Annotated in this window: 54 protein-coding genes (1 of these 54 cut by a window edge); 31 read left to right on the top strand and 23 right to left on the bottom strand. The window is 50.9% G+C overall.

All coding sequences use genetic code 11. From position 1 onward, the window contains the following. The first annotated feature begins 91 nt into the window (after nt 1–91). From rpmH to glmS, 20 genes are all read left to right on the top strand, one after another. Nucleotides 92–226 carry a 50S ribosomal protein L34 gene (gene rpmH, locus GALF_RS15430; protein ID WP_083777159.1) on the top strand — a complete coding sequence of 45 codons (135 nt, stop codon included), beginning with the start codon at nt 92–94 and terminating at the stop codon, nt 224–226. Continuing rightward, the gene (rnpA, locus tag GALF_RS15175) at nt 207–578 is read left to right on the top strand and encodes a ribonuclease P protein component (RefSeq protein WP_190274087.1); all 372 of its coding nucleotides are present in this window, start codon (nt 207–209) and stop codon (nt 576–578) included. The genes rpmH and rnpA overlap by 20 nt, the downstream gene beginning before the upstream one ends. Beyond that, complete coding sequence (gene yidD, locus GALF_RS15425; RefSeq protein ID WP_013294841.1) at nt 563–772, top strand: membrane protein insertion efficiency factor YidD; 210 nt, start codon at nt 563–565, stop codon at nt 770–772. The genes rnpA and yidD overlap by 16 nt, the downstream gene beginning before the upstream one ends. 20 nt (nt 773–792) lie before the next feature. Beyond that, the gene (gene yidC, locus GALF_RS14685) at nt 793–2,418 is read left to right on the top strand and encodes a membrane protein insertase YidC (protein WP_013294840.1); all 1,626 of its coding nucleotides are present in this window, start codon (nt 793–795) and stop codon (nt 2,416–2,418) included. Continuing rightward, nucleotides 2,402–3,730 carry a tRNA uridine-5-carboxymethylaminomethyl(34) synthesis GTPase MnmE gene (gene mnmE / locus GALF_RS14680; protein WP_013294839.1) on the top strand — a complete coding sequence of 443 codons (1,329 nt, stop codon included), beginning with the start codon at nt 2,402–2,404 and terminating at the stop codon, nt 3,728–3,730. Before yidC ends, mnmE begins: the two co-directional genes overlap by 17 nt. A 74-nt stretch (nt 3,731–3,804) precedes the next feature. Then, on the top strand, nt 3,805–5,688 hold the full coding sequence (mnmG, locus tag GALF_RS14675) for a tRNA uridine-5-carboxymethylaminomethyl(34) synthesis enzyme MnmG (RefSeq protein WP_013294838.1): 1,884 nt from the start codon (nt 3,805–3,807) through the stop codon (nt 5,686–5,688). Further along, nucleotides 5,678–6,328, top strand: a complete 651-nt coding sequence (rsmG, locus tag GALF_RS14670; protein WP_013294837.1) for a 16S rRNA (guanine(527)-N(7))-methyltransferase RsmG — start codon at nt 5,678–5,680, stop codon at nt 6,326–6,328. Before mnmG ends, rsmG begins: the two co-directional genes overlap by 11 nt. Then, nucleotides 6,321–7,103, top strand: a complete 783-nt coding sequence (locus GALF_RS14665) for a ParA family protein (RefSeq protein WP_013294836.1) — start codon at nt 6,321–6,323, stop codon at nt 7,101–7,103. Before rsmG ends, GALF_RS14665 begins: the two co-directional genes overlap by 8 nt. Nucleotides 7,104–7,106: 3 nt before the next feature. Next, a complete protein-coding gene (locus GALF_RS14660; protein ID WP_013294835.1) occupies nt 7,107–7,970 on the top strand; it encodes a ParB/RepB/Spo0J family partition protein in 864 nt (287 codons plus the stop codon). 2 nt (nt 7,971–7,972) lie between these two features. After that, on the top strand, nt 7,973–8,434 hold the full coding sequence (locus GALF_RS14655) for an ATP synthase subunit I (RefSeq protein ID WP_013294834.1): 462 nt from the start codon (nt 7,973–7,975) through the stop codon (nt 8,432–8,434). A gap of 12 nt (nt 8,435–8,446) precedes the next feature. Then, nucleotides 8,447–9,247 carry a F0F1 ATP synthase subunit A gene (gene atpB, locus GALF_RS14650; protein ID WP_013294833.1) on the top strand — a complete coding sequence of 267 codons (801 nt, stop codon included), beginning with the start codon at nt 8,447–8,449 and terminating at the stop codon, nt 9,245–9,247. Nucleotides 9,248–9,307: 60 nt separating this feature from the next. Next, nucleotides 9,308–9,580 carry a F0F1 ATP synthase subunit C gene (gene atpE / locus GALF_RS14645; protein WP_013294832.1) on the top strand — a complete coding sequence of 91 codons (273 nt, stop codon included), beginning with the start codon at nt 9,308–9,310 and terminating at the stop codon, nt 9,578–9,580. Between the two features lie 44 nt (nt 9,581–9,624). Further along, the gene (locus GALF_RS14640) at nt 9,625–10,095 is read left to right on the top strand and encodes a F0F1 ATP synthase subunit B (RefSeq protein ID WP_013294831.1); all 471 of its coding nucleotides are present in this window, start codon (nt 9,625–9,627) and stop codon (nt 10,093–10,095) included. Between the two features lie 5 nt (nt 10,096–10,100). Next, entirely contained in the window at nt 10,101–10,634 is a 534-nt protein-coding gene (locus tag GALF_RS14635; RefSeq protein ID WP_013294830.1) for a F0F1 ATP synthase subunit delta, read from the top strand. Nucleotides 10,635–10,664: 30 nt separating this feature from the next. Then, a complete protein-coding gene (gene atpA / locus GALF_RS14630) occupies nt 10,665–12,206 on the top strand; it encodes a F0F1 ATP synthase subunit alpha (protein WP_013294829.1) in 1,542 nt (513 codons plus the stop codon). 71 nt (nt 12,207–12,277) lie between these two features. After that, nucleotides 12,278–13,144 (top strand): F0F1 ATP synthase subunit gamma, encoded by an 867-nt coding sequence (atpG, locus tag GALF_RS14625; protein ID WP_013294828.1) that lies wholly within the window; start codon nt 12,278–12,280, stop codon nt 13,142–13,144. Nucleotides 13,145–13,206: 62 nt separating this feature from the next. After that, complete coding sequence (gene atpD / locus GALF_RS14620; protein ID WP_013294827.1) at nt 13,207–14,604, top strand: F0F1 ATP synthase subunit beta; 1,398 nt, start codon at nt 13,207–13,209, stop codon at nt 14,602–14,604. Between the two features lie 15 nt (nt 14,605–14,619). Next, nucleotides 14,620–15,048 carry a F0F1 ATP synthase subunit epsilon gene (locus GALF_RS14615; protein WP_013294826.1) on the top strand — a complete coding sequence of 143 codons (429 nt, stop codon included), beginning with the start codon at nt 14,620–14,622 and terminating at the stop codon, nt 15,046–15,048. 150 nt (nt 15,049–15,198) lie between these two features. Further along, entirely contained in the window at nt 15,199–16,572 is a 1,374-nt protein-coding gene (gene glmU / locus GALF_RS14610; protein WP_013294825.1) for a bifunctional UDP-N-acetylglucosamine diphosphorylase/glucosamine-1-phosphate N-acetyltransferase GlmU, read from the top strand. A 72-nt stretch (nt 16,573–16,644) separates the two neighbouring features. Continuing rightward, nucleotides 16,645–18,471: a glutamine--fructose-6-phosphate transaminase (isomerizing) gene (gene glmS, locus GALF_RS14605; protein WP_013294824.1), complete on the top strand. Its 1,827-nt coding sequence runs from the start codon at nt 16,645–16,647 to the stop codon at nt 18,469–18,471. Nucleotides 18,472–18,807: 336 nt separating this feature from the next. Here glmS and GALF_RS14600 read toward each other — a convergent pair whose 3' ends face one another. The 6 genes from GALF_RS14600 to GALF_RS15420 all read right to left on the bottom strand — a co-directional run bounded on the left by GALF_RS14600 (nt 18,808) and on the right by GALF_RS15420 (nt 23,808). Beyond that, complete coding sequence (locus tag GALF_RS14600; protein WP_223293771.1) at nt 18,808–19,662, bottom strand: LysR family transcriptional regulator; 855 nt, start codon at nt 19,660–19,662, stop codon at nt 18,808–18,810. A gap of 20 nt (nt 19,663–19,682) precedes the next feature. Beyond that, entirely contained in the window at nt 19,683–20,690 is a 1,008-nt protein-coding gene (locus GALF_RS14595) for a phosphonate dehydrogenase (RefSeq protein WP_013294822.1), read from the bottom strand. Nucleotides 20,691–20,701: 11 nt separating this feature from the next. Continuing rightward, nucleotides 20,702–21,508, bottom strand: a complete 807-nt coding sequence (gene phnE / locus GALF_RS14590; RefSeq protein ID WP_013294821.1) for a phosphonate ABC transporter, permease protein PhnE — start codon at nt 21,506–21,508, stop codon at nt 20,702–20,704. A 13-nt stretch (nt 21,509–21,521) separates the two neighbouring features. Next, nucleotides 21,522–22,382 carry a phosphate/phosphite/phosphonate ABC transporter substrate-binding protein gene (gene phnD, locus GALF_RS14585; RefSeq protein WP_013294820.1) on the bottom strand — a complete coding sequence of 287 codons (861 nt, stop codon included), beginning with the start codon at nt 22,380–22,382 and terminating at the stop codon, nt 21,522–21,524. Nucleotides 22,383–22,385: 3 nt separating this feature from the next. After that, nucleotides 22,386–23,189, bottom strand: a complete 804-nt coding sequence (gene phnC / locus GALF_RS14580; RefSeq protein ID WP_013294819.1) for a phosphonate ABC transporter ATP-binding protein — start codon at nt 23,187–23,189, stop codon at nt 22,386–22,388. Between the two features lie 397 nt (nt 23,190–23,586). Next, nucleotides 23,587–23,808 carry a helix-turn-helix domain-containing protein gene (locus GALF_RS15420; protein WP_013294818.1) on the bottom strand — a complete coding sequence of 74 codons (222 nt, stop codon included), beginning with the start codon at nt 23,806–23,808 and terminating at the stop codon, nt 23,587–23,589. 136 nt (nt 23,809–23,944) lie between these two features. Between GALF_RS15420 and GALF_RS14575 the strand changes: the two genes are divergently transcribed. The 6 genes from GALF_RS14575 to GALF_RS14555 are packed head-to-tail and all read left to right on the top strand — an operon-like array spanning nt 23,945 to nt 28,414. Then, on the top strand, nt 23,945–24,418 hold the full coding sequence (locus tag GALF_RS14575; protein ID WP_013294817.1) for a hypothetical protein: 474 nt from the start codon (nt 23,945–23,947) through the stop codon (nt 24,416–24,418). Next, nucleotides 24,408–24,602 (top strand): hypothetical protein, encoded by a 195-nt coding sequence (locus tag GALF_RS15625; RefSeq protein ID WP_150102630.1) that lies wholly within the window; start codon nt 24,408–24,410, stop codon nt 24,600–24,602. The genes GALF_RS14575 and GALF_RS15625 overlap by 11 nt, the downstream gene beginning before the upstream one ends. Nucleotides 24,603–24,607: 5 nt before the next feature. Next, entirely contained in the window at nt 24,608–24,796 is a 189-nt protein-coding gene (locus GALF_RS15800) for a hypothetical protein (protein WP_013294816.1), read from the top strand. A 22-nt stretch (nt 24,797–24,818) separates the two neighbouring features. Next, entirely contained in the window at nt 24,819–26,591 is a 1,773-nt protein-coding gene (locus GALF_RS14565; protein WP_013294815.1) for a TnsD family Tn7-like transposition protein, read from the top strand. A 60-nt stretch (nt 26,592–26,651) separates the two neighbouring features. Next, nucleotides 26,652–27,023 carry a helix-turn-helix domain-containing protein gene (locus tag GALF_RS14560; protein WP_041938111.1) on the top strand — a complete coding sequence of 124 codons (372 nt, stop codon included), beginning with the start codon at nt 26,652–26,654 and terminating at the stop codon, nt 27,021–27,023. Then, nucleotides 27,017–28,414, top strand: a complete 1,398-nt coding sequence (locus GALF_RS14555; RefSeq protein WP_013294813.1) for a TniQ family protein — start codon at nt 27,017–27,019, stop codon at nt 28,412–28,414. Before GALF_RS14560 ends, GALF_RS14555 begins: the two co-directional genes overlap by 7 nt. A gap of 16 nt (nt 28,415–28,430) precedes the next feature. Here the strand turns inward: GALF_RS14555 and GALF_RS14550 are convergent, their stop codons facing one another. From GALF_RS14550 to GALF_RS14525, 6 genes are all read right to left on the bottom strand, one after another. Further along, nucleotides 28,431–30,152: a restriction endonuclease subunit S gene (locus GALF_RS14550; protein WP_013294812.1), complete on the bottom strand. Its 1,722-nt coding sequence runs from the start codon at nt 30,150–30,152 to the stop codon at nt 28,431–28,433. After that, on the bottom strand, nt 30,149–31,624 hold the full coding sequence (locus GALF_RS14545; RefSeq protein ID WP_013294811.1) for a type I restriction-modification system subunit M: 1,476 nt from the start codon (nt 31,622–31,624) through the stop codon (nt 30,149–30,151). The genes GALF_RS14550 and GALF_RS14545 overlap by 4 nt, the downstream gene beginning before the upstream one ends. 50 nt (nt 31,625–31,674) lie before the next feature. Next, nucleotides 31,675–34,023: an EcoAI/FtnUII family type I restriction enzme subunit R gene (hsdR, locus tag GALF_RS14540; protein ID WP_013294810.1), complete on the bottom strand. Its 2,349-nt coding sequence runs from the start codon at nt 34,021–34,023 to the stop codon at nt 31,675–31,677. A gap of 68 nt (nt 34,024–34,091) precedes the next feature. Next, the gene (locus GALF_RS14535) at nt 34,092–35,384 is read right to left on the bottom strand and encodes an AAA family ATPase (RefSeq protein WP_013294809.1); all 1,293 of its coding nucleotides are present in this window, start codon (nt 35,382–35,384) and stop codon (nt 34,092–34,094) included. Continuing rightward, a complete protein-coding gene (locus GALF_RS14530) occupies nt 35,377–37,620 on the bottom strand; it encodes a transposase (protein WP_013294808.1) in 2,244 nt (747 codons plus the stop codon). The genes GALF_RS14535 and GALF_RS14530 overlap by 8 nt, the downstream gene beginning before the upstream one ends. Further along, nucleotides 37,611–38,507, bottom strand: a complete 897-nt coding sequence (locus tag GALF_RS14525) for a TnsA endonuclease N-terminal domain-containing protein (protein ID WP_013294807.1) — start codon at nt 38,505–38,507, stop codon at nt 37,611–37,613. Before GALF_RS14525 ends, GALF_RS14530 begins: the two co-directional genes overlap by 10 nt. A gap of 926 nt (nt 38,508–39,433) precedes the next feature. Between GALF_RS14525 and GALF_RS14520 the strand changes: the two genes are divergently transcribed. The 5 genes from GALF_RS14520 to GALF_RS14500 all read left to right on the top strand — a co-directional run bounded on the left by GALF_RS14520 (nt 39,434) and on the right by GALF_RS14500 (nt 45,720). After that, a complete protein-coding gene (locus GALF_RS14520; protein ID WP_013294806.1) occupies nt 39,434–41,323 on the top strand; it encodes an AAA family ATPase in 1,890 nt (629 codons plus the stop codon). A 429-nt stretch (nt 41,324–41,752) separates the two neighbouring features. Further along, complete coding sequence (locus tag GALF_RS14515; RefSeq protein ID WP_013294805.1) at nt 41,753–42,874, top strand: ATP-binding protein; 1,122 nt, start codon at nt 41,753–41,755, stop codon at nt 42,872–42,874. A gap of 384 nt (nt 42,875–43,258) precedes the next feature. Further along, nucleotides 43,259–44,023: a ParA family protein gene (locus GALF_RS14510; RefSeq protein WP_013294804.1), complete on the top strand. Its 765-nt coding sequence runs from the start codon at nt 43,259–43,261 to the stop codon at nt 44,021–44,023. A gap of 136 nt (nt 44,024–44,159) precedes the next feature. After that, complete coding sequence (locus GALF_RS14505) at nt 44,160–44,573, top strand: CopD family protein (protein ID WP_013294803.1); 414 nt, start codon at nt 44,160–44,162, stop codon at nt 44,571–44,573. A 1-nt stretch (nt 44,574) separates the two neighbouring features. Further along, entirely contained in the window at nt 44,575–45,720 is a 1,146-nt protein-coding gene (locus GALF_RS14500; RefSeq protein WP_013294802.1) for a THUMP domain-containing class I SAM-dependent RNA methyltransferase, read from the top strand. Nucleotides 45,721–45,732: 12 nt separating this feature from the next. Here GALF_RS14500 and ubiB read toward each other — a convergent pair whose 3' ends face one another. The 11 genes from ubiB to GALF_RS14445 form a co-directional block, all read right to left on the bottom strand. Beyond that, nucleotides 45,733–47,247 (bottom strand): ubiquinone biosynthesis regulatory protein kinase UbiB, encoded by a 1,515-nt coding sequence (gene ubiB, locus GALF_RS14495; protein ID WP_013294801.1) that lies wholly within the window; start codon nt 47,245–47,247, stop codon nt 45,733–45,735. 7 nt (nt 47,248–47,254) lie between these two features. Continuing rightward, the gene (locus GALF_RS14490; protein WP_013294800.1) at nt 47,255–47,824 is read right to left on the bottom strand and encodes a ubiquinone biosynthesis accessory factor UbiJ; all 570 of its coding nucleotides are present in this window, start codon (nt 47,822–47,824) and stop codon (nt 47,255–47,257) included. Between the two features lie 2 nt (nt 47,825–47,826). Continuing rightward, entirely contained in the window at nt 47,827–48,672 is an 846-nt protein-coding gene (locus GALF_RS14485) for a Tim44 domain-containing protein (protein WP_013294799.1), read from the bottom strand. Between the two features lie 124 nt (nt 48,673–48,796). Next, the gene (locus GALF_RS14480) at nt 48,797–49,168 is read right to left on the bottom strand and encodes a hypothetical protein (protein WP_013294798.1); all 372 of its coding nucleotides are present in this window, start codon (nt 49,166–49,168) and stop codon (nt 48,797–48,799) included. 35 nt (nt 49,169–49,203) lie between these two features. After that, nucleotides 49,204–49,815, bottom strand: coding sequence for an RluA family pseudouridine synthase (locus tag GALF_RS14475; protein ID WP_013294797.1), 612 nt, complete (start codon nt 49,813–49,815; stop codon nt 49,204–49,206). Next, a complete protein-coding gene (locus tag GALF_RS16050; protein WP_263053276.1) occupies nt 49,812–49,946 on the bottom strand; it encodes a hypothetical protein in 135 nt (44 codons plus the stop codon). Before GALF_RS16050 ends, GALF_RS14475 begins: the two co-directional genes overlap by 4 nt. A 53-nt stretch (nt 49,947–49,999) precedes the next feature. Next, a complete protein-coding gene (locus GALF_RS14465; protein WP_013294795.1) occupies nt 50,000–50,341 on the bottom strand; it encodes a zinc ribbon domain-containing protein YjdM in 342 nt (113 codons plus the stop codon). Nucleotides 50,342–50,379: 38 nt separating this feature from the next. Next, entirely contained in the window at nt 50,380–50,685 is a 306-nt protein-coding gene (locus GALF_RS14460; RefSeq protein WP_013294794.1) for a type II toxin-antitoxin system RelE/ParE family toxin, read from the bottom strand. Continuing rightward, nucleotides 50,682–50,948 carry a YlcI/YnfO family protein gene (locus GALF_RS14455; RefSeq protein WP_013294793.1) on the bottom strand — a complete coding sequence of 89 codons (267 nt, stop codon included), beginning with the start codon at nt 50,946–50,948 and terminating at the stop codon, nt 50,682–50,684. The genes GALF_RS14460 and GALF_RS14455 overlap by 4 nt, the downstream gene beginning before the upstream one ends. Before the next feature lie 159 nt (nt 50,949–51,107). Continuing rightward, nucleotides 51,108–51,842 (bottom strand): bifunctional demethylmenaquinone methyltransferase/2-methoxy-6-polyprenyl-1,4-benzoquinol methylase UbiE, encoded by a 735-nt coding sequence (gene ubiE / locus GALF_RS14450; RefSeq protein WP_013294792.1) that lies wholly within the window; start codon nt 51,840–51,842, stop codon nt 51,108–51,110. Between the two features lie 10 nt (nt 51,843–51,852). Continuing rightward, nucleotides 51,853–51,872, bottom strand: the 3' portion of a protein-coding gene (locus GALF_RS14445; protein ID WP_013294791.1) for a gamma-butyrobetaine hydroxylase-like domain-containing protein. 334 nt of this gene lie beyond the right edge of the window; 20 of the gene's 354 nt are visible here — the last part of the coding sequence; the start codon falls outside the window, past its right edge — the gene reads right to left on this strand; its stop codon occupies nt 51,853–51,855.

Genomic DNA, 51,872 nt, shown 5'->3' with positions numbered 1-51,872 from the left:
ATTCACAGTCGGAGAAGTAAATTTGTCTTGACATGAGGCGCTTAACACATTGTAATATCGCGTTTTATGACTTCCCAAGGATAATTTCAGAATGAAACGCACATACCAACCATCAGTTACCAAGAGAAAACGTACCCACGGCTTTTTAGTTCGCATGAAAACACGTGGTGGCCGTGCAGTTATCCGTGCTCGTCGTGCCAAGGGCCGTGCAAGACTCGCAGTGTAAGCATCCCAATAGCTTTGCAGCTGCGCAACGGATTCCGCGCAGTGAAGGCTATGGACAATGTCTGAAATCACATGTGCTTTCAGACAAGTATTTCAAGCTTTTTTTTATGCCGAATAATACAAAAAAAGCACGCCTCGGTATCGTTGTAGCGAAAAGGTATATTCCCAATTCGGTCAATCGAAACAAGGTTAAGCGCGAAATTCGCGAATTATTCAGAGTTCATCAAATCAAGGGATGCGGCATTGATCTTGTTGTGATGGCGCGTAGCGGTGAACGCCCGGACAGAATGACATGCAGCGATGGTTTGAATAAACTTTTCAGTCGGGTGGCAATAAGATGCGCAGAATCCTGATTAAAGTAATTCATGGCTACCAGTATCTGATCAGTCCGATGCGTCCGCCGACTTGCCGTTTTACCCCAAGCTGTTCTCATTACGCCTGTGATGCATTGACACGACACGGTCTTATCACAGGCTCGTGGTTGAGCATCAAGCGTATCGCACGCTGTAATCCCTGGAATCCAGGTGGTTACGACCCTGCACCCTAAATTAATTTAAAAATACCATCATGGACTTCCAGAGACTTTTCCTGTTTTTAATTTTCTCCTTCTCGCTGATGATGGTCTGGGATGGTTGGCAGCGCTATCAGAACCCACCTGTCGTACAGCAAGCCGCCACGACTAAGTCTGACTTGCCTGTGGCCACGACGAAACCCACTGATCTGGCAGCACAAGCCGCTATTATTCAACAGGCAGCAAAAGTTGAAACCGGAAAAATAATCAAGGTTAAAACTGATTTTTTGGAAGCTGAAATCAACAGCGTGGGTGGAGATATCCAGCGTTTAGATTTTATTAAGCACTTAGACGGTCAGGACAAAACTAAGCAATTCGTCTTGTTTGAAAAGGGCAGCGGTACGCATAATTACATAGCACAATCAGGCCTGCTGGGTACTGGTATGCCTAATCATACAACCGTATTTAGCGCGGAACAGGATAGTTACCAGCTGACGGGCGATAAACTGGAAGTGAAATTAGCAGCTGTAGCCGCTAACGGAATGAAGGTTGTGAAGTTATTGACCTTTCATAAGAGTAGCTATGTTGTCGATGTCGCATATGAAATTGAAAATACCACTGCCGCGCCTATAACGACCTCGGCTTACTTCCAGCTTATCCGTGACAGCATTGATCCGGCGGGCGGATCCAAAATGGTGCCGACATACACCGGTATGGCCGTATATACGGACAAGGAAAAATTCCAGAAAATTGCTTTTTCAGATGTTGAAAAAGGAAAAATTGATTATCCCAAAGAGGGTGATAACGGCTGGATTGGTATCCTGCAGCACTATTTCGTCGCAGCCTGGCTGCCGAAAGACAAGACCAGTCGCGAGTTTTTTACCCGTAAACTGGAAGGTGATGCTTACTCCGCAGGTGTTATTGTGCCGGTCGCTGCTATCGCGCCGGGACAAAAAGCGGTGGTATCCATGCCACTGTATGCAGGACCTGCCCAATCGACACTGGATAGTATCGCACCGGGCTTAGGATTGACGGTGGACTACGGGTGGCTGACCGTGGTTGCAACGCCAATCTTCTGGACGCTGACATTTATTCAGGGCATGGTGCAAAACTGGGGGGTCGCAATCATCCTGCTAACTGTGCTGATCAAACTGTTGTTTTTCCCTTTGTCGGCGGCGAGTTATCGCTCAATGGCAAAAATGCGTGTGGTTGCGCCTAAACTGGAAAAAATCAAACTGCAGCATGCGGACGATCGTGAAAAGCTCAATCGTGCAATGATGGATCTGTATAAAACCGAAAAGATCAACCCGTTAGGCGGGTGTCTGCCGGTCTTGATTCAGATTCCGGTATTTATCGCACTGTATTGGTCGATTCTGGCCAGCGTAGAAATGCGAAATGCACCGTTCTTCGGTTGGATTACCGATCTGTCAGCAGCGGATCCGTTTTTCGTGTTGCCTGTTCTGATGGGCGCCAGTATGTTTCTGCAGTCTAAGTTGAATCCGGTCCCGCCGGATCCAATACAGGCTAAAATCATGAAAATCATGCCGATCGCGTTTAGCGTGGTGTTCTTCTGGTTTCCGGCCGGATTGGTGTTGTACTCGATCGTCAACAACGCCTTGTCCATCGCTCAGCAATGGTATATCACTCGCAGTATTGAGGTAGCGGGTGCCGCCAAGCGCTGATACGATCGCCGCGATTGCCACTGCGCAGGGGCGCGGTGGTGTGGGGGTGGTACGTATTTCAGGCAGTGGACTCGGCTCTATTGCGGAGGCGATACTGGGCAGATTGCCCGTCGCGCGCCACGCTACTTACACCGATTTCAAGGATGAAACGGGGGAAGTCATTGATCAGGGGATTGCCCTGTATTTTCCTGCCCCGCATTCCTACACCGGTGAAGACGTGCTTGAATTGCAGGGGCACGGCGGTGCTGCCGTCCTGCACTTGTTACTGCAACGCTGTCTGGGGCTGGGCGTTCGTCTGGCCGAAGCAGGTGAATTTACCCGCCGTGCTTTTCTGAATGACAAAATTGATTTGGCGCAGGCTGAGAGTGTGGCTGATCTCATTGAAGCGACCACTACAGAAGCGGCGCGCAGTGCCATGCGATCCTTGCATGGGGATTTTTCTGCGGCAATCAACGGGCTGGTAGAAGAGCTGACGCTGCTGCGCATGTTGGTCGAAGCGATGCTGGACTTTCCCGAAGAAGATATTGAGGTCGTTGATACCAGTCACCGTGATCGCCTGCTGGAAAAAATTAAAACCAAATTAGCGCAGACCCTGGCTACGGCTAAGCAGGGGAGTTTGCTGCGCGAAGGCGCGCATATTGCCCTTGTTGGCCGCCCCAATGTAGGTAAATCCAGTCTGCTCAACCGGCTCGCAGGAGAAGAGGTGGCGCTGGTCAGCGATGTGCCTGGAACGACCCGGGATGTCATCCGTCAGGCGATTCAGATCCGCGGTGTCCCTCTGCACATCATGGATACCGCAGGACTGCGCGAGTCGGGAGACGAAGTTGAAAACATGGGGATGGCACGTACTCACCAGACGGTCGGTCGTGCGGATCTCATTTTGATGCTGCTTGATGCCGCCCAAGGTTGCAGTGAGGGAGATTTAGCTATTATTGCCGGATTTCCCGTTGAAATTCCCCGCCTGCAAGTTTATAACAAGGCCGATCTGCTGCAGGGCGCACTCTCAAATGACGCGGGTATTTACATCTCGGCGAAGTCCGGGTTGGGGATAGACACGTTGCGTGAGCAGATCCTCAAACAAATAGGCTGGCACAATCAGGAAGGCGGCACGTTTATCGCGCGAGAACGCCATCTGATCGCATTGAATCAGGCAAATATCCATCTTCAACAGGCTGAACAGCTACTGGATCATCCCGAACTGTTCGCCGAAGAATTGCGCCTCACTCAACAGGCGTTGAGTAGTATTACCGGAAAATTTTCGGCTGATGATCTGCTGGGAGAAATTTTCAGCCGCTTCTGTATCGGCAAATAAAGGTTCCACGTGGAACAGTTCATTTCACATTAAGGCCGGTGTATGATGCGGCACTTTTTAAAATCTGTAGCGACATGAAATTTCCTGATGTATTCGATGTGATTGTGGTGGGTGGAGGGCATGCCGGAACCGAGGCTGCGCTCGTCAGTGCGCGCGCGGGATGCAAAACTTTGCTGCTGAGTCACAATATCGAGACACTGGGACAAATGTCATGCAATCCCTCTATCGGCGGGATAGGCAAAGGTCATCTTGTCAAAGAGGTCGATGCCTTAGGCGGCGCGATGGCGCTGGCGACCGATATCGGCGGCATTCAGTTTCGCATCTTAAATTCGAGCAAAGGCTATGCAGTGCGCGCAACCCGCGCGCAGGCCGATCGCATGCTGTACAAACAAGCCATACGCACCATGCTGGAAAATCAGCCGAATCTTTGGTTGTTTCAGCAGGCTGTGGACGATTTGCTGGTGGAGCAGGATAAAGTCACCGGTGTCGTCACTCAACTGGGGCTGCGATTTAGTGCAAAAACGGTCGTGTTAACGGCAGGGACTTTTCTCGGCGGACTGATCCATGTGGGGCAGGCCAACTATCAGGCAGGACGTGCGGGTGATCCGCCTTCCGTGAGTTTGTCGCATCGGTTGCGCGAACTAAATTTACCCGTGGGGCGCTTAAAAACCGGCACGCCGCCGCGCATTGACGGTCGTAGCATCGATTATTCCGTATTGCAGGAGCAGCCCGGAGATGATCCGGTGCCGGTGTTTTCCTTCATGGGAAACAGAGCGATGCATCCTCGCCAGATGCCGTGCTGGATTACGGAAACATCGGAACGTACGCATGACATCATACGGGGTGGATTGGACCGTTCGCCCTTGTTTACCGGCGCGATCGAAGGCGTGGGGCCGCGCTATTGTCCGTCCATCGAGGATAAAATTACCCGATTTTCCGGCAAAACCTCGCATCAGATTTTTCTCGAGCCCGAAGGCCTGACCACGCACGAAATTTATCCGAACGGGATTTCGACCAGTTTGCCTTTCGATGTGCAGCTGGCACTGGTTCGCTCAATCAAGGGTATGGAAAACGCGCACATTTTGCGTCCCGGCTATGCGATTGAATACGATTACTTTAATCCCTGCGGTCTGAAAAGCTCGCTGGAGACCAAGGCGATTAAGGGCTTGTTCTTCGCCGGACAAATCAATGGCACGACAGGCTATGAAGAAGCCGCGGCCCAAGGGTTGCTTGCCGGCTTAAATGCGTCTTTACAGGTGCGTGAAATGGACGCCTGGTGTCCGCGTCGCGATGAGGCCTATCTTGGCGTGATGGTCGACGATTTGATCACGCAAGGGGTGACCGAACCGTACCGTATGTTTACCAGCCGTGCCGAATATCGACTGCAACTGCGTGAGGACAATGCGGATTTGCGACTGACGGAGATCGGCCGGAAGTTAGGAATCGTCGATGATGCGCGCTGGCAGGCATTTGAAATTAAACGCGAGGCAATTGCACTGGAGCAGCAGCGCTTGCGCAGCACCTGGATGAGTCCGCGTAACTTGCCAGTCGAAGAGGCGCAACGCGTATTAGGTAAAAATATCGATCATGAATATTCGCTGCATGAATTGCTGTTGCGACCCGATGTAAATTACGCCAGTTTAATGACGTTGCCCGGTGCGGGCGAGGCGACCCCTGATCCCTGGGTGTCTGAACAGGTCGAGATACAAGCTAAATATCAGGGCTATATAGACCGGCAGCATGCCGAGATTAAGAGTTCAGAGCGCAACGAGGTGCAGCGATTGCCATCCGATCTGGATTACCGTGAAGTGCGCGGTTTATCGATCGAGGTGCAGCAAAAACTCAACACGCATAAACCCGAAACGGTTGGGCAGGCGGCACGTATCTCCGGTATTACACCGGCGGCCATCTCCTTATTGCTGGTGCATTTAAAGCGCGGATTCAAAGATGCCAAATAATAATCAAACGGCTTTGCACGCGGGGTTGCATCGCGGCATCGCAGAGCTGGGGCTGAGCGTGGACAGCGACACAGAGCAAAAACTGATTGATTATCTGCAGTTGCTGGTAAAGTGGAACAAGGTCTATAACCTGACGGCGATCCGCGATCCGCAGCAGATGGTCAGTTATCACCTGCTCGATAGTCTCGCTGTGTTGCCGCATTTGCAAGCGGGCCGCTGGCTGGATGTCGGATGCGGTGCCGGGCTGCCTGGGTTAGTGCTGGCGATCTGTCGGCCGGACTGGTCGGTTACTTTGCTCGACAGCAACAGCAAAAAGACGGGATTTGTCCAGCAGGCCATCATAGAGCTGGGGCTGCATAACGCGCAGGTTCGCTGCGCCAGAGTGGAGGATGTCGATGCCAGTCAGAAATACAGCGGCATTATTTCCCGTGCATTCACTGAGCTGGGCGATTTTTTGCGTGTGACCCGCCATTTAATGGCGGACGACGGGCACTGGGTGGCGATGAAAGGCTTGCCGGATAAGGAGTTGCCGGGCGTGCCCAAGGATTGTACCGTTCTGAAGATTATTCCTTTGAAGGTGCCGGGGCTGGATGCCGCACGTTGTTTGGTGATAGCAAAACCGGGAGAGCCTCATGATTAAAATAATGGCGATAGCCAATCAAAAGGGCGGGGTGGGAAAAACCACTACGACCGTGAATTTGGCCGCCAGTCTTGCCGCCATCGGTCAGCGGGTGCTGCTGATCGATCTGGATCCGCAAGGGAATGCAACCATGGGTAGCGGCATCGAAAAGCGCGATCTTGAAATGACCGTCTATCACGTGCTGCTGGGGAAAAAAACCATCGCCGAGTCTAGACGAACATCGGTCGCGGGGAAATACGATGTTCTACCGGCGAACCGGGATTTGGCGGGAGCCGAGATTGAACTGATCGAATTTTTGAATCGGGAAACGCGCTTGCGCGATGCGATCACTAAGGTTGCTGATGAATACGATTTTGTTCTGATAGATTGTCCGCCAGCGCTTAACCTTTTGACTTTAAATGGTTTATGTGCGGCAAAGTCGGTGATGATCCCGATGCAGTGCGAATACTATGCGTTGGAAGGTTTGAGCGATCTGGTCAATACCATACGCCGCGTACGCGCAAGCCTCAATCCGGTACTGGAAATTGAAGGACTGTTGCGTACCATGTTTGATCCGCGCAACACGCTCGCGCAACAAGTCTCTGATCAGTTGCAGGCGCACTTTGGTAAAAAAGTCTACAGCACGGTTATCCCCCGTAATGTGCGGTTGGCTGAGGCGCCCAGTTACGGCGTGCCCGTGCTGTATCACGACAAGGCATCCAAGGGAACACAGGCTTATCTGGCGCTAGCCAGTGAATTATTGAGTATCGCAGCAAATTCTGCAAAGGCGGCATAAAGAATGATGACAAAAACACAAAGAGGCCTGGGCCGCGGACTTGACGCGCTGCTGTCGGGTAGTAAAAGCGAGAAGGATGATGTGCTGCGCGATTTAAGTGTGGCGATGCTCAAGCCGGGGAAATATCAGCCGCGCAGCAATATGGAAGAGGCGTCATTACAGGAACTGGCGGCTTCTATCAAAGCGCAAGGCGTTATTCAGCCCATCTTAGCGCGCCAATTGCCGGACGAGAGTTACGAAATTATTGCGGGAGAACGCCGCTGGCGTGCCGCGCAAATAGCCGGATTGAGTCACGTACCGGTACTGGTACGCGCTGTACCGGACAAAGCGGCGCTTGCGATGGCGCTGATTGAAAATATTCAGCGCGAAAATTTAAATCCGCTCGAGGAGGCGATAGGCATCCAGCGTTTGATCGATGAGTTCGAAATGACGCATCAGACGGCTGCCGATGCGGTGGGACGGTCGCGCAGTGCAGCCAGCAATTTACTGCGACTATTAAAATTACCCTTGCCGGTTCAAGCCATGCTGATGGAAAACCGACTGGACATGGGGCATGCGCGGGCGCTGCTAGCGCTGGATGGCGCGCAGCAAATTGCTGCAGCAAATAAAATTTCTCAGGATAATTTATCGGTTCGCGAGGCGGAAAAGCTGATTTATAACTTGCAGCATCCGGCAGAACCCAAAAAGGCACGCGAAATTAGCCGTGATGTATTGAGTTTGCAGGAATCCTTGTCGGAGCGCATAGGTACTAACGTGACGATCAAGCAAAAAAGCAAAGGCGCGGGGCAATTGGTAATTGACTATGTCAGCCACGAGCAACTGGATAGTCTGATTGCTAATTTGCAAAATTGTAATAAAGGGGCTTGACTTTGGCTGATGGAATCAATGACAATGCGGCCTATTCAGAAAAACTAGAGATTGAAAAGGTCGTTGAAATCTCCGGTATGGATGAAACAAAAACAACAATAAATCTAGCCTTCAAAAAGGCAGCTCGCTGGCAAATAATCGTAACGCTCGCATTTTGCGTCGTCTATCTGCTGATTAGCAGTGTTAACGCGGCCATTTCCTCATTTTTAGGAGGGGCTGCTGCGCTGATAGGCGGTTATGCAGGTGTTTTGATGACACGAAGACGAAGTGATCAATCCGCAGGTGGGGTTTTGGTCGCATTGCTCAAAGCTGAGGCTACCAAAGTAATGGTGATCTCAGTGCAGTTGCTGATGATATTTAAACTTTATAACGGGCTGGTTCCATTGGCTCTGATAGGCGGGCTGGCCGCTTCCGTACTGGTTTCTGGTGCGGGGCTGGGAGCCATAGGGAATAATAAAAAATAACTGGATCCACGAATGTCGACAGAACACGCGCTAACACCCTCTAGCTATATCACACATCACTTAACTTTCAGCACGAGCGGGCAAGGATTTTGGTCTTTGCACATGGATACGTTAATCGTATCCGGCTTGCTGGGATTGCTGACTTTCGGCTTCCTATACTGGGTCGTTCGCGGCGTAACGGCAGGTGTGCCGACTAAGCGCCAGGCGGCCGTAGAATTGCTGGTTGAATTCATTGATGATCAAGTCAAGGGCATATTCCATGGCGATCGCAGCAAATTTATTGCGCCACTCGCACTGACCGTTTTTGTCTGGGTGCTGATGATGAACGCGATGGACTTCCTGCCTATCGACGTGATGGCGTGGATTTACAAGCATGTGTTCGGTCAGGATGAATGGCGTGCCGTTCCAACTTCAGACATCAATACTACTTTCGCGCTGGCGCTGTCTGTATGGTTCCTGATGATTTTCTTTAGCATCAAGGTAAAAGGTCTGGGCGGCTGGATTCATGAATTGTTCTGTGCTCCGTTCGGTTCTAATCCGCTGATCTGGCCTGCCAACTTTTTGTTCAATCTGATCGAATATGTTTCCAAGCCGCTGTCGCATGCACTGCGTCTGTTCGGTAACATGTACGCTGGCGAAATCATCTTCCTGCTGTTGGGGATGTGGGCCGCGACCGGTCTGGTAGGTACGATATTCGGTGCGCTGTTAGGAGCTGGATGGGCAATCTTCCATATACTGATTGTTGTGTTGCAAGCCTTTATTTTCATGATGCTGACCGTTGTGTATCTTGCAATGGCTCATGAGAGTCACTAGTAGTCGCAAAAGTAGTAGTAAGTAGTATTTTTATAACTTAGTAAATCGAAAGGAAACACTATGGACAACATGCAATTTTTGGCACTGATTCAAGCATACACAGGCGTTGGTATCGGTCTGATCATCGGTTTGGGCGCATTGGGTGCTTGTATCGGTATCGGTATTATGTGTAGCAGCTTCCTGGATGGTGCAGCTCGTCAACCAGAAATGATTCCAGTTTTGCAAGGCAAGGTATTCCTGTTGCTCGGTCTGATCGACGCATCTTTCATTATCGGTGTTGGTCTGGCAATGATGTTTGCATTTGCTAACCCACTGTTAAGCGTCATTCACTAGTTTGGGCCTGGCCTGCGCTGTTCAGGCCATTGTTAGGAGCTGAAATGGATATTACTTTTACACTGATTGCGCAGGCTTTGACGTTTGCCATTCTGATATGGTTTACAGCCAAGTTCATCTGGCCGCCATTGATGTCGGCGATTGAAAGCCGGCAAAAAACGATAGCTGACGGTCTGGCTGCTGCTGAGCGTGGGAAGCATGATCTTGATCTGGCTGCTAAGCGTTCTGCCGAGTTGTTGCGTGAAGCTAAGGAAAAAGCGGCTGACATCCTCGCAAGCGGAGATAAGCGTGCTACTGAAATCATTGAAGCTGCAAAGCTTCAGGCTAAAGTTGAAGCTGATCGCATCATCGCTGGTGCTACGGCTGAAATCGAACAAGAAGCGTTCCGTGCCAAAGAACAATTGCGTTCACAGGTTTCGGCGATTGCCCTTGCGGGTGCCGCCAAGATTCTGGGTCGTGAAGTTGATTCTAAAGCTCACAACGATTTGCTCGATAAACTTGTTGCGGAAATGTAATCATCATGTCTGAAGCCATAACAACAGCACGACCATACGCACAAGCCGCCTTTGATGTCGCGCAGAGCTTGTCGGATTTAAAGGGTTGGTCCGATGCAATTTCGCAGCTGGCGGGTTCCATCAGCCATCCCGATGTGCAGGCCGTCATCGCCAGTCCAAGGGTAGCCAAGGCAAAAGTTGAGAGCTTGGTTCTCAGCTTGCTGGGCGATAAAGCGAAACCACAGCAAATCAATTTTGTCCGTATTTTGGTCGAAAAGCGCCGTGTGCGTGAATTACCGGAAATTTCGGAAATTTTTGAAGCGCTGCGTGCAGATGCTGAAAAGACGGCTCACGTTGTTGTGGAATCGGCATTTGAATTGACGACTAAGCAGCAGGACACGATCAGCGCCTCGATGAAGAAGCGCCTCGGACGTGACATAAAGTTGGTCTGTAGTATCAATAAAGATTTGCTAGGTGGTGTGGTTATTCGTACCGGCGACAGCGTCATAGATGGTTCTGTGCGCACACGTCTTGGCGAAATGGCAACCGCCCTGGCCTGATAATAGATTTATCAAGATAAGGAAATCCAGATGAAGCTTGACCCTTCTGAAATAAGTAATTTGATTCGCAGCCGCATTGAAAATTTCGAAGCGCTGACTCAGGCTCGCACTGAAGGTACCGTTGTCAGTGTGACTGACGGTATTGTTCGCGTATACGGCTTGTCCGATGTGATGCAAGGCGAAATGTTGGAGTTCCCGGGCAATACTTTCGGCCTCGCGCTGAACCTGGAGCGTGATTCCGTAGGTGCCGTTATTCTCGGCGAATACGAACACATCACCGAAGGCGACACTGTTAAGTGCACCGGTCGCATCCTTGAAGTGCCTGTAGGTCCAGAATTGTGCGGTCGCGTTGTAAACGCGCTCGGACAGCCTATCGACGGCAAAGGCCCGATCAATGCAAAGATGACCGACAAGATCGAAAAGGTAGCGCCTGGCGTTATCGAGCGTCAATCTGTTGATCAGCCGGTACAAACCGGTTTGAAGTCTATCGATGCAATGGTGCCAGTCGGTCGCGGTCAACGCGAATTGATCATCGGCGATCGTCAAACCGGTAAGACTGCGGTAGCGATTGATGCGATCATCAACCAAAAGGGTCAGGGCATTACCTGTATCTACGTTGCGATCGGTCAAAAAGCATCGACCGTTGTGAACGTCGTTCGCAAGCTCGAAGAGCACGGCGCACTGGGTTACACGATTGTGGTTGCAGCGACAGCTTCAGATTCTGCAGCGATGCAGTTCTTGGCACCGTACGCCGGTTGCACCATGGGTGAATACTTCCGCGATCGCGGTGAAGATGCACTGATCGTTTACGATGATCTGACCAAGCAAGCTTGGGCATACCGTCAGATTTCGCTGCTGCTGCGCCGTCCACCAGGTCGCGAAGCTTATCCTGGCGACGTGTTCTACCTGCATTCCCGTTTGCTTGAACGCGCAGCGCGCGTCAACGTTGAATACGTTGAAAAGTTCACCAAGGGTGCTGTGACGGGTAAGACGGGTTCTTTGACCGCATTGCCTATCATTGAAACTCAGGCTGGCGACGTATCTGCATTCGTTCCAACCAACGTGATTTCGATTACCGACGGTCAGATCTTCCTGGAAACCGACTTGTTCAACGCCGGTATCCGTCCTGCGATTAATGCCGGTATCTCGGTATCTCGTGTGGGTGGTGCAGCTCAGACTAAGGTCATCAAGAAGCTGGGTGGCGGTGTGCGTCTGGCACTGGCTCAGTACCGTGAATTGGCCGCTTTTGCGCAATTCGCCTCTGATCTGGATGAAGCGACTCGCAAGCAACTCGAACGCGGTAAGCTGGTCACCGAACTGATGAAGCAGTTGCAATACTGCCCTCTGTCGGTTGCTGAAATGTCTGTGACATTGTTCTGCGTGAACAAGGGTTACTTTGATGACGTTGCTGTGCCTAAAGCACTCGCATTCGAATCTGCAGTTCATGCTTATCTGAAGTCCAAAAACAAGGAATTGATGGATACGATTGAATCCAAAAAAGACCTGAGCGCGGACAATGAAAAGCTGTTGTCAGCTGCGATTGAGGAATTCAAAGCAACTGCAGTTTACTGATAAAACAACTAGCCGAGCAGTCTGCAATCCTAATGGATTGCGAGTCTGCCGGCTAAAAGGTGGAGTGAGAAATGGCTGGCAGTAAAGAAATCCGCACGAAAATCAAGAGTGTAGAAAATACACGAAAGATTACACGCGCCATGGAAATGGTTGCCGCTGCCAAGATGCGCAAGGCACAGGAGCGCATGCGCGCGGCCCGTCCTTATGCAGAAAAGATCCGTGCAGTGGCGGCTCACTTGTCCCGCGCCAATCCTGAATACAAGCATGCCTTCCTGGTTAAGCGTGATGACATCAAGAAGGTTGGCGTGATTCTGATTACCTCGGACAAGGGATTGTGCGGCGGTTTGAACAGCAATTTGCTGCGTCTCGTGGTTGGTCAAATGAAGACCTGGGACTCAGAAGGCAAGAAAATTGCAGTTTGCGCCATCGGCAATAAGGGGCTTGGCTTCATGAATCGCATGGGCACTGAGATCAAGTCTAACCTGACAGGATTGGGCGATGCACCTCATCTGGCCAGTTTGATCGGTGCTGTTAAGGTGATGCTGGATGCCTATGTTGCAGGTGAAATCGATGCGATCCACATTTGCTACAACCATTTCGTCAACACCATGAAGCAAGAACCTTGCGTCGAGCAGTTGTTGCCGTTGAGTGGCGAACAGTTGGGCGTACCGCAGGGCAGTTGGGATTATATTTACGAACCTGACGCGAAAGTCGTAATCGACGAGTTGTTGTTGCGCTACGTCGAATCTCTGGTTTATCAGGGCGTCGTGGAAAACATGGCTTCTGAACAGAGTTCGCGTATGGTTGCAATGAAATCCGCATCTGACAATGCTAAAAGCGTCATCGCTGACCTTAAACTGGTCTACAACAAGGCACGTCAGGCTGCAATTACCCGTGAGATTTCCGAGATTTGCAGCGGAGCGGCGGCAGTAGGCTAATTGTAGGACTGTAGGTTTTATACAGCGATAACACCAAAATTAATTTAGATGGGGAAATCCAAATGACTCAAGGTAAGATTGTTCAGTGTATTGGTGCGGTGGTTGATATTGAATTTCCGCGCGACCAAATGCCTAAGGTTTACGATGCGCTGACGCTGCAAGCAGCTGCAGGCTCTATCGTAGAAGCCGGTTTGACTTTCGAAGTTCAGCAGCAATTAGGTGATGGCGTCGTTCGTACGATCGCTATGGGATCATCCGACGGTCTGCAGCGCGGTATGGCTGTAGTTAACACTAACGCTCCAATTTCTGTGCCAGTTGGCGCAGGTACTCTAGGTCGTATCATGGATGTACTGGGTCGTCCTATCGATGACGCAGGCGAAATTCCATGTGAAGAGCGTCGTCCGATTCACCAGAAGGCACCAAAGTTCGACGAACTTTCACCTTCAGTGGATCTGCTCGAAACAGGTATCAAGGTGATCGATCTGGTTTGCCCGTTCGCTAAGGGTGGTAAAGTTGGTCTGTTCGGTGGTGCGGGTGTGGGTAAGACCGTCAATATGATGGAACTGATCAACAACATCGCCAAGCAACATAGTGGTTTGTCAGTTTTCGCAGGTGTTGGTGAGCGTACCCGTGAAGGTAACGATTTCTACCACGAAATGAAAGATTCAAACGTTCTGGACAAAGTATCCATGGTGTTTGGTCAAATGAACGAACCGCCTGGTAACCGTCTGCGCGTAGCGTTAACCGGTCTGACTATGGCTGAAAAGTTCCGTGATGAAGGCCGTGACATTCTGTTCTTCGTAGATAATATCTACCGCTACACACTGGCCGGTACCGAAGTGTCAGCGCTGTTGGGTCGTATGCCATCCGCTGTAGGTTACCAGCCAACACTGGCTGAAGAAATGGGCCGCTTGCAAGAGCGTATCACTTCAACCAAGGTAGGTTCGATCACATCTGTTCAGGCCGTTTACGTTCCTGCGGATGACTTGACTGATCCGGCTCCTGCTACAACGTTCTTGCATCTGGATTCAACCGTTGTTCTGTCTCGCGACATCGCATCCCTGGGTATCTACCCAGCTGTTGATCCGCTGGATTCTTCTTCTCGTCAACTGGATCCATTGGTTGTGGGCGAAGAGCATTATTCAGTTGCGCGTCGCGTTCAGCAAAACTTGCAACGCTACAAAGAATTGCGCGACATTATCGCCATTCTGGGTATGGATGAATTGGCGCCTGAAGATAAGCTGGCTGTAGCTCGCGCTCGTAAAATCCAGCGTTTCTTGTCACAACCTTTCCACGTTGCTGAAGTATTTACCGGCAGCCCAGGCAAGTATGTGACACTGAAAGAAACGATCAAGGGCTTCAAGGGTATTGTTGATGGTGATTATGATCATCTGCCTGAACAAGCGTTCTATATGGTTGGCGGCATCGAAGAAGCAGTCGAAAAAGCCAAGACACTCTAAAAATAGGTGACAGCCATGGCAATGACAGTACACGTCGACGTAGTAAGTGCGGAGGAGTTGATCTTCTCCGGACTTGCTGAAATAGTCATCGTACCCGGAGAAATGGGTGAGCTGGGGATTTATCCTCGCCACACCCCTCTGTTGACTCGTATCAAGCCTGGTTCTGTAAGAATTCGTCGCCCTGACCAGGCCGAAGAAGAGCTGATCTACGTGTCCGGTGGGATGCTTGAAGTTCAACCCGACGTCGTGACCATCCTTTCAGATACCGCCATTCGTGGCAAAGATCTGGATGAGTCGCGTGCGTTGGAAGCGAAGCAGGCCGCCGAAGAAACGATGAAAAATCGTACTTCGGATCTTGATTACGCACAGGCTGAATCAGAACTGGCGCAAGCGATTGCTCAGTTGCATATGATTCATCAGATCCGTAAGCAAGTTGGTCACTAGCAGCAAGTCTTGTGGTAAATAAAAAAGCAGCTTCGGCTGCTTTTTTTACGTCCAGAATTTATAAGAAAATTCTGGGTGATAACATCATAAAGTCTTAGGGGCAGTTGACAGTAATCGTTTGGTATAATCGAAAAAAAATTAAGGCATCCTATGTCATCTCTCAACATTGTAATTCTCGCAGCCGGAAAGGGCACGCGCATGTACTCGGACAAACCAAAAGTCCTTCATGCGCTGGCTGGAAAATCGCTGGTAGGTCGCGTACTTGAATGCGCACAGACGCTCGCCCCACAAAATATCATTGTGATTTACGGGCATGGCGGTGAGGCCGTACCGGCAGCGCTTAAGAATAGGGGCGCCGAATTTGCGTTACAAGAACCTCAGTTGGGGACAGGGCACGCCGTGCAACAGGCGATGCCACTCTTAAATGATGAGAGTCAAACACTGGTTCTATATGGTGATGTGCCACTGATTCAGCATTCGACTTTACATCAGATGCGACAGGCGGGTTCAGGGCTGACGCTGCTGACGGTCAATATGGATAATCCCGCAGGATACGGTCGAATTGTGCGCAATGAGCAGGGGGCGGTCACGGCGATTGTCGAGCAAAAGGATGCAACTGAGGATCAACTGCTTATCCGCGAAGTGAATACCGGCATTCTGCTCGCGCCAACCCGCGATCTGAGAAGGTGGCTGGCTGCATTGCGCACCGATAATGCACAGGGCGAATACTATCTGACCGATATCGTGGGCATGGCTGTTGCCGATGGGGTTGCTGTGCACACGACACAACCCGGTTTTGATTGGGAAGTGCACGGCGTTAACAGCAAGTCGCAATTGGCAGTTTTAGAGCGCACCTGGCAGCAGGTTGAGGCGCAGCGTCTACTGGCTCACGGCGTCACGCTGGCCGATCCTGCAAGACTGGATGTTCGGGGTACGCTCGTCTGCGGTCGCGACGTTGAAATTGATGTCGGATGTCTCTTCGAAGGAGCCGTCAATTTGGGCAGCAACGTGCAGATCGGCGCCTATTGCATCATTAAAAACGCCAATATCGCTGATGGCACGCAGGTCGCGCCCTACAGTCATATCGATTCAAGCACGGTTGGCGCAGACTGCCGTATTGGCCCCTATGCGCGCATCCGCCCCGGCTCAACGCTGCATGCTGAGGTTCACGTTGGCAATTTTGTCGAGATTAAAAATAGTGAAATTGACAAGGGCAGCAAAGCCAATCATTTAAGCTATATTGGTGACACAAATATTGGTCAGAGGGTCAACATCGGGGCGGGAACCATTACCTGCAATTACGATGGCGCGAACAAATTCCGTACAATCATCGAAGACGATGTGTTCATCGGCTCAGACACGCAGCTGGTTGCGCCCGTCACGATCGCGAAAGGCTCAACCATCGGTGCCGGGTCAACGATTACGCGCAATACTCCGGAGGGTGAACTGACCCTGTCGCGCAGCAAACAATTATCCATTCCAGGCTGGAGTCGTCCGGTCAAAAACAAACCGGTGAGTAGTTAGTGGCTAATGGCGAATATGGCTGCCGATTGACCACTTTCAACTTACCACCAACAATTTACCGGGTTATATATTATGTGTGGAATCGTAGGCGCAGTAGCACAACGTAATGTTGTTCCAATTTTGCTCGAAGGATTGCAACGGCTTGAATATCGCGGGTACGACTCCGCAGGGCTGGTTGTTGTTCGCGAGGGTGAATTGGAGCGCGTACGCAGCACGGGTCGGGTTGCTGAACTGACCGAGCGCAGTGTCAATACGGCGGGAACGCTGGGTATCGCACATACGCGATGGGCAACGCATGGCGTACCGAGCGAGAGAAATGCACACCCGCATGTCAGCAAGAGTCTCATCGGCGTAGTTCACAACGGCATTATCGAAAACTATGAGTCTTTAAGAACACGCTTGACGGCGGCAGGTTACGAATTTACTTCGGATACGGACACGGAAGTGATCGCGCATCTGGTGCACAGTCACTATGTGACAGGCGTGTCGCTGCTGGAAGCTGTGCGCGCATCGCTGACGGAACTTGTTGGTGCCTATGCGATCGGCGTTGTGGCGGCCGATAATCCGGACCAGTTGATCTGTTCGCGTCGCGGCAGCCCGTTACTGATGGGGATAGGGATCGGTGAGAACTTCATCGCATCCGATGTATCCGCGCTACTGCCGGTCACGAGCAAGGTGATCTATCTCGAAGAGGGGGACGTCGTCGAAATCGAGCGGCTGAGCTACCGGATCTATAATGCGGCTGGCGCACTTATCGAGCGCCCGGTGCAAATCAGCGAGATCAGCAATGAAAGCGTCTCGCTGGGCAATTATCGCCACTATATGCAGAAGGAAATTCACGAACAGCCGCAGGCCATCGCGGATACGCTCGAGTCCGTCTGCAACAGCCAGTCTATCGTGCCCGGCATCTTTGGCGCAGAAGCCGCCGCTTCATTTGCCCAAATCGACAGCATTTTGATTCTTGCCTGTGGAACAAGCTATCACGCGGGTCTCGTCGCGCGCTACTGGCTCGAAGAGATCGCCGGTATTCAATGTACCGTCGAAATCGCCAGTGAATATCGTTACCGCACCAGTGTCCCGAATCCTAAGACGTTGGTGGTGGTGTTGTCTCAATCGGGCGAGACAGCGGATACGCAAGCGGCTTTGAATCATGCGATCGCACTGGGACATCACCATACGCTGGCCATTTGCAATGTGCCGGAAAGCGCGCTGGTTCGTCTTGCAAAGTTGCGTTTCCTGACGCGCGCGGGGCCCGAAATCGGTGTCGCATCGACTAAAGCATTTATCACGCAACTGGTGGCTTTATTCCTGTTGACGCTGGTGCTAGCTAAACAGCGCAATCGCCTGACTCCTGAGTCCGAGCAGGAGCATTTGCATGCGTTACGCCATTTGCCTGCTGCGACGCAAAAGGTACTCAATCTGGAGCCTAAGATTGCCAAACTTGCCGAACAGTTCGCCAATAAGCATCACGCCTTATTTTTAGGGCGTGGCTTGCATTATCCGATCGCGCTGGAAGGTGCGTTGAAGCTGAAAGAAATTTCCTATATTCATGCTGAGGCTTATCCCGCCGGTGAACTCAAGCACGGACCGCTGGCGCTGGTCGATAAGGACATGCCGGTCATTTCGGTCGCGCCTAACGATGTGCTGCTGGAAAAACTCAAATCGAATCTGCATGAAGTGCGTGCGCGTGGCGGCGAGCTGTACGTGTTCGCCGATGCGGATACGCATATTCGAGAAGAGGATGGCGTGCACATCATGCAAATGCCCGAACACGCAGGCTATCTGAGTCCGATTTTGCACACGATACCGCTGCAGCTACTGGCTTATTATGTTGCGTTGCAAAAGGGCACTGACGTTGATAAACCGCGCAATCTGGCAAAGTCGGTGACGGTCGAATAAATTTCGTTTGCGGAATACCAACTTATTCTGCGCAATTAAAGTCGTAAATAGGTTATTAAAGTCGTAAATAGGATATTAAAGTCGTAAATTGAAGGGGGGGGGTGAATTTCATAGCTGGTGTTTGCCGGCCACTGAAGTTTGCCCCCTTCGTGCCGTTTAGCCGGAGCGTTGAAGAAGTCAGCTATTCGGCCATAAGAGACACTGATGAATTGCTGAAATAGCTGATTGATTGTTCTGAATGGTTGTCCGCTTCACTTTTAACAGCGGTCGTTCAAAACTAAGAATCGGGGGCGATTCAAACCATACAAGGGATTAATCACACAACGAACTTAAGTCTCAACCTTTCCCTGCCAACCATTCTCCAAACCTTCGTGCCGGGTGCCCGAGAGACAGCGTATCGCGCCAGATTACATAAAGTTCTTTACGCAGATTACCGCCTTCGAGTGCAATGGGAACCAAGGTGCCGGATTGGACCTCCTCGGACACAGTGCCAACCAGTACGATCGACACTCCCAGCCCCGCTTTCACCCACTGCTTCACAGCATCGGTAGATCCCAGTTGCATACCGACAGACAAGCCACTCTCCCCGCTTCCAAAGTAATCAGTAAGTATCCGACCTGTTCCCGTACCCGGCTCGCCGCCGAGCAGGGGAACACCCATCAGGTCCCCGTGAGAAAGGCTATGTTTATCGGCCCAAGGGTGACTCGGCGGAACGATAACGACCAGTTCTTCCTGCCGCCACGGGCGAGCTTCGTAACCCTCGCGACCGTCCCACCATTCCATTACAGCGACGTCGATATCTCCCGAATCAAGTTGCTGCGCAATGGACGGATTCTTGTCTATGCGGACATCCAGTTGTGTTTTCGGTGTTTCCTGCAGGTCCAGAAAATCCTTCACATACCCAGACAGTAGATAAATACCTATATTGCTGCTCGCCCCGATGACTACAGGCTTGCTCAGGAAGATGCCGGCGGCATTCGTGCTCAGTCTCAGCAGATTCTCAGCATAGGGCTTGAACGCCATCCCTTCCGTCGTCAGACGGCAACCCGCAGCATCCCGCTCGATCAGTCGTGCCCCGAGTTGCATCTCGAGCTTCTGCATCTGTTGCGATATCGCGCCCTGGGAAAGACTTCTTTCTCGCGCACCGGCGCGGAAGCTGCCATGTCGGAAGATGGCGAGAAAGCTCGCCACCTGATCTAGGTTCAAGGTACTCAGACCGCCACCTTGTCCAGCGGATGGTTGATCGCCCCTTGCGGAATCTGCCCTTTGAGCACTTGCAGAATATTGGTCGCAGCTTCCATCTCGATTGCCAACCGCACCGTATCCACGGCAGAGCCAATGTGAGGTGTGAAAAGCGTAAGCTCCGTGTTGGACAACAGGCGTTCAGAAATAGATTCTGGACGGTCCGGTCGCATCCATTCTTCCAGTTCGAACACGTCAGCTGCATAGCCCGCCAGCTTGCCGGAATCGAGAGCATCGGCTACTGCTTTCTCATCGACCACCGAGCCACGGCAGGTATTCACCAGATAGGCTCCTGGCTTCATAATCGACAGTGATGCCGCATTGATCATATGCAACGTATCTTGCGTGTAGGGCACCATGGGCACCACATAGTCGCTCTCGGCCAACAACTGCACCAACCCCACCTTGCGCAACCCCAAGCGCGCCTCGAGCTCAGGTGGCAACGGTTGCGGGTCGGTGTAGAGCAGTTCCATCTCGTAACCCTGCAGGCGAGCGGCTATAGCGCGACCGACCGCGCCCATGCCGATGATGCCAAGTGTGCGACCTGTCAAGCCTGCGCCATACAGCATAGGACGCCATCCAGTGAATTGTCCTGAACGCACGAAGCGGTCGCCCTGCAGGACTTTACGCGTCAGGCCGATCAACAGCCCAACGGTCAGTTCTGCGGTCGGGATGGTCAGCAGGTCGGGGACGTTGGTTATGCGGACCCCTCGGCGTGTACAGGCCGCCACATCATAGTTGTCATATCCCTTGAGCGCGCAGGCGACCAATCGCAATTGCGGACATTCTGCGAGGAACGCGTCATCTATGCTGTCCGGCATGAAGGTCATGACCGCGACCGCATCACTGCACCGCTTGATTATCTCTTCGCGACTCAGCCGCTCACGCGTTTCGTTGGCAACAACATCGCAATGAGGTCTAAGCATGTCCAGTGTCTGCGGATGCACCCAACTGGTAATGACGATTTTCGGTTTCATCTTGTCTCCAATTATTTAAAACGTTTCCTGAGATATCCGCTGAAAGCATCCACGAGCGTAACCATGACCAAGATCACAAGCAATATTGCTGACACATCTTGGTATTGCATGATGCGCAAGGACCCCATCAGTTCGAAGCCTATCCCTCCCGCCCCAACCATTCCCATCACCGTGGATGCACGGAAGTTGTATTCCCATCGGTAGATGGATGTGTCGGCGAGCTGCGGTAGCACTTGCGGCAATACCCCATGTAGCAATACCTGTAGCGGCGACGCACCTGCTGCACGTGCTGCTTCTATCGGTGCTGGATCGGCATGCTCAATCGCTTCGGCGAAGAATTTGCCAACCATGCCGATCGAATGAAGACCAAGTGCAAGTACGCCGGGCAGTGCGCCGAAGCCGACTGCCGCCACGAAGATGATGCCAAGTATCAACTCTGGTATGGAACGCAAGGTATTCAACAAGCCGCGCGCCATTTGATAGACCAGCGGATGCGGAGAAGTGTTCTGTGCAGCCAGAAAAGCCAGCGGCAGCGAGAAAGCAACCGCCAGCGCAGTGCCCGCAATACTCATGGCCAGCGTGTCCAACAGCGGCTTCCACCAGTTGGCGACCTCATTGAAGTTCGGCGGCATCATTTCGCCGACCAGACTGAACAGGCTCGGCACACCTTCCGAGAGACGCTCTGCATCGAATAGACCGACGTAGTGCGCACATATCAGGATGACCAGCATGGCTGCGCCGAAGCGCAGCGCGTTGTACATCCAGTCGCGCTGAGCTTCGTCGAGCAGTTGGTCGTATTGACTGTTATGGTCGCTCATATACTGTTTTCGATTAGAACTTGGACAAATCTATCTTCAGCAGATGACCCAAATCGCGCACGACATCGTAGTGCTTGTCGGTAATCACGTCGAAGCCGTCCGCCTTGAAGGGTTTGAGGATGGCCGGATCCTTGATGTCCAAGAACGCCTGGCGAATCTTCTCCTTCAACTCTGGTTTGAGATTGGAGCGCATGGTCCACGGATATTGCGGGAACGGTTTGGAATACTCGAGCACTTTTACCTTGTTGCCATCGATGATTTTGCGCTCGACCAGCGACTCGAAGATTGGACGGCTCAGACCACCGGCCTGTGCATGACCATTCTGCACGGCCATTGCGACAGCATCATGCGAACCGACGAAATGCTCGTTATAGTCGCTGCCAGCAAGTAAGCCCTTCTCGGCCAGCACGGACTTGGGAATCAGATGGCTAGAGGTGGAAGCTTTATCGCCATATGCCATGTTCTTGCCCTTGATGTCCTCAATCTTATTGACACCAGCCTCGACGTTTCCGATGACTGCGGATTGATAGGTCGTGCTCCCCTTGCTCTTGAGCGCAACGAATGGCTCGATATTGCTCTTCTGACGGGCCAGCACATAGGAGAGCGGGCCAAAATAGGCCAGATCAAGACGACCGTGGCGCATCGCCTCAATCATCGACGAGTAGTCTGTGGTGACGATCAGTTCGATCTTCTTGCCCAGCGTCACCTCAAGATATTCCTTCAGCGCCTGGTTGTTCTTGATGATGGTGCCGGCGTTCTCGTCCGGCAGCAGAGCCACCTTGAGAGTATCCGGATCGGCTTTGGGCGCGGCCTGTGCTCCGAACGGAACGGACAGCGCGGCAAGCAGGGTAAGCAGTTTTAGCATTCGTTTCATGATTCACTCCTCGTTGATGGCTAGTTGGGTAAATGAAGGTAAAGGGGGCACGGGTATTTCTTCTCGGCCACTGGTTGGCGCCTGATCGTAGATATCCTGCAACAGGGCGTCACTCAGTTCGTTCGGTGAGCCGTCGTAGACGACCCGACCATGTGCGATGGCAATGATCCGGTCGGCGAATTCACGCGCCAGATCGACTTGATGAAGACTCACCACTGTCGTGATGCCATCTTCAAGGCAAATATGCTTCAGTTGCGACAACACACGACGCGAAGTTGCCGGATCTAGGCTGGCAACAGGTTCGTCCGCCAGCATCAAACGTGGCTGCTGCGCCAATGCACGCGCGATACCAACACGCTGCAGTTGACCTCCGCTCAAACGGTCAACCCGCTCGGTGGCCTTTTCCAGCAAACCAACACGCTCCAGACATTCAAGCGCGATATGCTGTTCAGCACGGGGCAATGGGAACATGGAACGCAGGGTGGTGTGATAGCCGATACGGCCAAGAAGTACGTTCTGTAGCGCCGTATGTCGCCGGATTAGCTGATGCTGCTGGAAGATCATGCCGGTACGACGCCGGTGTAGTCTGAGGGCTGCAGCAGTGTCGACAACCCCAACATCTTGAACATGAATAGAACCCGTTGTCGGACGAGTAAGCATATTGAGACAGCGAAGCAACGTCGACTTACCCGCGCCCGAAGCGCCAAGCAGGACATTAAATTCACCGCGCTTGAAACTCAGCGAGGTCGGATGCAGCCCGATCGCATCGGCTCCATACCTGACGGATACATTTTTGAGTTCGATCACAAGTCACCCCCACAAGCCTTGATGACGATTCATATTTCGAATCGTCTCGCCATTAAGTTAAGAATTTCTAAACAGTGCGAATGCTAGGAGATGAAAGTGACAGAGAGATTACGGAGAGATGAATTATTTTGTCTGCCTTCTAGAAGACGAATTACGAAGGCGGGCCATTGAGGGAAAGAAGGCCACTGAGCATCCGCCATCAGGAAATCTATATGACTGCTTGGGGTTAGCAAGCTACGGCCAAGCATCATCAAACTCTTAGTTTTGAACGACCGCTGTCAGGAGTGAAGCGGACCACCCTTTAGAATTCTCAAGCAGCCTTCTCAGCAATTCCCCAGCGTCTCTTATGGCCGATAACCGGGCGCTCATGTCAATCTTCTGGAGTGAAAGGTGTGACTTATTTCAATAAATCTATTAGTTCGACTCCGACGGCATTGGCAAGACATTCCATGTTATCGATTGAAATATTTCTCTCGCCACGCTCCACTGAGCCTACGTAAGTTCGGTGCAAACCGGATTCTTCAGCTAGATCTTCCTGTGACCACTCGCGTCTGAGCCTAGCTTCTCTAAGGTTTTTTGAAAACCTGAGTCGCGCTGATATTTTCTGTTTGGTAGTCATGAAGGTACATATCGTTGATATGCAGGATGATGCATAACTTGACGACTTTAGGTCGACAGACTATAAGTAGCTATTGATGCGAGAGTAACAATCAAAATATTCAGGTTAAAAATTGAGTGCGTTCTTAGGGGGCTGAATGGCTAAAACAGATATAAATATAAGCGGGAAAGTTTTGCTGTCTATGGCTGCAACTTTTCTTGGGACCCTGCTCATCTTTTGGGCTACCGGTCAAAATGAAAGAGCCTTCAACCCGACCTTAACCAAAATTACTTTGACAACAGCTGGTTGTGAGTATGTCCAACGTCAAACGGGGTTGCCTGAAAAACCTGTTGGAAATATTGGATCATGCGAGGTAGATGCCAGCTTTACACAATATCGCCTTAGTAGTGGCGGTACGATTTTTTATGGCAATGATGATAGTGAGTCGCTGGATATCTCAGAGAGTCAGGTTGTCGGAACGATTAAGTTGCCTGAAATACCAAATAAACCGTGGACCCACAACCAAAAGGTGTCAGTCTGGCAATTGGCACTTTCATATATTTTTACGCTATCGAACTTTATTTTCATCGTTGTTCAACTTAATAAAACAAAGAGTAAAAGTGAAAATTGATCTGACGACCGGCTTTATCTTGATGGGTGCCATCATTTCAGCAGGGGCAATTGGAATGTGTGCTTTTGCAATCTGGCTGTATCACAAAGATGGTGGCACACGATCAACAAAAATTATTTTTCGGGATGCGCTTACTGTTTACTTTGCGCCGTTAACATCAATCTGGAAATGGATGGGGAGGTAAATTTCATGCTTGCCAGCTTTATAAAAGGGTTTTATCAGGGTGTGATGGACTTCAGGCGCATTTATGTCGGATATTTTGCACCGATAATTGCCGTATTTAGGCTGGTTAAAAAACGCTCATGGAATTATTTACGCCAAATTCGTGTTGCATATCGTTATGCGTTTTGGGGCGTGAAGGTTCGGGGCCGAGTGTGATTTTACATACTGCGCAGATAAGTTGAATAGTCCCGGTCAGCTTTTCGAATCGTCACCGTTGCTTAACTGGCTGCCTGATGAGACATTTTTCAGCTGGGTCAGTCGAAATCATCGCTTGTGGGGGCATGATGCAGATTGGCGGACGAGCCAGTTGCTCTTTGGCTCGCGGCAGGCCGGAATTCATCACGACTTGCCAAATGGCCTTGGCATTTTTTCTGAAAGAACTGCTAATCAACTTGGAACTGCCGAGGCAATTGCGCGCGAGCGAACCCTGCTCAGATACTACGGTAGATTTTTATCGCCCGGAGATGAGCAAGAGGCCGTACTGGCATTGTCCGGCAATAGTGTTGCACATTTGAAATTTCGGCTAGGGTTGCTGACCAGCCGGTTTCGCGCGCATCATCCCCTCAAAGCCTGTACCGCATGTATGGCGATGGATGTCCAGGAACATGGCTGGGCATACTGGCACTTGCAGCACCAATATCCCGGGGTATGGTGGTGCAATACCCACGGCATTCCTTTACGGGAATCACTACTCAAATCTACCGGGGTTGATCGATTCTTGTGGCATCTTCCCTGTCTTGATTCACTGCGTGAGTTGCCGTCAGAAATTAGCCATCCGACAGAGGCAATGCTAACAAGTTTGTCCTCTCTGGCTAAAACAGCAATTGAGCTGGTTGCTGGAACACGCCCTTGTGAGCTTGAGCCCGATTATCTGTATCGCGCCTACCGTGCAGAATTAACGCAACGAGGCTGGGTGACGGAGGGCGGAAGTCTTCGTCTCTCAATCATCGCGGCCAACTTTCTGGAATATGCACGGCAGACTCGTTTGATTCCTGAGTTGGGCGCATTTCCCGCAACTATTCAGGAATCAATGGCGCAAATTGGCCGACTGCTGCGGCCTATGCGTAGTGGGGCGCATCCTCTCCGGCACATTTTAATTATTGATTGGCTGTTTGGTGATGCGGACTCACTCCTTCGTTTGTATCGAGCATTGCCCCGAGATTTGGCCCCTGCGGCTGATGATACAAAGTCTGAAAACGCCTGCATGAATGAAGGCGATAAATTTGCCGAGCTTAGTGTCAAGCTAATCCAGTTAATGAAAACGGAGGGGAAGTCGGCGCGTGCCACTGCACAGCAGCTAGGGGTGGATACAGCAACCGTCATGGTCTGGGCTGCAAAATGTGGCATCAAAGTATCGAGGCGACCTAAGATTTTGAAGGAAGAGATCCGAGCATTACTGATCGCAAGCCTTCGTGGCGGTATGGATAAGGCTGAGGCCGCTAAAACCTATGGTATCTCAATCGTCACGGTTACTCAGGTGTTGCGCAGTGAGATCGGTCTGCATGAGGCATGGAAACAATGTCGGCAGGGGCATGAGAGAGAAAAAGCGCGAAAGGGATGGCGCGTGCTGATGGCAGAGCATGGGAATATTGGAATCAAACTGCTCCGTAGCCTGAATCCCGCTGTCTATGCCTGGCTCTACCGTAATGACCGGCCCTGGTTACAGCAAAATCTACCTATACGTGGCGTGAGTAATCCCTCGGTAGGTGGTGCGAGAATTGATTGGGATCAGCGCGATATTGCACTTAGCGGGGCGGTGGAGGCGGCGGCGCTGGCTATCAGTTCGACAAATGGGCGATCTGCTATCCAGTTATGGCAGCTCTATCAGCAAGTGCCGGAGCTAAAAGCCAAGCTCTCGGTGTTGGATCGGTTGCCACTGACACAGCGGGTCATTGAGCGCGCACTGAATCGGCGGTCAGCCAAATCGCAAGCAGATGACTTATTGACCTGAAGTTCGGGCTATATTTTTTTACGCTTGATATGCATTTATTCATTGTGATATTCTTAATGCATGATAACTCCAGATTTAAAATCACGCGCAATGCGTGCAGCCCATACATGCCGGTTGCACGGCATCACGCAGGCAGAAATTGCTGAGGCCGTTGGTGCCAGCCAGCCTCAGGTTAGCCGCATTCTGAAAGCGCAGGGACTTCGGGCATCAAGGCTCTTTGAGGAAGTCTGTCTGTATGTGGAGCATTTTGAGGGTGGTGTGACGGATGATGCCGTTCGTGCCAATGAGGAGTTGATTGGTGCGTTGAAAATGACTTGGGATGGATCAGCCTCACATGCGAAAGCCCTGTCTGCTGTGATCAGGTCGCTTGCCGTACTGGGATCGCCGCGAGATTCAATGCCGACAACGCCGGTAGGGGAGGGCGGATGCTGATCAGACCTTCTCCCTATCCAGAAGAATTGGATCGAGGCTATCTGGGGCGCGTGATGCGGGAAAATGGAAAGGCCACTGAAAAAGATGCCGTGACATTAATGGGCATTTGGGCCGGTGTCGCCGATAAAACTCGGCGAGAAGTATCGTGCTTGGAGTTGCTCAGCAAAGTCGCGGGTAGTGAACTGTCCATGTTCGTGAAACAGCATACAACACTTCCATTTCGGCGCGGGATTACGTCATACCATCCTGATTTGCCACATGGAGGTGAGCAACAGCGCTCTATGCTGTGGACAACGGGTATGCAGTTGGCCAGAACAGGGGCATATTTTTGTGCAGAGTGTGTACATGAAGATCAGGGATTTCATGGGCAGAGCTATTGGCGGCGGGAACATCAGATACCAGGAATGCTGTGGTGTTCGAAGCATGCAACACCGCTAAAATATACCAAGCATGAGTCTGCCTTTCTGTTGTCGCCAGCTGCGCAGTTCCCGCATTGCGTAACTGTTGATGAGAAATGGGTAAAACAGGCGTTTAACAATAAGGCGATACAGCGTTACAACGAGATTTGTTGCAACCTATTGGATACGCGGAAACCCTATGACGTGAAATATGTGTCAGAAGTTTTGAAGGAGAAGGCATCTGAGCGTGGTTATCAGACACATGGTGGCAAAGTTAAATCTCCTCTTTTAAGTGATGACGTTATTCATGCTTTTGGGCGGAAATGGTTGGCCACGGTGTTGCCCGCACTTGCGGATAAGCCTGAAGGGAGCTATCTGAGCCAGATGGATGGGGTGCTGCATTTGAAGACTTCCGCATCTTCTACCAGTGTCTATGTCCTAGCCTTAGCAGTTCTATATGAATCCGTGGATATGGCCTTGAATGCGCTAGAGTCATCATCATCTGTTATGATTACAAGGACTCGTCAACCGTCACCTCAATTCACTCGTGATGAATTACTTGAGGCGTATATTCAAGGGCGGGGGAATTATCCTATCATTGCGGCAAGCTTGTCGGTCAGCACCCCGACCATTACGTTCAAGCTGGCGGCCGTCGGGCTTCCTAATCTGGCTAAACAGACGATATTCAGGGCAGCGTTAGCGTTTTATGTTGATAAGCAATCGGTACAAGCTAGTACTGAAAAGGGAAATATCAGCGTAGCGGCGATGGAAGAGTTGATCCGCAATGCCGGATGTGATTTGACTCGCGCCCTTCAAGCCATGCAGCGGCCAGTAGGGCGGGGGACGGGGGTTCGCCGTGCCAGGCAACTTACGCCGGGCGAAGCAAGTTCGGCTACGGGCCCGGTGGCCACTAAGTTCAGTCCAAGACTTCGTCCTGAACAGCTTCGGGCGCAGGAGCTTCGCGCAAGAGCCGAAGAAGCATGCCTAGCTTAGCGTTGAAATAGCCATCTCACGCCACAGCTTGCTCGACCAGCACATCAGCCAGCTTCTGCTGCAATCGGCTGGCATCCGTGATGCGGGATTTCAATTGATCGCACAACCCCATCAACTCATCGACCTTGGCGATAATGCGGTGCTGCTCGGCTAATGGCGGCATTGCGTACAAGTAATTACGTATTATTCCTAGTGATACAAAAGACTGCACAGCACCTGTAGATTGCTCGCGCATAGCAACCGCTGCAATAAGTAAATATTTCAGCAGGTAATTCATATCACAGATATTGTTTGAATATGGCTTAAACAACGCCATGTTCTTAATACTAAAATCAGTATCGATATTTACAATAACGGGGTTACCTATGCTCCCAATCATTGCAAATAAAATATCGCCTCTCTTAACAGCTGACCTATCTTTTATTTTCAAATGATCCGCTTCAGAAATATATTTAATATCAGAGAAGTCGAGAATTCCAGTTGAAATGTTTTTACTTGTTATAAGCGGGAAACCAATATCACAATATTTTGGAGTATCGTGCGTCCCATCTCTAACATCGAAAACCTCTTGCAGCTTTACCCACTGCCACGTATTTGGCAGCTCGAACGGTTTTTCATCATCCGTAATCGGCGGCAAAGGCTTGTCTTTCTTCATCTTACCTTCGGCAATCAGCTTGACCTTTTCAGCATGAATGCGTTTGAGCAGTTCGCTGGCGGGTTCTTCGTTTACATCTTGCGGGACGAGTTTGCCCATCACAGCCAATTGCAGCAGGGTTTGCTTGAGCGCGTCGATGCTGGCGTCCGTTGTGAACAGCGTATCGAAATACGCAGCGATGCGCTGCCAGTTGGCGCTAAAGTCTTCTGCGCTTTGCGACTGTGTGAGCGTGCCGAGCAGGTGGCTCACCAGTTTTTCGTGCGCGTCGGCGGCGTTGCTGTGCTGATTTTCCAACTGGTCGCACAGCGCCATCAACTCATCAACTTTCGCGGCGATTCGGTGCTGCTCGGCCAGAGGCGGCAAATACACAACAATCTTTTCCATCTTTTCTTTGGTCATGTGTATCATCATCACACCATGACCAGCTGCCTTTATTTTCTGTGTCTGCTCAAGTAGAAAAGTATAAAGATAACGCTTGTAAAGAAGATCGCCACCGTACAAATCAAGCTTCCATATGTGATAGTGATATATCGCCTTGTCACCATCCCAAATAAACGGCCCAAACGATGCTGACCATGCAAACAATAAGTCACCCTTATTACAGTATTTATCCTCTTCCAAAATAAGATCTGAGTAATACCAATGCTCAGAAGTAAATAAATTACCGACCCGAAGTACTGGGGTTCCTGCGTCAATCAACTCTTCTTTTTTATATGCTCGCCCATTCAGCACATTAACAAGGTCAGCGAATCGAACCCACTCCCACCCCTTAGGCAGCTCAAACGGCTTTTCATCTTCAGTTATCGCCGCCAGCGGTTTATCTTTCTTAATATTACCTTCGGCAATCAGCTTCGCCTTTTCCGCCTGTATGCGTTTGAGCAGTTCGCTGGCGGGTTCGTCATTCACATCCTGCGGCACCAACTTGCCGCGTACCGCCAGTTCCAGAATCAGCTCACGCAGTTTCTTGATGCCATACACGCTGCCCGCATTGCCGGACGCACGACCACGACCCGATTTCTTCTCAGTCTCCGCTGCCGTCCAGATATCGATATGATCGGTCAACAGTTGCTGAATGGCACTCATGCCTGCACCTCGCGATTCAGCGCCTCTCCCAGTATGGTTTTCAACTGGTTACGCAATGCGGCGATGTCAGACTGCATGGCGGCGTACTGCGCCAGCAACACATCAGGATCGTGAATTTCCTGCTCGCCCACATGCGGGTTCTTGCAATCTAGGTTGTAATTGCGTGCCTTGATATCGTCCAGACTGACTTTCCACGCCTGTTCATTTTCGACGCGATGCGCAAAACCATCGGATTCCACACCCCACCATGCCGCCTCAACATCAAATTCCTCGATTTTCATCGGTTTGGTTTTGTTGTAGCTCTTCACGCCTGCCGGATACGGATGCTCATAGAACCAGATGTGCTGCGTCGGCGCACCCTTGCTGAAAAACAGTAGATTGGTCTTGATGCCGGTGTAGGGCGCGAACACGCCATTGGGCAGACGCACGATGGTGTGCAAATTGCACTCTTCCAGCAGCTTTTCCTTAATGCGGGTCTTGATGCCTTCGCCGAACAGAAAACCATCCGGCAGAACGAGAGCTGCACGACCACCGGCTTTGAGCAACTGCATGATCAGTACCAGAAACAGGTCGGCAGTTTCACGGGTACGAAAGGCTGCCGGGAAGTTGGTTTCGATGCCGTCCTCTTCCATGCCACCGAACGGCGGATTGGTGACGACCACATCGACACGCTCTTTCGGCGTCCAGCTGATCAGCGGGCGTGCCAGTGTGTTGTCGTGGCGGATATTGCTCGGCACATCGATGCCGTGCAGGATCATGTTGGTGGTACACAGCAAATGCGGCATCGGCTTCTTCTCGATACCGAAGATGCTGGCCTGCAATGCAGCTTCATCGTCCACCGTTTTCACATCCTGACGGCGGATATGCTCAATCGAGCAGGACAGAAAACCGCCAGTGCCGCAGGCCGGATCCATCACCTTTTCACCCAAACGCGGATTGGTCATGCGCACCATGAATTCGGTGACGGCGCGCGGTGTGTAAAACTCACCTGCATTACCCGCCGCCTGCAAGTCGCGCAGCAACTGTTCGTACATATCGCCGAACAGATGACGCTCCTGCGCCTTGTTGAAATCCACGCCCTCCTGAATCTTGTTAACTACCTGACGGATCAGCTGACCGGACTTCATGTAGTTATAGGCGCCCTCAAACACCGAACGAATCACATAGGCACGCTGATCGCCGCCACGGGCTTCCAGTTGCTGCAAGGCAGGAAACATCTCGTTATCCAAAAACTGCTTGAGCGCCTCGCCGGTCATGCCCTCAGGGTTGGCCGCCCAGTTGCGCCAGCGATAGGCTTCAGGCAGAGGCGACTGGTAATTGTCCTGCAACAGCTCCCACTCGCTTTCACGGTCATCGAAGATTTTCAGAAACAGCATCCAGACCAGCTGGCTCAAACGCTGTGCGTCGCCATCGACACCCACGTCTTTGCGCATGATGTCTTGAATGGATTTAATAGTCGAAGAAATACTCATAATTTACAATGTGTTATCTTGCGCTCTTGTCGCGTGCGTTTAGTTTTAAATCAGGCGTAGAGATGTTCTTCCAGCTCATGAAGGGCTGCCATATAGGCGGGTTTGCCACCAAAGGCTGACACCAGCTCACTGGCTGTACCCATATTTTTGAACGGGTCGAGCGTGAGGATTTTGATGTCTTCGATATTTTGTATGCCGGTATCAGCATATTTTTCCAGCAGGGTTTCCAGAACGCGGCGTGCCTGCTCGCCGTATTTGGTAAAGTAATTGCGTTTCTTGACTTGTTCTGCGCGTTCACGGCGCGTCAATGGCGGCTGGTCGAAAGCGACGTGACAGATCAGATCGAAGGCATCGAAATCCTTGCCGACCTCATCCGCCAGCGGCTCCAGAAGCAGGCCGTGTTCTTCCAGCTCTTTCAGAATCGCGGCTTTGCGGTCTGCTTTGTTCCAGCTCAACAGAAAATCATTCAGCGACGAATAATCGCGGCGCACAGTGCTGCGGGTGTAATCCTTGAGCGATTCGGTAATCAGCTTGCCATCGGCACTGAGATATTGCACGCGTTCAGACAACACATACACCGTGACGTCGCCGATTACATATTTCACGCGGCCAGTACCCGGCTCGGTGATCGTGCCTCCACCCGTATCATTCGGCGCACCAGCTTCGCTATCATCCCCAGCTGGTGGTTCTTCGGGTGGTACGGGCGGCTGATCCGGTTCCGGTTCATAAATCACAATCGGCGGGCCATCGAACGCCTCGTCGGCGAACAGTTCGGTCGCCTTCTTGAAATCCATGATGGTGAACCAGTATTTGTCGTAGTCCTCGTTGATGCGGGTGCCGCGACCGATCATCTGCTTGAATTCGGTCATCGACTTGATATGCTGATCCAGTACCACCAGCTTGCAAGTTTGCGCATCGACACCGGTCGTCATCAGCTTGGATGTCGTGGCGATCACCGGATAGCGTTCTTCCGGATTGATAAAGTTATCCAGCTCAGCCTTGCCCTCGATCTCATCGCCGGTAATGCGCATCACATATTTGCGGCTTTCCTTCACCCGTTCAGGATTGAGATTGACCAGCGCCTGACGCATGCGTTCGGCGTGATCGATGTCATCACAGAACACGATGGTCTTGGCATAGGGGTCGGTCGCCGTCAGATACTCGGTGATTTTACGGGCGACCAATTCGGTACGCTTTTCCAGCACCAGCGTGCGATCCATGTCGATCTGGTTATAAATCCGGTCTTCAATCATCAGGCCGTTCTTGTCGGCCTGACCTTTATTCGGACGCCAGCCTTGCAGATCCTTGTCGATGTCGATACGCACCACTTTATAGGGCGCCAGAAATCCGTCGTCGATACCTTGCTTCAGCGTGTAGCTGAAAACCGGTTCGCCGAAGTAATAAATACTGGAAACATCACGAGTTTCCTTAGGCGTAGCGGTCAGTCCGATGTGGGTAGCAGAGGAAAAATAGTCGAGAATCACGCGCCAGGCAGAGTCCTCGGATGCGCTGCCGCGATGGCACTCGTCGATTACGATCAGATCGAAGAAGTCCGGCGAGAACTGCTTGTAGATATTCTGATCTTCTTCGCTGCCGGTGACCGCCTGATACAAGGACAGATAAATCTCGTAGCTCTTGTCGATCTCACGTTTGCTGATCTTGGTCATCGCCGCGCCAAGCGGCTTGAAGTCATTGTTCTTGGTCTGATCGACCAGAATGTTGCGGTCGGCCAAAAACAGGATGCGTTTCTTGGTACCCGACTTCCACAGTCGCCAAATGATCTGAAACGCGGTATAGGTTTTGCCGGTACCGGTCGCCATGACCAGCAGAATGCGTTGCTGCTCACGGGCCACAGCTTCGATCGTGTTGTTAATGGCATTCGCCTGATAGTAGCGCGGCGCACGACCCAAACCATCATCGTAATACGGCATTTCAACCGTTTTGAGCGCCTGCTCGGTCGCAATGCCCTTCCATAAGCAATAGCGTTGCCACAGCTCGGCGGGAGATGGGAACTCGTCCAGCCTTAATTCGCGCTCGGTTTGATCCGCCAATCCTGTGCGATCGTGAAACAAAAAACCATTACCGTTGGAACTGAACACGAATGGCACGGCCAGCGTCTCGGCATAGTTCAGCGCCTGCTGCATGCCGGAGCCAACGCCGTGGCTGTTGTCCTTCGCCTCGATGACGGCCAGCGGAATATTGGATTTGTAGTAAAGGATGTAGTCGGCGCGCTTGAGTTCGCCCCGTGTATGCAACTTGCCGCGCACGATGATGCGCCCCTTGGTAAAACTGACTTCCTCACGAATCTGAGTGAACAAATCCCAACCGGCCTGAATGACAGCGGGGGTTATGTATTTAGTGCAGATGTCGCGTTCGGAGAGGCTTTTTTTGTCAGTCATAGGGCGGGAATATCCAGATCATTCGAGCATCGTGCATGCTACCAGTTTTTAAGGTCATCGTAATCTAATCAGAGAGATCCAACCGTAGACCAAAATGTTTCAAAAAAGCCATCATCAAGCGCAATGAGATCCTCATATCTGGACATACGCTTTGGATCCTTACTGCGCAGTGCTGCAATGGCAGGGGCAATGGGAGCCAAATAAGTGGCTGCTGCGCGAATGAAGTCGTCAGTCCTTAAGTCGTCCTCCTCTCTTTCAAACGCGATTCGATGGGCGGCAATCCACAGCGCGATGATGATTCGTGGAACGCCTCCAGTAAGCTCGATGATCAGTGCGGCAAATTCGGAGTTTACTTCCAGACGCTTTTGCACGAATTGATAATTGCCGAGTGGCACCAAAAATACCTTGTAGAACGACGTACTTTCTGCATTTTCAAAAATAGGAAACGGATGATAACCCGAGGATACAACGCGTTCAGTATTGCTTAGCCGCTTGTTTAATGCCCCGATTCCATCTGGAGTGCCCGAGAGCAGCACAGCCATCTGGCAGGTATTGGTCAGTGTTAGAATCCTCTTGAGGCACAGGTCCTCAATGATGCTTAATTCCAATCCTCCTGTTTCATTGGTTCGTTTTTTTCGTTTCTCGAGGCTTTGCAAGCGGAAGAAATTTTGTACTTCATCCAAATGAAGCAGTCCTAAAAAATGGCTGCTTGCGACTTGTTGCCACTCATCCAGCATTTTTGATCCTTCGCGCCGTTCCTTGGCAAGAGCCGCTTCAAATCGCGGAGGGGTACCAGGAGGGAAATGTTTGGCTATCGTCTCATCCCAAGCAATCATTAAGTTTGCAGCCAGATCTGACGCACGACCACTGGCGGGAACATCAATAGATTGCCACACAACTTGCTGATGTTTGCCGACGAAATGTGGGAATGTGTTGTGGGTTATGACCTGTTGAGGGTAGAGGTTTAATCCTCGTAATATGGCTTCAGTTTTGCCTGATCCAGAATGCCCCACGACAGCTGCTGCTGCCGCTGGTGCTCTGGGGGTTTTGTGAAGCAGAGGTTCTCCGCCTATCATTCCCCAAGTTTGAGCAGATTTTGGATCGCGGTAGCGGTAACTCGGTCGGATCATCAAATCAATGGTTTCTACGAGTCGTCCACCCTCCATAGAGGGTATATGAAAATCACGCAAGGTCATCAGTAGATGCATCCTGATGTGCTTCGGCACATTACTGATATTGCGAGGGGGGAATGGTGGTAAATACGTCAGCTTGGCTAAGGCTTGTTGCCGGGACAAAATAGGACCCAAGCCTTGCGTCAGAATATTACCCGCGTAGGGATCAAATGAACTTGAATCAGACATTTGGATCCTCCATGCCGTTCATCGCAGAAAAAACGGAGCTCATCATCTCCATATAGGCTGCATTCGCCTCATCGTTGTTGGAGTTCGATGCTGATTCGGCCTCAGACGCAGGCGCCGATGTTGGCGTGTGTTGAGTGGTGGAGGTTTCAAAGGTACGAGATTCAGTCATGGTCGGTTTGGCACCGCTGTAGCGCGCAAGCGCCTCGTCCGTTAGAATTTTTGCACTTGTAACGATTTCCTCGACCTTGCGTAACGACTGTAAGGCATAAAGTGTTTTGGCGTGTTGCACTTCTGCATTGCTTATCTTACCGTACATAAATGCATCGGCGACCTCGTCAAAAGTTAATTCCGGCGATGCCGTTGAGTAGTCTGAAATATTGAGATCTAGCAGGCCATTGGCGGTCGGATTAGGCACCCATATTTTAGAAACAGATCCCGGGAAGTGATTAGTGCCAATATCCCAGCCACCAAAATTTCTGGCATAGCCCGTCCACTGTTGTTCGTCGACAACGTCTGAGCCATATTGTCTGCCGGCGAACATCACACCGCTACGCGTCACACGGGCCTGTTCAGAGGGAAGTAAGTTTGTGATGAGTTCCGACAGCGGTATGTCGCGACGTACGCCGATTCCCATCTCATGCCCCCAGCGCCATAGGCCTGCAGGGCTTGGGAAAACGCCTGCCGCTTTCATGTGAGCATCCACTCGGTGAGTTCGATCCGCTGTCAGGTTATATTCGGAAAAAATGGTATAGAGATATTGTGTGTAATCACGGACGGTGAGTACCGCCTCATTGGGGTTGAACTTCCGCAGATCAAATTCCTTGCGGCGCATATCGATTGCCCCTGGTACAAACAAGAATTGACGATCTTTTTCTATGCGGTGCAATACTTCAACTAGCCCCTTTAGGTCGGGACGATAGGGAGGGGCATAGCTGAGGCAAGGAATCAGCTTTGCCCCTGTGATGCTGGCTCTCTTAGATAAATATTCGCCTCTGTCGCACATGAGCACGGCACACATCGTTGGTGAAGGGCTGAGTGACATCATTGGTTGATACCCCCAGAGCTCACCGAGAAGTTCGGGTGGAGCCGCAGAGCAAAACAGACTGACCTTGGCAGTATCCCAGCTAGGGCCGGTCAAACATACGTAAAAACCGACTATCGCTGTCGACCATACATCAACAATAATGTACACAATAGGGCGACCAATGATCCAGGCGCGGTTTACCGACGAACGCAGATACATATCACCTATCGTTGAATCAATAGCCCACGTGTGCCCCGGCCCCGCCACGCCCTGCCAATTTTTACCCGCGAGTCCTCTCTTGCTGCGCGCGAAGTGGCCTTTTGTTGTTTTTTCCAGCAGTCGTTGCAGTTTTGAAACTTCTGTTTCTAAGACACGACGAATTTGGCGATTATTTGGATACTCACCAAGTTTGGGATCAATCGCAACGAATTTGTTGCCATCCTGCCTGTATTTTTTGACAAATGAGCTAGCAATAATGAGATTAATTCGCGCCGGCATGTTGGGTTTTGGCGTTGCGATTTTCCTGTCGGCAGTCATAATTAGGCTCCGCCACTCGGCGCTCAGGCCCGGCTGTTGAGGTGGAATAATTTCGCCGTATGCTCTGGCAACACGCTGCTTGGTGGTCTTGGCACCTGCTTTTTGGCGGCCACCCGGATCGCATGGTCTGGCAATACCTTTGGCGCCACATCGATCTCGACGTGGGCGGAGGCTAGACTCGTGGAATCCAAACCTGCAAAGCGCAGAAAATAATTTATAAACAAGCGGTTTGCTGACACCAGAATTGGTGACAGCTTCATTAACGAGGCCACTTATATCTTTGCAGATGAGAATTTGTTCACGCAGATTATCAAAATCAAGAAACGCTTTCATGATTTCGCATCGCCTCTTAAATTGTTCCTCATCAGTTGGTGAAAGCAAAAATGATTCGATCTCAACCTGAATGTGCACAAGTAATTTCTTTTCATCCAACTCTTGAAGCTCAGCGCGATCCGCGCAAATCAATCTACCGACCAGGGGTGCTGGTGGTTTTTTGCGTGTGTTTTTCGTTGAGGTGAGTGCTTTGCGACCGCGGCGAGCTTGATTTTCAGCAAGTGAAGGGTCAAGTCGAACGATGATCGTCTGCCCGCGCTGAATTTCATCCAGCACAACGCGATATAAACCGGCATTCTCGCCAGCCAAAATTTTGAAGACGGCGTTATGCATCAGATCCATGATGACCTCCTGCCTGCGATGGGATTTAATGATAAGAATTCAGCGGCTGAAAGTAGCGTGACAGGGAGATGGGGGCGCCATCCTCGACGTAGATCTAAAGGAATTTTCCCGCACCAGACCGATTGCCAAAAAGTGCGCTTGGCATGATCATCATCGCCAAACCGCGCAGTAAGCTGCTCCAGAATATAGGTCAGTGAATGCCCCTGAAGCTCATGTGTTACAGCGTTTGCGATGCTGAGGTCCCTTTCTGGGACTACACCGCCTAACGCCCAAGGCATCGTGTCTCTCAAACGGAGGGCGACACGTTGATCAAATAATTCCGGTGTTATGAGTAGCCAGGTCACGCCCCGTGCCAGCCAATATTCTCGTTCAATATTCAAGAGCTCTTTTGTCCGCTTTTTTTTCAAATCGGCGCTAGGTTTAAATGCCACAGCTAATAGTTCTAGCTTATTGGCTGGTGTTCGTAATACCAAAATAAAATCGGTTGTCATGACCCATTCAGATGACAGACCTTTCTCATTTGTTTTAGGGTGCTTATATCCGAGGCGTTTTGCAATTTCTAAAGTTCCAGGATGGCGGGATGGAGGCGTGTCAGCACGATGTGCAGCCATTTCGTGCTGACCATCTTCGAGGGATAGTGGGAACTGCTCCGTAAGATCGACCAAGTTTTTCATTGAAACTGCAAAAAACAGGCCTACCCACTCCCCATCGCTTAAAAGTTCCCTTTGTCTACCATGCCACATCTGCAGATGAGAACGTCCGCAGCTGGAAGGGTCGCTGCGACCCACACGATGCCAAGGTATATAGTTCTCAAAAGTTCCTGTGCCACGGCCAATCTTGAAGAAACGGGCTAGGACGGTTGGGGTAAATCGTTTAGTAGTGCGCATGTGAATCTCCATTTTTAGGGACGATCAGTCCCGCGCCGCAAAATGCGGCTGTCAAAAATTAAAAATGGGGGATTGACGAGCATCGAAGATGCTCGTAGACTTTGACCTGCAAGTAGTCAAGTCTGGGTTCCCCCAGATTTATGAATGTAAAAACGCGCAGCCTGCCAGCTGTGCGTTTTTTATTTATAAGTAATTAACTGTTCAATTGTTGTTCTCCTCTTTAGTGATAGTTGGTGGACTTTTGCTAATTTGGCCAAAGCGTTGCATAGCCACTTAATTTAGTTGATGCCTTCACGAACCTAAACTATGAAAAGTTCATCTCCTGATCGCAGCATCTTTCCAACGGACAGATCAGTTCGTTCGTCTTGTCTGGCCGATGGAAGTGTCATGCGTGAGTTTGACAGGCAATTATAAAGGGGCAGATTAGGTCGTTTTATTGCTTGTTATGGTACTTAACTAGAATGCAGATAGCAAGGGCGGAATTTATTCAACACTTTGAATATAAAGTATAAAATATATTTTATACTTTAGCTGCCAAAAACAGAATTTATCCCTTGAATGGTACCTAAATTTAACGTAGGTTCTGGACTAGTATTGGTCAAGAGGGGCTGGTTAGTTTAAGGTATCAAATGTGGCTTATTCACGGCGGTATTTTTTATCTCGATAGTTCCGCGTATGGAACGCAGTAAGGGATGTCGGTTTTGGAAGAGTGAGGGGGTGCAAATAGCTGAACGTCAGCTACACTCAGTCAAGCAGATGGTCAGTGAATAATAAAACTGGCTCGCGTACTGCCGGTAGGTGCCATCAGCAGCCATTGGGTCAACCCTCCAAAGGCACCCGACAAGTAGTTCAGGGTGTATGCTTACGACAATAAAGTTAGGCTCGCTGGCTTGTCACGCTCAATAACCTAAAACATTAAATGAACCATGAAAATCTACTTGAGCAGTGCAGCATTTTATAACCGCGCGCCATTCGATAAGCTCGAATTATGTTTTGAAGAGAATGAAATCGCAGTTTTGACCGCCGTAAATGGGCGAGGAAAAACAACAGTTCTCTCGCACATTGTTGATGCCTTTCATGAGATGGCAAGGCCATTTTTTCAAGGAGGATATAAGGGAAAAGAGAATGATTTTTATCGAATTTCGTCCAGTATTGAAAACCTTGACGGTACTAAATCATCGCTCTCATATTTAAGATTTAAAACATCGGCTGGCGAGTATATCGACTACGCCAATGCAAGAGGAGCATTAACAGAGACTGAATACAACGCTTTCGAATTGCCAAGTAATAAAATTCAATTCCATGAACTGAAAGAGCAGATTGATAGAGTTGGATTTGCAAAGAAAATATCTTCAAACCTTGACCAAAAAAAAGCTGAAGCAATCTTTGCATCAAATGTCCTGACATATTTTCCGTCATACCGATATGAGGCACCTGGTTATCTTAACGATTCTTACAAAGTGGAGCTGGATTTTGCTAAGACGAGCCGATTTTCAGGGAGGCTGAAAAATCCCATTGAAGTAATATCTGGATTGCCTCAACTCGCAAATTGGATCATGGATGTTGTGCTTGACTTAAGTCTTTATAAAGATTCGCATAGTGAAATATTATTCAATAACCTAAATGCAATACTGACCAACACAATTATTTCTAAGGGGTTAGGAACATTGAGATTCGGAATTGGTCAGCGTGGATCAGGTTCTGCTCGAATACAGGTAGTGAAAAACCAATCGGTTCCTGAACAAATATACCCATCAATTTTTAATATTTCATCCGGCGAGTCATCCATGTTATGCATGTTTGGCGAGTTAATTAGACAGGCCGATAATAATACCAATAATATTCAATTTAACGCGATCTCCGGAATTGTCATTATTGATGAAGTTGATAAGCATTTACATATCAAGCTTCAAAAAGAAGTACTTCCACTGCTGTTCTCACTATTTCCAAACGTACAATTCATTGTCAGTTCACATTCACCTTTTTTAAGCATGGGTCTGGCAGAAGTTGCACCAGATCGTGCAAGAATAATTGATCTTGAAACTTTCGGGATTTCTAAAGACCCGACCACAAATGAGCTTTATGCTGAAGTCTATCAAATGATGATTGGCGAAAATGAGAGGTTCAAGGTGTTATATCGCTCACTAGAGGAAAAGCTCAATAGTGGGACAGTGCCTCTTGTTATAACTGAAGGAAAGACGGACATACAACATTTAAGGTCAGCAAAAACACAACTGAACATCCAAGGCTGTGATATCGAGTTCTTCGATATCCCTGGTGACTGGGGGGATTCAAAGTTGAAATTGCTATTGGAGCAGCTATCGAAGGTAGCTCAGTCTAGAAAAATAATCGGTATCTTTGATCGTGATGTTGCAAATATAGTTTCGGATATAGAAAAGGATGAACGGACATATAAGGCCTATGGAAACAATGTATTTGCATTTTGCCTACCTGTTCCTTCTGGACGTGAAAATTACACCAATATTTCAATTGAATTTTTTTACAAAGACAGCGACATTAAGAAAGAAAAAGCCGGGAAGAGGCTATATTTTGACAACGAAGTTGGATTTGAGCAATGTGGCGCAAATAAAAATGACAGGACTCTCTTCCAACGGAATGAGCCAAAGTTATCCATTGAAAACACAAAAAAAATCTTTGATGAAAACGTCGGTGCATTAAATTGGATTCACTCTAAGGCTGTATTCTCTGATTTGATTGAGAATGATCCAGAATTTTCCAAAGATTTTGACTTCTCGAATTTTCAGTTGATATTCACGAGGCTGGAAGATGTAATATCCTCGACAAATAGCATCTAATCACTCATCAGGAAGGGCTGCGACAGCTTTGTAGAAATTCCAATTTCCGTTCTGTCTCGATACCTGAATTCCATGTAAAGACAAGGTTAATATCAGCTATGGTGCTGGAAGCGGACTGTCGATGGGCAGAAATGTGGGTATTTTAGCTTTCAGGAATGTGCTACATTTGGAGCAGTTCAGCGTGAGTGTTGGGCAACAAATTCTTAGGCCGCGTGTTTTTGAAGCGTAATTTACGACTTTACAAAAAAATCCTAAAAATTGAGCACCCTGTACGTCTTGTAGTACAGTGCTTCGAATTTACGACTTTAATTGCGCGGAATACAACTATTCCGCGCAATTAAAGTCGTAAGTTGAAGAGGTGGTTTCATGCTTTTTGCAGGGCATACGTAATGCCAGAAAAGCCATAGCTTTCAGTCTAAAAGGTAAGTCATGCATCGACTTCTGGAGCGCCAGATCAAACGTTTTCTTGGGGAGTCCGCAATTCAGTCTCCTGAGTTGGCGGCATTTTTATCTGCAATTGACGAGGCTTACACTCGATTCGATTCCGATGCGCGGATCATTGAACGCTCGCTCAAATTAATGTCTGCGGAATTAAATGAAGCCAATGATGGTCTTCGCACAGAATTGGCTGAGCACAAACAAACAGAATTGGCGCTGCAAAAGGAAAAGGAAGATCAGCTCTTACTCATCAAAAAACTGGAAGAGGCACAAAATCATCTGATGCAATCGGATAAGCTGGCTTCCATAGGTCAACTGGCTGCCGGGGTTGCTCATGAAATTAACAATCCGATAGGTTACGTGTATTCAAATTTGAGTTCACTTGAGAAATATGTTCAGGATACGTTTGAACTGATTGATGTCTATGAGCAAACTGAAGTTGCTATAACCGCACCCGATATTCTGGAAAGAATTAAAGCCAAAAAGGAAAAAGTTGATATTGTTTTTCTCAAAGAAGACCTGAAATCTTTAATGAGTGAGTCGAAAGAAGGGATTACCCGGGTAAAGGATATTGTGCAAAATCTGAAAGATTTCGCCCATGTTGATATCTCAGAAGTCTGGCATGCAACCAACCTGCACCACGGTATGGATAGCACATTGAACATTGTCAAAAATGAGATTAAGTACAAAGCGGAAGTCGTGAAGGAATACGGCATTATTCCAGACGTGGAATGCTTGTCTTCCCAGATTAATCAGGTTTTTATGAACCTGTTGGTGAATGCATCGCATGCGATTGAATCGCACGGCACCATTACGATAAGCAGCGGGCAATTAAAAGACGAGGTGTGGGTGGAAATCGCCGATACGGGGCAAGGTATTCCGCCTGAACATATCAACAAAATTTTTGATCCCTTTTTTACGACCAAGCCCGTCGGAAAAGGAACCGGATTGGGATTGTCGTTATCCTATGGCATTATCCAAAAGCACCACGGCAGGTTAGAAGTCCATAGCGAGCGCGGCAAAGGAACGACATTTCGAGTTTGGCTACCCATCACGCAACGGGAAAATTGTGCAGATGAAGGAGAAGCTGGCAGCGTCAATGCCGTCGTGTAAATTGAAAAACTGGGTATTCCTCAAAATACAGGGTATTTTTCAGTTAACCGCTCTTTGTTATACGCGCTCAAGTTTGAAGTACAACTTCGGTGCGCCGCGAAATGCTGCCTGACAGTTCATGCTGTCGGTCGGTATAATCAGCGCCTGGCACCAGCACAATTTTTTACGCCGATATACTGATTCGGGTCGCTGGTCTCATTTTAACTGGGACTGATTTCAGCCTCTATTTAACGGAATGAATGGCGGTAATCGCTGGCATAGTGCGAGCCATTACGAATGTGAACTTACATCGGGTCAATGCTGCTCTGCCAGTCTATTTTTCTCTCCGTATGCTGCGGGGATGAGAAGCAATTGAGTAGATAAAGACCTGTAGAGGAAAAATGCATGGCGGTAATCGCCGTATTTAATCAAAAGGGTGGCGTGGGTAAAACCACCACCTGTCTGAATGTCACGGCTGCGCTGAGTATCGCGGAGCTGTGTCCCGTTGCACTCGATCTGGATCCGCAAGGCCATTTGACGCTGGCCAGCGGCATCAAGAATGTCAGTCCGGACAAAAGCATGGCGGGTTTTTTTAAACATAAAACGCCGCTTGCCAGTCTGTTGCGGGATACGCCACGCGGCTGGCAGGCCATTCCTGCCGTGCTGGAACTGGCTAAAATTGATGCCTTGCTGGGCGGCGATCCACAGGCGGCAAATCTGCTCAAGCGCGGCCTCAACGAGGATTTGGCGCTGACGGGTGCCCCGATTATGATCGATTGCTGCCCTATGCTCGGCGTGTTGACGTTGAATGCGCTGCTGGCCTCGGATCGTGTTCTGATCCCGGTATCGGCCGATTTCCTATCACTGCAGGGCGTGCATCGTCTTGACAGTGCGTTGAACGTGCTGGAAACCAAACTCAAGCGCAAGATCGCCAGACGCATTGTGGTGACGCGTTTCGATTCGCGCCGCAAATTGTCTTTTGAGATTTACGATAAGCTTAAAGCAAAATTCGGCGATGTTGTCTGCAATACACGCATCAGCGAGACGGTGGGGCTGGCTACGAGTCCGATGCATGGCCAAGATATCTTCGAATATGCGCCGAAAAGCCCCGGAGCCCTCGACTATCGGGCGCTGACGCAAGAGCTTTGGGACACCGATTTTTTTGTCTGATTGCTAAATAATCCGGGTATTGTTTAAAGTTTGTCTCGAAATATAAAACAATACCCGACAATGCGTGGATTCACTGATGCGCGTGACGGGCGCTAGCCGTATAATTCGCCCATTGCTCGTTAACCGGTTGTTTATCATGTATCTCTGGATCAAAGCGTTTCACATCATCATGGTCGTATCCTGGTTCGCCGGGTTATTCTATCTGCCGCGTATTTTTGTCAACCACGCGATGGCGACCGATCCTGCCGATATTGCGCGCCTGAAATTGATGGAAGGTAAACTCTACCGCTTTGTGACGCCGATTGCCTGGCTCGCGATAGCTTCCGGATTGTGGTTATGGCTGGGTGAGGGCATTGGCGGTGCCTGGATGCACGCCAAGATGGCGCTCATCGTGCTGCTGTATGCCTATCATCATTACTGCGGGGTGCTAGTTAAGCGCTTCGCACTCGATCAGGACCACCGGAGCCACGTATTTTATCGCTGGTTCAATGAAGTTCCTGTCCTCATTCTGACCGCCGTGGTCATCCTCGTTACCGTAAAGCCTTTCTAAAATGACTGATTTTTTCGCTCCCTGCCCGCGCGGCCTTGAAACCGTACTGTTTAATGATTTAGTCGAAATGGGTGGGCAGAACGTGCGCGCGACCGAAGGCGGCGTGCATTTTTCCGGTGACTGGGCGCTGTGCTATCGCGTTAATCTGGAAAATCGCGTTGCCAGCCGCGTGTTGTGGCGCGTCAAGGAAGGCTGGTATCGCACCGAGCAGGATATTTACAAGGCGGTTTTCGATCTGCAATGGCAGCGCTGGTTTAACGTCACCCATACCATCCGGGTCAACACCACCGCGATCCGCTGTGCACTCAAAAGTCTGGAGTTCATCACCCTGCTGGTCAAGGATGCGGTGTGCGACCGTTTTCGCGCGCACTGCGACGAGCGTCCCAGCGTCGATACTTTGACGCCTGATGTGCGTATCCATGTGTTCCTCGAAGATGAGAAACTGATGCTGTATCTGGATACGTCCGGCGATCCGCTCTTTAAGCGCGGTGTGCGTCAGAACACCAATATCGCGCCGATCAGGGAAAATCTCGCTGCGGGCATACTGCGTTTGTCAGGCTGGACGCCGGGCACGCCGCTGCTTGATCCGATGTGCGGCAGCGGGACTTTTTTGATTGAGGCGGTGCAGATGTCGCTGAATATTCAGCCCGGCATTGCGCGCAGTTTTGCGTTTGAAAAGCTGCTCAATTTCGATAAGCCTGTCTGGCAGGCGATGAAACAGGCGGCGATTGCGGCGCAGGTGCCCCCTAAACCGCTGGAAATTTACGGCAGCGATATGTACGGCGATGCGATGAAAACAGCCTGGCGCAATCTGAGCGATGCCGGCTTGTCAGACTGTGTGGAGCTCAATCAGGCGAACATTCTGGAAATCTCGGCTCCCGCTGAGCACGGCATCATGGTGGCGAATCTGCCTTACGGCGAGCGTATGGGCGAGCTCGATGAGCTGGCAGAACTCTATCCGAAGTTAGGGGATACCCTCAAGCGTAAATTCGGCGGCTGGACGGCCTATCTGTTCACCGCTGACAAGGCGATATTGAAACTGATGCGCCTGTCGCCGTCTAAGCGCACGCCGCTGTTCAACGGTGCGATCGAGTGCCGTTTGCTGGAATACAAGATCGTATCGGGCAGCAACCGCCCTGCAAAATGAGTGCCGGCTAAATTAGCCCAGCAGTATCCACAGCGTTTGCAGCAGCAAAATACCGACGATAATCGTCAGTAGCGTGTTGCGGCGCTGTTGCTGTTTCAATAGCATCAGCACGGCGCGCTCCGCATACGGGAAAGGAGTTTCGTTCAGGCGCTGATGCAGCAGGCGGGGCAGGTGCGGCAAGAGCGTGGCATAGCGCGGCGCTTCCGCTTTCACGGCCCTGATAAAGCCGCGCCAGCCTACCTGTTCACTCATCCAGCGTTCCAGCCAGGGTTTGGCGGTCTTCCATAAATCGAGCTCAGGATCGAGCTGCAATCCCAGCCCTTCGATGTTGAGCAGCGTCTTTTGCAGCAGTACCAGTTGCGGCTGAATCTCGATGCCGAAGCGACGGGAGGTCTGGAACAGGCGCAGCAGCACACGGCCGAAAGACACTTCGCGTAGCGGCCGGTCGAAGATGGGTTCGCACACGGCGCGGATTGCGGATTCGAGTTCATCCACCCGCGTATTAGCCGGCGCCCAGCCCGATTCGATGTGCACTTCGGCCACGCGTTTGTAATCGCGCTGGAAAAATGCGATGAAATTTTGTGCCAGATAATTTTTGTCGATATCGGTCAGCGTGCCCATGATGCCAAAGTCCAGCGCTATGTAACGGCCGTCTTTTGCCACCTGCACGTTACCTGGATGCATGTCCGCGTGAAAAAATCCGTCGCGAAAGACCTGCGTGTAGAAAATCTCAACGCCGTTGGCAGCCAGTTTAGGAATATCAACGCCCGCTGCGCGCAAATTATCGACCTGACTGATTGGCATGCCATACATGCGTTCCATCACCATCACGTCATTGGTGCAGTAATCCCAGAACATTTCCGGCACCAGCAGCAGTCCTGAATCGGCAAAGTTGCGCCGCAACTGGCTGCCGTTGGCCGCTTCCCGCGTGAGATCAAGCTCGTCTGACAGATGCTTTTCGAATTCTTCGATCACGCGGCGAGGTTTGAGGCGGCGTCCGTCCGCCCACAGCCATTCGATCAGGTCGGCAGCGACTTTAATCAGCGCGATGTCGTGCGCGATGGTCAGTGCAATGCCGGGGCGCAAAATTTTGACCGCGACTTCGCGGCCGTCGTGCAACACGCCGAAGTGCACTTGGGCTACCGAAGCGCTGGCGACCGGTGTCTGCTCGAAGCTTTTAAACACGTCCTGCAACGGGCGTTTGTAAGTGGTTTCCAGCAGCGATACGGCAAGTTGCGAAGAAAAGGGCGGCACCTGATCCTGCAATTTGGCCAGCTCGTCGGCAAGATCCGTCGGCATCAAATCGCGGCGCGTTGAGAGCATTTGGCCGAATTTGACGAAAATAGGACCGAGTTTCTCGAGCGCCAGTCTCAGGCGAACCGCACGCGGCTGACTGATATCGCGCATGAACAACAGCAGGTTGAGCGGCGTTTGTAACCAGCGCATGCGGTGATGCGCCAGCATGAATTCGTCCAGTCCGAAGCTTAAGACGACAAAGATGATTTTAAGGAGGCGAAAAAAGCGCATGAGTCGTCTAATCCTTGTTCGACAGACGCCTAATGCGCTGTTCCAGTCTGGCCATATCGTCGCGCAGTGTATCCACCTGTTGCATGAACGTACTCAGCTGCTGCGGTTTGGCGATTAACGGCTGCTCTTCGGTGAAGTACTCGGCCGCAGCTTGTGCGAGATTGAGTGCGGACGCACCGAGGGTTCTGTTCTGAACGAATTGCACGATGCGTTCAGCCGCGATGTCGCCGGTGAGCTGGCTTAAGTCCTCAGCCGCATCCCAGTAGAGGTTGCGGCTCAGATAGAAAATTTCGGATAACAACGCGGCATCGCCGGAGCTTTGGATGTCGGCGTGTGCGAGTTCGTCGTGTAGTGCCAGACGCGGCAGCAGCGAGGGTGCGATGATACAGACTGCATCCGTGCCGTCGGTTTCATTTGCCTCTGTCAGTGAGCCGTCAGGCAACACGGTATATGCAAACGAGAACGGCGCGATTTCAAATCGCGCCGTCTTGCCGGAAAACCGCATCAGCCTTGCATAAGCCCAGCTGTTCTGCGCGAGCAAGTGATTCAATGCTGACACAGAGAGCCGGGTGATCATGCTCAGTGCAGTGTGGTTTGCTGGATGCCCGAGAGCAGCCAAACCGCTTTGTCGTCTTTCAGGTTCTTCTGAACGTGCCAGATTTCATCGACGTTTTCCGCAGTGCCGTTGTTTTCGCTCAGTTGACCGGTAAAGCGTACGCTGGCAATCGCCCAGTCGCCTTCGTTGGCCACTTCCAGCAATTCGCCGTTGATCGCAATCACATTGGTCGTTTGCGGCGTATTGTCGCGTTCGTGCATTTGCATGGAGATTTCTGCGAACATTTCCGGTGTCGTGTATTCGCGGATATCGTTCAGATCCTTGCGGTCATTCGCAGCTTGCAGACGGATGAACGAGGTCTTTGCACTGCGCAAGAAGCTCTCGACAGGGAAGTCGGCAGGGATGTGACCTGTTGCAGGTGAGGCAATCGCGGCCGAGCTACTGCCTGCATAGTGCGGTTGTACGGGTTCCTGATACGGTGCGCCGGCGCCGGCGTATTGCATGGACTGCATGGCCGGTTGCTGTTTTTTGCGGAACATGGCGATTGCGAACATCACCGCAGCACCGGCGAGCAGCGCCATCAGAATGCCGCTCATCGCACCGCCTAAGCCGCCCATGCCGCCTGCGAACATGGCGCCCAATCCTGCGCCGATTGCGAGACCTGCGAGCGGGCCCATCCACTTGTTGCCGGTTGATGCGGGCGCTGCCGGTGCAGGCGCGGCTGCTGGTGCTTTTTGCGTTTGTTGTGGTGCCATGGTGCGTTGTTTGCCGGAACTACTGCCGCCGCCAAAGCGTTTAGCTTCTGCGGTTGCGGCAAACAAACTCAAGCAGGTTAAAGCGATCGTCAACAGCATCCAAAATTTTTTCATGTAATCCTCATTCGTCGATTGATACAAAGCGGGGCGAAGTATAACAGCAACGCTGTGGTTGCCAAAGGTTGCGTGCCGTGAGGCAACGTGATTCAGGATAAGTTCATTATGCGATGAACATTCCTCATTTGACGACCTTGACGGCTGTAACGAAATATTCCGTTTCGCCAAAACAGGAAGTTGGTAATCCTTTGTGCTGTTCGTAGGTGAGTGCTGTGCGCTGGCCAACTGCCGCATTGATTTGCTGTGCAATGGCCTCGTCGCGTACCGAGAAATAGAATTTTTCGGGGGCTGCACCGGGGAGCGCGACTAATGACAGTTCGCCTTCCCAGGTCTTGCACAGCCAGCCCTTGTGCGAGAGTTTTTGCATAAAGCCTGCGCGCTCTCCTTCTGAATAGCTCCAGTGCAGTGCGATCCATAGGTAGGCGGCGAAGCCGGCGAGGGCGACAGCGATAAAAATCAGTCCGAAGAGCAGAGCTTTATTGGAGGTGGGCATAGCGTTTCCTGCTGAAAAATTAGCCTGCATTATAGTCAGAATGGCGCGGGGCAGACAAAACTGGCCGATACCTTGCTGACAGGATGAACAAAACTGAGGGATTGTGCGTGCAGCAGCAGGCGGGGTGCGCTCGCCACCTCCCCGTACAGGGCGTCACCCAAAATAGGATGGCCGATCGCCCTCATGTGAACGCGTAACTGATGCGTGCGGCCTGTCACGGGTTCGAGTTCCACCCGGGTGGTATCGGCCTCACGCGACAGCACCCGATAGCGCGTCAGCGAGGGTTTTCCTGTCGCTTCATCGATTTTGCGCAGCGGGCGTTCATTCCAGTCAGCGCCTATCGACAGATTGATCTCGCCCTCATCGGGTTGCAGTTTTCCCGCCACAATCGCCACATAACGCTTGCTGACTTCACGGTTATGAAACATCGCGGACAACTGGCGCTGCATCTCGATGCCGCGCGCAAAAACCAGTAAACCGGACGTTGCCATATCCAGCCTGTGCACGATCAGCGCATCGGGAAATTTTTCCTGTACACGTGAGGACAGGCAGTCCTGTTTGTCTTCACCGCGCCCCGGTACCGACAGCAATCCGGCGGGCTTGTTGACGACCAGCAGCCAGTCGTCGCGGTAGAGGGGGGCTATCATGCCTTGTCGTCATCGGGTGCAGGTATCGGGGCAGGCACTTTTTTCGGCCGGTTTTTAGTCGGATCGGCAAAGCGGAAACGCCCGAACAGCACACAGCCCTTCATCCCTAAATCGCATGGAAGGTTGTTCACGCGCGTGCAGATCCCCTTGATTTCATGCGGGCACCCCCAAGAACTCATCGGCGTTAAGCTTTTTTCACGAATTCGGTTTTTAACTGCATCGCGCCGATACCGTCGATCTTGCAGTCGATGTCGTGGTCACCGTCGACCAGACGAATGTTCTTGACCTTGGTGCCGACCTTGACGACGGACGACGAGCCCTTAATTTTCAGGTCTTTGATGACCGTGACGGAGTCGCCATCGACCAGCACATTGCCGAATGCATCCTTGAATACTTTAGTTTGCTCACCAGCCTCTGCTGCGGCCTCTTTCGACCATTCATGCGCGCATTCCGGGCAGACGTACTGGCTGCCATCGTCGTAGGTGAATTCAGATCCGCATTGTGGACATTTTGGTAAACCGCTCATGGTATTTCCTGTCATTGAAAGTAATAAAAATAGAATCGTTAATGGTAGTCGTCTTCGCGTTGATGTCGCGCTGCAAGTATGGTCACTGTACTTTGGTCTTCGATTTCAAACAAAACGATGTAGCCTGCACTGCCAAATGGAATCAATAATTCGCGCAAAAATGCATTTCCGTTGTCATCCTCCGCCTTGCGGCAGGTGAAAGGAAATTCTTCCAATAGTTTCATGCTTGCCGCAATCGTTTTGCGTGCCCGTGTCGCTGTTGGATGATCCCGTTCGGCCAGAAAGGTGAACAATCTGCGCAAATCCTCACTGGCCCCCGATGTGTAGCGAACCTTGTAGTTCACGCGTCCGACTTCGTTTTGGCAAGGATGTCGTCCAGCTCATGTAACACTTCTTTCGCTGAGAAATAGACACCAGACACTTTGGCCGCATCGCGTGATGCCAAACCGCGCGCAATGAATTCTTTTTGCGTGCGTCGATACTCGACATTGCGACGCAATGAGTCTTCGACGAAAGCGGAAAGTGTCTCGCCGGGGCGCAAAATATTTTCGGCGGCTAGTCGCAACTCAGGTTCTACGCGCAGCGCAGGCATAGTGGCGGTTTTCATGGGTGGCTTCGTGCATTGCAAATGTGATGCAAATTATCTTCAAAATAGGAGGAATTTGCAAGTGTCGTAGCATGGATGCCGCGCAGCGAAATCCGGTGGGAATCCCGGATTCCATTCCATCCCATCCGGGCTACGCTTACTCAATCCTCAATCCTGTCCTTACAGCTTATATCCGCGATGCACCGCGACCACCCCGCCGGTCAGATTGAAATATTCAACGCGCTCAAGACCTGCCTCGAGCATCATGGATTTGAGTTCTTCCTGTCCCGGATGCATGCGGATGGATTCGGCTAAGTATTTGTAGCTGTCGGCGTCGCCTGCGATGAGCTGGCCCATCTTGGGCAGCAGTTTGAAGGAGTACAAATCGTAGGCTTTTTCTAAGGGCTTGGCGACTTTGGAAAATTCAAGCACGATCACGCGCCCGCCCGGCTTTAACACGCGTTTCATTTCGCGCAGTGCCGCATCCTTGTGAGTCACATTGCGCAGGCCGAAGGCGATGCTCACGCAGTCGAAGTAGTTGTCGGGAAAAGGCAGGTGTTCGGCGTCGCATTGCGCAACCGGTGTGGCAATTCCTTCATCAAGCAGACGGTCGCGGCCCACGCGCAGCATCGCGTTGTTGATGTCGGTGAGTACAACCTGCCCCGTGCTGCCGACCTTCTTCAGGAACAGGCGCGACAAATCCGCCGAGCCGCCAGCCACGTCCAGCACGCGTTGACCTTGACGCACGCCGCTCACGCTGATGGCGAAACGTTTCCAGATACGGTGCAACCCTGCCGACATCAGATCGTTCATGATGTCGTATTTGCTGGCAACCGAGGTGAATACGCCCGCGACGCGGCGCGCTTTGTCTGTTTCGTCTACGGTCTCGAAACCGAAGTGGGTGGTTTTGCTCAAGGTCGTACTCCTATTGCGGATCGCGATGTT

The organism is Gallionella capsiferriformans ES-2 (genome assembly GCF_000145255.1).
Classification (GTDB): domain Bacteria; phylum Pseudomonadota; class Gammaproteobacteria; order Burkholderiales; family Gallionellaceae; genus Gallionella; species Gallionella capsiferriformans.
This window is presented reverse-complemented; position numbering and strand designations above follow the sequence as displayed.

Excerpts from the sequence above, each read along its gene's own strand:
- rpmH (WP_083777159.1), top strand. The coding sequence starts at position 92 with ATGAAACGCACATACCAACCATCAGTTACCAAGAGAAAACGTACCCAC.
- yidD (WP_013294841.1), top strand. The coding sequence starts at position 563 with ATGCGCAGAATCCTGATTAAAGTAATTCATGGCTACCAGTATCTGATC.
- yidC (WP_013294840.1), top strand. The coding sequence starts at position 793 with ATGGACTTCCAGAGACTTTTCCTGTTTTTAATTTTCTCCTTCTCGCTG.
- mnmG (WP_013294838.1), top strand. The coding sequence starts at position 3,805 with ATGAAATTTCCTGATGTATTCGATGTGATTGTGGTGGGTGGAGGGCAT.
- rsmG (WP_013294837.1), top strand. The coding sequence starts at position 5,678 with ATGCCAAATAATAATCAAACGGCTTTGCACGCGGGGTTGCATCGCGGC.
- GALF_RS14665 (WP_013294836.1), top strand. The coding sequence starts at position 6,321 with ATGATTAAAATAATGGCGATAGCCAATCAAAAGGGCGGGGTGGGAAAA.
- GALF_RS14660 (WP_013294835.1), top strand. The coding sequence starts at position 7,107 with ATGATGACAAAAACACAAAGAGGCCTGGGCCGCGGACTTGACGCGCTG.
- atpB (WP_013294833.1), top strand. The coding sequence starts at position 8,447 with ATGTCGACAGAACACGCGCTAACACCCTCTAGCTATATCACACATCAC.
- atpE (WP_013294832.1), top strand. The coding sequence starts at position 9,308 with ATGGACAACATGCAATTTTTGGCACTGATTCAAGCATACACAGGCGTT.
- GALF_RS14640 (WP_013294831.1), top strand. The coding sequence starts at position 9,625 with ATGGATATTACTTTTACACTGATTGCGCAGGCTTTGACGTTTGCCATT.
- GALF_RS14635 (WP_013294830.1), top strand. The coding sequence starts at position 10,101 with ATGTCTGAAGCCATAACAACAGCACGACCATACGCACAAGCCGCCTTT.
- atpA (WP_013294829.1), top strand. The coding sequence starts at position 10,665 with ATGAAGCTTGACCCTTCTGAAATAAGTAATTTGATTCGCAGCCGCATT.
- atpG (WP_013294828.1), top strand. The coding sequence starts at position 12,278 with ATGGCTGGCAGTAAAGAAATCCGCACGAAAATCAAGAGTGTAGAAAAT.
- atpD (WP_013294827.1), top strand. The coding sequence starts at position 13,207 with ATGACTCAAGGTAAGATTGTTCAGTGTATTGGTGCGGTGGTTGATATT.
- GALF_RS14615 (WP_013294826.1), top strand. The coding sequence starts at position 14,620 with ATGGCAATGACAGTACACGTCGACGTAGTAAGTGCGGAGGAGTTGATC.
- glmU (WP_013294825.1), top strand. The coding sequence starts at position 15,199 with ATGTCATCTCTCAACATTGTAATTCTCGCAGCCGGAAAGGGCACGCGC.
- glmS (WP_013294824.1), top strand. The coding sequence starts at position 16,645 with ATGTGTGGAATCGTAGGCGCAGTAGCACAACGTAATGTTGTTCCAATT.
- GALF_RS14595 (WP_013294822.1), bottom strand. The coding sequence starts at position 20,690 with ATGAAACCGAAAATCGTCATTACCAGTTGGGTGCATCCGCAGACACTG.
- phnE (WP_013294821.1), bottom strand. The coding sequence starts at position 21,508 with ATGAGCGACCATAACAGTCAATACGACCAACTGCTCGACGAAGCTCAG.
- phnD (WP_013294820.1), bottom strand. The coding sequence starts at position 22,382 with ATGAAACGAATGCTAAAACTGCTTACCCTGCTTGCCGCGCTGTCCGTT.
- GALF_RS15420 (WP_013294818.1), bottom strand. The coding sequence starts at position 23,808 with ATGACTACCAAACAGAAAATATCAGCGCGACTCAGGTTTTCAAAAAAC.
- GALF_RS14575 (WP_013294817.1), top strand. The coding sequence starts at position 23,945 with ATGGCTAAAACAGATATAAATATAAGCGGGAAAGTTTTGCTGTCTATG.
- GALF_RS15800 (WP_013294816.1), top strand. The coding sequence starts at position 24,608 with ATGCTTGCCAGCTTTATAAAAGGGTTTTATCAGGGTGTGATGGACTTC.
- GALF_RS14560 (WP_041938111.1), top strand. The coding sequence starts at position 26,652 with ATGATAACTCCAGATTTAAAATCACGCGCAATGCGTGCAGCCCATACA.
- GALF_RS14555 (WP_013294813.1), top strand. The coding sequence starts at position 27,017 with ATGCTGATCAGACCTTCTCCCTATCCAGAAGAATTGGATCGAGGCTAT.
- GALF_RS14550 (WP_013294812.1), bottom strand. The coding sequence starts at position 30,152 with ATGAGTGCCATTCAGCAACTGTTGACCGATCATATCGATATCTGGACG.
- GALF_RS14545 (WP_013294811.1), bottom strand. The coding sequence starts at position 31,624 with ATGAGTATTTCTTCGACTATTAAATCCATTCAAGACATCATGCGCAAA.
- hsdR (WP_013294810.1), bottom strand. The coding sequence starts at position 34,023 with ATGACTGACAAAAAAAGCCTCTCCGAACGCGACATCTGCACTAAATAC.
- GALF_RS14535 (WP_013294809.1), bottom strand. The coding sequence starts at position 35,384 with ATGTCTGATTCAAGTTCATTTGATCCCTACGCGGGTAATATTCTGACG.
- GALF_RS14530 (WP_013294808.1), bottom strand. The coding sequence starts at position 37,620 with ATGGATCTGATGCATAACGCCGTCTTCAAAATTTTGGCTGGCGAGAAT.
- GALF_RS14525 (WP_013294807.1), bottom strand. The coding sequence starts at position 38,507 with ATGCGCACTACTAAACGATTTACCCCAACCGTCCTAGCCCGTTTCTTC.
- GALF_RS14520 (WP_013294806.1), top strand. The coding sequence starts at position 39,434 with ATGAAAATCTACTTGAGCAGTGCAGCATTTTATAACCGCGCGCCATTC.
- GALF_RS14515 (WP_013294805.1), top strand. The coding sequence starts at position 41,753 with ATGCATCGACTTCTGGAGCGCCAGATCAAACGTTTTCTTGGGGAGTCC.
- GALF_RS14510 (WP_013294804.1), top strand. The coding sequence starts at position 43,259 with ATGGCGGTAATCGCCGTATTTAATCAAAAGGGTGGCGTGGGTAAAACC.
- GALF_RS14505 (WP_013294803.1), top strand. The coding sequence starts at position 44,160 with ATGTATCTCTGGATCAAAGCGTTTCACATCATCATGGTCGTATCCTGG.
- GALF_RS14500 (WP_013294802.1), top strand. The coding sequence starts at position 44,575 with ATGACTGATTTTTTCGCTCCCTGCCCGCGCGGCCTTGAAACCGTACTG.
- ubiB (WP_013294801.1), bottom strand. The coding sequence starts at position 47,247 with ATGCGCTTTTTTCGCCTCCTTAAAATCATCTTTGTCGTCTTAAGCTTC.
- GALF_RS14490 (WP_013294800.1), bottom strand. The coding sequence starts at position 47,824 with ATGATCACCCGGCTCTCTGTGTCAGCATTGAATCACTTGCTCGCGCAG.
- GALF_RS14485 (WP_013294799.1), bottom strand. The coding sequence starts at position 48,672 with ATGAAAAAATTTTGGATGCTGTTGACGATCGCTTTAACCTGCTTGAGT.
- GALF_RS14480 (WP_013294798.1), bottom strand. The coding sequence starts at position 49,168 with ATGCCCACCTCCAATAAAGCTCTGCTCTTCGGACTGATTTTTATCGCT.
- GALF_RS14475 (WP_013294797.1), bottom strand. The coding sequence starts at position 49,815 with ATGATAGCCCCCCTCTACCGCGACGACTGGCTGCTGGTCGTCAACAAG.
- GALF_RS14465 (WP_013294795.1), bottom strand. The coding sequence starts at position 50,341 with ATGAGCGGTTTACCAAAATGTCCACAATGCGGATCTGAATTCACCTAC.
- GALF_RS14455 (WP_013294793.1), bottom strand. The coding sequence starts at position 50,948 with ATGAAAACCGCCACTATGCCTGCGCTGCGCGTAGAACCTGAGTTGCGA.